The sequence below is a fragment of the Desulfomicrobium salsuginis genome (assembly GCF_054657795.1).
The window spans coordinates 1,275,524-1,331,550 of the sequence record NZ_BAAHYA010000001.1 but is presented as its reverse complement, the minus strand read 5'-3'; the positions used below and the strand labels follow the sequence as shown (position 1 = coordinate 1,331,550).

Annotated in this window: 52 protein-coding genes, 1 tRNA gene and 1 pseudogene (1 of these 54 cut by a window edge); 26 read left to right on the top strand and 28 right to left on the bottom strand. The window is 65.0% G+C overall.

Annotated features, from left to right (window positions below; genetic code table 11):
- The first annotated feature begins 18 nt into the window (after positions 1–18).
- The 5 genes and pseudogenes from ACYQ3G_RS06000 to ACYQ3G_RS05980 all read left to right on the top strand — a co-directional run.
- Entirely contained in the window at positions 19–1,002 is a 984-nt protein-coding gene (locus ACYQ3G_RS06000; protein WP_459823658.1) for a transposase, read from the top strand.
- Complete coding sequence (locus ACYQ3G_RS05995) at positions 999–1,274, top strand: helix-turn-helix domain-containing protein (protein WP_459823655.1); 276 nt, start codon at positions 999–1,001, stop codon at positions 1,272–1,274. The genes ACYQ3G_RS06000 and ACYQ3G_RS05995 overlap by 4 nt, the downstream gene beginning before the upstream one ends.
- Before the next feature lie 60 nt (positions 1,275–1,334).
- The gene (locus ACYQ3G_RS05990) at positions 1,335–1,523 is read left to right on the top strand and encodes a hypothetical protein (protein WP_459823652.1); all 189 of its coding nucleotides are present in this window, start codon (positions 1,335–1,337) and stop codon (positions 1,521–1,523) included.
- A 70-nt stretch (positions 1,524–1,593) separates the two neighbouring features.
- Positions 1,594–1,782, top strand: a complete 189-nt coding sequence (locus ACYQ3G_RS05985) for a hypothetical protein (protein WP_459823649.1) — start codon at positions 1,594–1,596, stop codon at positions 1,780–1,782.
- Positions 1,783–1,806: 24 nt separating this feature from the next.
- Positions 1,807–2,058: pseudogene (locus tag ACYQ3G_RS05980) on the top strand (helix-turn-helix domain-containing protein); the annotation flags it as partial.
- A 74-nt stretch (positions 2,059–2,132) separates the two neighbouring features.
- On the opposite strand, the gene ACYQ3G_RS05975 reads toward ACYQ3G_RS05980, so the two are convergent.
- The gene (locus ACYQ3G_RS05975; RefSeq protein ID WP_459823646.1) at positions 2,133–2,516 is read right to left on the bottom strand and encodes a prepilin-type N-terminal cleavage/methylation domain-containing protein; all 384 of its coding nucleotides are present in this window, start codon (positions 2,514–2,516) and stop codon (positions 2,133–2,135) included.
- Positions 2,517–2,878: 362 nt separating this feature from the next.
- On the opposite strand from ACYQ3G_RS05975, the gene ACYQ3G_RS05970 reads away from it, so the two are divergent.
- From ACYQ3G_RS05970 to ACYQ3G_RS05955, 4 genes are all read left to right on the top strand, one after another.
- Positions 2,879–3,583 (top strand): Bax inhibitor-1/YccA family protein, encoded by a 705-nt coding sequence (locus ACYQ3G_RS05970; RefSeq protein ID WP_459823643.1) that lies wholly within the window; start codon positions 2,879–2,881, stop codon positions 3,581–3,583.
- Positions 3,584–3,626: 43 nt separating this feature from the next.
- The gene (gene lpxK / locus ACYQ3G_RS05965) at positions 3,627–4,724 is read left to right on the top strand and encodes a tetraacyldisaccharide 4'-kinase (protein WP_459823640.1); all 1,098 of its coding nucleotides are present in this window, start codon (positions 3,627–3,629) and stop codon (positions 4,722–4,724) included.
- Complete coding sequence (gene rnr / locus ACYQ3G_RS05960) at positions 4,696–6,798, top strand: ribonuclease R (protein ID WP_459823637.1); 2,103 nt, start codon at positions 4,696–4,698, stop codon at positions 6,796–6,798. The genes lpxK and rnr overlap by 29 nt, the downstream gene beginning before the upstream one ends.
- A gap of 488 nt (positions 6,799–7,286) precedes the next feature.
- The gene (locus ACYQ3G_RS05955) at positions 7,287–7,589 is read left to right on the top strand and encodes a GIY-YIG nuclease family protein (protein WP_459823634.1); all 303 of its coding nucleotides are present in this window, start codon (positions 7,287–7,289) and stop codon (positions 7,587–7,589) included.
- 221 nt (positions 7,590–7,810) lie between these two features.
- On the opposite strand, the gene mnmE is transcribed toward ACYQ3G_RS05955, so the two are convergent.
- From mnmE to rpmH, 6 genes are all read right to left on the bottom strand, one after another.
- Positions 7,811–9,184: a tRNA uridine-5-carboxymethylaminomethyl(34) synthesis GTPase MnmE gene (mnmE, locus tag ACYQ3G_RS05950; RefSeq protein ID WP_459823631.1), complete on the bottom strand. Its 1,374-nt coding sequence runs from the start codon at positions 9,182–9,184 to the stop codon at positions 7,811–7,813.
- Positions 9,185–9,225: 41 nt separating this feature from the next.
- Complete coding sequence (locus ACYQ3G_RS05945) at positions 9,226–10,113, bottom strand: Jag family protein (protein ID WP_459823628.1); 888 nt, start codon at positions 10,111–10,113, stop codon at positions 9,226–9,228.
- An 82-nt stretch (positions 10,114–10,195) separates the two neighbouring features.
- Positions 10,196–11,809 (bottom strand): membrane protein insertase YidC, encoded by a 1,614-nt coding sequence (gene yidC / locus ACYQ3G_RS05940; protein WP_459823625.1) that lies wholly within the window; start codon positions 11,807–11,809, stop codon positions 10,196–10,198.
- Positions 11,810–11,814: 5 nt separating this feature from the next.
- Positions 11,815–12,048 (bottom strand): membrane protein insertion efficiency factor YidD, encoded by a 234-nt coding sequence (gene yidD, locus ACYQ3G_RS05935; RefSeq protein ID WP_084435233.1) that lies wholly within the window; start codon positions 12,046–12,048, stop codon positions 11,815–11,817.
- 16 nt (positions 12,049–12,064) lie between these two features.
- Positions 12,065–12,403 (bottom strand): ribonuclease P protein component, encoded by a 339-nt coding sequence (gene rnpA, locus ACYQ3G_RS05930; RefSeq protein ID WP_459824194.1) that lies wholly within the window; start codon positions 12,401–12,403, stop codon positions 12,065–12,067.
- A gap of 20 nt (positions 12,404–12,423) precedes the next feature.
- A complete protein-coding gene (rpmH, locus tag ACYQ3G_RS05925; protein WP_015775318.1) occupies positions 12,424–12,561 on the bottom strand; it encodes a 50S ribosomal protein L34 in 138 nt (45 codons plus the stop codon).
- Between the two features lie 131 nt (positions 12,562–12,692).
- Here rpmH and ACYQ3G_RS05920 point away from each other — a divergent pair, with 131 nt between their 5' ends.
- Positions 12,693–13,295: a phosphatase PAP2 family protein gene (locus ACYQ3G_RS05920; RefSeq protein WP_459823620.1), complete on the top strand. Its 603-nt coding sequence runs from the start codon at positions 12,693–12,695 to the stop codon at positions 13,293–13,295.
- Here the strand turns inward: ACYQ3G_RS05920 and ACYQ3G_RS05915 are convergent.
- Both ACYQ3G_RS05915 and ACYQ3G_RS05910 read right to left on the bottom strand, forming a co-directional pair.
- Positions 13,235–13,522 (bottom strand): lipid-A-disaccharide synthase N-terminal domain-containing protein, encoded by a 288-nt coding sequence (locus ACYQ3G_RS05915; protein WP_459823618.1) that lies wholly within the window; start codon positions 13,520–13,522, stop codon positions 13,235–13,237. The two genes, ACYQ3G_RS05920 and ACYQ3G_RS05915, sit on opposite strands and share 61 nt — an antisense overlap.
- A gap of 95 nt (positions 13,523–13,617) precedes the next feature.
- Positions 13,618–14,349 carry a glycosyltransferase family 2 protein gene (locus ACYQ3G_RS05910; RefSeq protein WP_459823615.1) on the bottom strand — a complete coding sequence of 244 codons (732 nt, stop codon included), beginning with the start codon at positions 14,347–14,349 and terminating at the stop codon, positions 13,618–13,620.
- A 66-nt stretch (positions 14,350–14,415) separates the two neighbouring features.
- Here ACYQ3G_RS05910 and ACYQ3G_RS05905 point away from each other — a divergent pair.
- The 3 genes from ACYQ3G_RS05905 to wrbA all read left to right on the top strand — a co-directional run bounded on the left by ACYQ3G_RS05905 (position 14,416) and on the right by wrbA (position 16,453).
- Positions 14,416–14,492, top strand: a tRNA-Met gene (locus tag ACYQ3G_RS05905).
- Between the two features lie 127 nt (positions 14,493–14,619).
- Positions 14,620–15,687 carry a tRNA(5-methylaminomethyl-2-thiouridylate) methyltransferase gene (locus ACYQ3G_RS05900; RefSeq protein ID WP_459823612.1) on the top strand — a complete coding sequence of 356 codons (1,068 nt, stop codon included), beginning with the start codon at positions 14,620–14,622 and terminating at the stop codon, positions 15,685–15,687.
- A gap of 154 nt (positions 15,688–15,841) precedes the next feature.
- Complete coding sequence (gene wrbA, locus ACYQ3G_RS05895) at positions 15,842–16,453, top strand: NAD(P)H:quinone oxidoreductase (protein WP_459823609.1); 612 nt, start codon at positions 15,842–15,844, stop codon at positions 16,451–16,453.
- A gap of 88 nt (positions 16,454–16,541) precedes the next feature.
- On the opposite strand, the gene ACYQ3G_RS05890 is transcribed toward wrbA, so the two are convergent.
- The 5 genes from ACYQ3G_RS05890 to ACYQ3G_RS05870 all read right to left on the bottom strand — a co-directional run bounded on the left by ACYQ3G_RS05890 (position 16,542) and on the right by ACYQ3G_RS05870 (position 23,670).
- The gene (locus ACYQ3G_RS05890) at positions 16,542–19,631 is read right to left on the bottom strand and encodes an efflux RND transporter permease subunit (protein WP_459823606.1); all 3,090 of its coding nucleotides are present in this window, start codon (positions 19,629–19,631) and stop codon (positions 16,542–16,544) included.
- Positions 19,628–20,770, bottom strand: coding sequence for an efflux RND transporter periplasmic adaptor subunit (locus ACYQ3G_RS05885; RefSeq protein WP_459823604.1), 1,143 nt, complete (start codon positions 20,768–20,770; stop codon positions 19,628–19,630). The genes ACYQ3G_RS05890 and ACYQ3G_RS05885 overlap by 4 nt, the downstream gene beginning before the upstream one ends.
- A gap of 123 nt (positions 20,771–20,893) precedes the next feature.
- Positions 20,894–21,430 carry a DUF3750 domain-containing protein gene (locus ACYQ3G_RS05880; protein WP_459823601.1) on the bottom strand — a complete coding sequence of 179 codons (537 nt, stop codon included), beginning with the start codon at positions 21,428–21,430 and terminating at the stop codon, positions 20,894–20,896.
- Entirely contained in the window at positions 21,427–22,200 is a 774-nt protein-coding gene (locus tag ACYQ3G_RS05875; RefSeq protein ID WP_459823599.1) for a tRNA threonylcarbamoyladenosine dehydratase, read from the bottom strand. Before ACYQ3G_RS05875 ends, ACYQ3G_RS05880 begins: the two co-directional genes overlap by 4 nt.
- Before the next feature lie 651 nt (positions 22,201–22,851).
- Positions 22,852–23,670 (bottom strand): TatD family hydrolase, encoded by an 819-nt coding sequence (locus ACYQ3G_RS05870; protein WP_459823596.1) that lies wholly within the window; start codon positions 23,668–23,670, stop codon positions 22,852–22,854.
- A gap of 81 nt (positions 23,671–23,751) precedes the next feature.
- Between ACYQ3G_RS05870 and ACYQ3G_RS05865 the strand changes: the two genes are divergently transcribed.
- A complete protein-coding gene (locus ACYQ3G_RS05865; RefSeq protein WP_459823594.1) occupies positions 23,752–24,447 on the top strand; it encodes an SIR2 family NAD-dependent protein deacylase in 696 nt (231 codons plus the stop codon).
- A gap of 165 nt (positions 24,448–24,612) precedes the next feature.
- Here ACYQ3G_RS05865 and ACYQ3G_RS05860 read toward each other — a convergent pair whose 3' ends face one another.
- Positions 24,613–24,942: a cereblon family protein gene (locus tag ACYQ3G_RS05860; protein ID WP_459823591.1), complete on the bottom strand. Its 330-nt coding sequence runs from the start codon at positions 24,940–24,942 to the stop codon at positions 24,613–24,615.
- 119 nt (positions 24,943–25,061) lie between these two features.
- On the opposite strand from ACYQ3G_RS05860, the gene ACYQ3G_RS05855 reads away from it, so the two are divergent.
- Positions 25,062–25,520, top strand: coding sequence for an L-2-amino-thiazoline-4-carboxylic acid hydrolase (locus ACYQ3G_RS05855; protein WP_459823589.1), 459 nt, complete (start codon positions 25,062–25,064; stop codon positions 25,518–25,520).
- 635 nt (positions 25,521–26,155) lie between these two features.
- Here the strand turns inward: ACYQ3G_RS05855 and ACYQ3G_RS05850 are convergent.
- A complete protein-coding gene (locus ACYQ3G_RS05850) occupies positions 26,156–28,495 on the bottom strand; it encodes a mechanosensitive ion channel domain-containing protein (RefSeq protein ID WP_459823586.1) in 2,340 nt (779 codons plus the stop codon).
- Between the two features lie 68 nt (positions 28,496–28,563).
- Positions 28,564–29,898, bottom strand: coding sequence for a M48 family metalloprotease (locus ACYQ3G_RS05845; RefSeq protein ID WP_459823583.1), 1,335 nt, complete (start codon positions 29,896–29,898; stop codon positions 28,564–28,566).
- Positions 29,899–30,071: 173 nt separating this feature from the next.
- On the opposite strand from ACYQ3G_RS05845, the gene ACYQ3G_RS05840 reads away from it, so the two are divergent.
- Genes ACYQ3G_RS05840 through ACYQ3G_RS05815 form a run of 6 tightly spaced genes read left to right on the top strand, consistent with a single transcriptional unit; the run spans position 30,072 to position 36,743 of the window.
- Positions 30,072–30,713, top strand: coding sequence for a CerR family C-terminal domain-containing protein (locus tag ACYQ3G_RS05840; RefSeq protein ID WP_459823581.1), 642 nt, complete (start codon positions 30,072–30,074; stop codon positions 30,711–30,713).
- 10 nt (positions 30,714–30,723) lie between these two features.
- Positions 30,724–32,151 (top strand): efflux transporter outer membrane subunit, encoded by a 1,428-nt coding sequence (locus tag ACYQ3G_RS05835; RefSeq protein ID WP_459823578.1) that lies wholly within the window; start codon positions 30,724–30,726, stop codon positions 32,149–32,151.
- A complete protein-coding gene (locus ACYQ3G_RS05830; RefSeq protein WP_459823575.1) occupies positions 32,148–33,443 on the top strand; it encodes an efflux RND transporter periplasmic adaptor subunit in 1,296 nt (431 codons plus the stop codon). Before ACYQ3G_RS05835 ends, ACYQ3G_RS05830 begins: the two co-directional genes overlap by 4 nt.
- A complete protein-coding gene (locus tag ACYQ3G_RS05825) occupies positions 33,440–34,144 on the top strand; it encodes an ABC transporter ATP-binding protein (RefSeq protein ID WP_459823573.1) in 705 nt (234 codons plus the stop codon). The genes ACYQ3G_RS05830 and ACYQ3G_RS05825 overlap by 4 nt, the downstream gene beginning before the upstream one ends.
- Positions 34,144–35,346: an ABC transporter permease gene (locus tag ACYQ3G_RS05820; protein WP_459823570.1), complete on the top strand. Its 1,203-nt coding sequence runs from the start codon at positions 34,144–34,146 to the stop codon at positions 35,344–35,346. Before ACYQ3G_RS05825 ends, ACYQ3G_RS05820 begins: the two co-directional genes overlap by 1 nt.
- A 56-nt stretch (positions 35,347–35,402) precedes the next feature.
- Complete coding sequence (locus ACYQ3G_RS05815) at positions 35,403–36,743, top strand: MATE family efflux transporter (protein WP_459823567.1); 1,341 nt, start codon at positions 35,403–35,405, stop codon at positions 36,741–36,743.
- A gap of 4 nt (positions 36,744–36,747) precedes the next feature.
- On the opposite strand, the gene ACYQ3G_RS05810 is transcribed toward ACYQ3G_RS05815, so the two are convergent.
- The 3 genes from ACYQ3G_RS05810 to lepA are packed head-to-tail and all read right to left on the bottom strand — an operon-like array spanning position 36,748 to position 40,741.
- A complete protein-coding gene (locus tag ACYQ3G_RS05810; protein WP_459823564.1) occupies positions 36,748–38,283 on the bottom strand; it encodes a YifB family Mg chelatase-like AAA ATPase in 1,536 nt (511 codons plus the stop codon).
- A gap of 4 nt (positions 38,284–38,287) precedes the next feature.
- A complete protein-coding gene (gene lepB / locus ACYQ3G_RS05805) occupies positions 38,288–38,890 on the bottom strand; it encodes a signal peptidase I (RefSeq protein WP_028576329.1) in 603 nt (200 codons plus the stop codon).
- Between the two features lie 48 nt (positions 38,891–38,938).
- Entirely contained in the window at positions 38,939–40,741 is a 1,803-nt protein-coding gene (gene lepA, locus ACYQ3G_RS05800; RefSeq protein ID WP_459823560.1) for a translation elongation factor 4, read from the bottom strand.
- 272 nt (positions 40,742–41,013) lie between these two features.
- Here lepA and ACYQ3G_RS05795 point away from each other — a divergent pair, with 272 nt between their 5' ends.
- From ACYQ3G_RS05795 to ACYQ3G_RS05780, 4 genes are all read left to right on the top strand, one after another.
- Positions 41,014–41,871: a LytR/AlgR family response regulator transcription factor gene (locus tag ACYQ3G_RS05795; RefSeq protein WP_459823557.1), complete on the top strand. Its 858-nt coding sequence runs from the start codon at positions 41,014–41,016 to the stop codon at positions 41,869–41,871.
- Positions 41,872–41,961: 90 nt separating this feature from the next.
- Positions 41,962–43,908, top strand: a complete 1,947-nt coding sequence (gene acs, locus ACYQ3G_RS05790) for an acetate--CoA ligase (protein WP_459824192.1) — start codon at positions 41,962–41,964, stop codon at positions 43,906–43,908.
- 14 nt (positions 43,909–43,922) lie between these two features.
- Complete coding sequence (locus ACYQ3G_RS05785) at positions 43,923–45,068, top strand: geranylgeranyl reductase family protein (RefSeq protein WP_459823555.1); 1,146 nt, start codon at positions 43,923–43,925, stop codon at positions 45,066–45,068.
- Between the two features lies 1 nt (position 45,069).
- On the top strand, positions 45,070–45,750 hold the full coding sequence (locus ACYQ3G_RS05780; protein ID WP_459823552.1) for a four helix bundle suffix domain-containing protein: 681 nt from the start codon (positions 45,070–45,072) through the stop codon (positions 45,748–45,750).
- A gap of 3 nt (positions 45,751–45,753) precedes the next feature.
- Here ACYQ3G_RS05780 and ACYQ3G_RS05775 read toward each other — a convergent pair whose 3' ends face one another.
- Both ACYQ3G_RS05775 and ACYQ3G_RS05770 read right to left on the bottom strand, forming a co-directional pair.
- Positions 45,754–48,156 (bottom strand): acetate--CoA ligase family protein, encoded by a 2,403-nt coding sequence (locus tag ACYQ3G_RS05775; protein ID WP_459823549.1) that lies wholly within the window; start codon positions 48,154–48,156, stop codon positions 45,754–45,756.
- Positions 48,157–48,330: 174 nt separating this feature from the next.
- Positions 48,331–50,832, bottom strand: coding sequence for a 2-oxoacid:acceptor oxidoreductase family protein (locus ACYQ3G_RS05770; RefSeq protein ID WP_459823546.1), 2,502 nt, complete (start codon positions 50,830–50,832; stop codon positions 48,331–48,333).
- Positions 50,833–51,111: 279 nt separating this feature from the next.
- Here ACYQ3G_RS05770 and ACYQ3G_RS05765 point away from each other — a divergent pair, with 279 nt between their 5' ends.
- Positions 51,112–51,702, top strand: a complete 591-nt coding sequence (locus ACYQ3G_RS05765) for a hypothetical protein (RefSeq protein WP_156902389.1) — start codon at positions 51,112–51,114, stop codon at positions 51,700–51,702.
- A 49-nt stretch (positions 51,703–51,751) separates the two neighbouring features.
- Here the strand turns inward: ACYQ3G_RS05765 and ACYQ3G_RS05760 are convergent, their stop codons facing one another.
- From ACYQ3G_RS05760 to ACYQ3G_RS05735, 6 genes are all read right to left on the bottom strand, one after another.
- Positions 51,752–52,321 carry a hypothetical protein gene (locus tag ACYQ3G_RS05760; RefSeq protein ID WP_459823542.1) on the bottom strand — a complete coding sequence of 190 codons (570 nt, stop codon included), beginning with the start codon at positions 52,319–52,321 and terminating at the stop codon, positions 51,752–51,754.
- Positions 52,278–53,045, bottom strand: a complete 768-nt coding sequence (locus ACYQ3G_RS05755) for a tetratricopeptide repeat protein (RefSeq protein WP_459823539.1) — start codon at positions 53,043–53,045, stop codon at positions 52,278–52,280. The genes ACYQ3G_RS05760 and ACYQ3G_RS05755 overlap by 44 nt, the downstream gene beginning before the upstream one ends.
- Positions 53,046–53,084: 39 nt before the next feature.
- Complete coding sequence (hisG, locus tag ACYQ3G_RS05750; protein ID WP_459823536.1) at positions 53,085–53,966, bottom strand: ATP phosphoribosyltransferase; 882 nt, start codon at positions 53,964–53,966, stop codon at positions 53,085–53,087.
- Positions 53,966–54,343: a phosphoribosyl-AMP cyclohydrolase gene (gene hisI, locus ACYQ3G_RS05745; protein ID WP_459823533.1), complete on the bottom strand. Its 378-nt coding sequence runs from the start codon at positions 54,341–54,343 to the stop codon at positions 53,966–53,968. Before hisI ends, hisG begins: the two co-directional genes overlap by 1 nt.
- Before the next feature lie 2 nt (positions 54,344–54,345).
- On the bottom strand, positions 54,346–55,410 hold the full coding sequence (gene rlmN / locus ACYQ3G_RS05740; protein ID WP_459823531.1) for a dual-specificity RNA methyltransferase RlmN: 1,065 nt from the start codon (positions 55,408–55,410) through the stop codon (positions 54,346–54,348).
- A 96-nt stretch (positions 55,411–55,506) separates the two neighbouring features.
- A protein-coding gene (locus ACYQ3G_RS05735) for a tRNA nucleotidyltransferase/poly(A) polymerase family protein (protein WP_459823528.1) crosses the window boundary here: on the bottom strand, positions 55,507–56,027 show its 3' portion. 802 nt of this gene lie beyond the right edge of the window; only the last 521 of its 1,323 coding nucleotides appear in the window; the start codon falls outside the window, past its right edge — the gene reads right to left on this strand; the stop codon is at positions 55,507–55,509.

Below are 56,027 nucleotides of genomic sequence, written 5' to 3'. Positions count from 1 at the left end.
CGACGCTACCAAACACCCATGGCACGACCACTCAGAATCGAATTCGAAGGCGCATGGCACCATGTCATGAACCGCGGCCGGCGGCGGGAAGTCATCTTTCGCGATGCGGAGGACTACAAGGCCTTCACCGGCCTGCTCAAAAGCACCTCGGAAATGTTTCGCCTGGGCGTCGCGGCCTATTGCCTGATGCCCAACCATTACCATCTGCTGCTCCAGACTCCGGAAGGCAACCTGGCCCGCGCCATGCGGCATCTCGGCGGGGTGTACACGCAGTGGTTCAACCGGCGGCACGGCCTGGACGGGCAGCTTTTCCGCGGAAGGTACAAGGCCATCCTGGTCGGGGAAGACGACTACCTGCAGGGTTTGGTCCGCTATATCCACCACAATCCGCTCAAGTCCGGGATGGTCAAAACGTTGGAAGAGTACCCCTGGAGCAGCCATCTCGGCTATCTGCATCGCGAAAACTCGTGGAAGTGGCTGCACACCGGGCCGCTTCTCGCGCAATTCTCCGACGACCCGGTCAAGGCACGCGCCGAATACCGCCGCTTCATGGCCAGGGATGACGACGAAAACATCGAAAGAGTCTTTTCGCTGAAGAAACTGCCCGCCATTCTCGGCAATTCGGAATTCGTGCAAACCATCAAGGACCGCTTCTTCGCCGCCAAACTCAACCCGGAGATCCCGCAGTCACGGCAGCTTGCGCCTGTTACGGCGGAAGATATCAGGGAAGCCGCCTGCAGCGTCTACGGCGTCGATGAGGAAACGATGAAGTCCTCCTCACGGGGCGTCACCAACGAACCCCGCGACGTGGCCATGCATCTGGCACGCACCATCAGAGGCGACAGCCTCAATCACATTGCCGCAGAATTCCAAATAGAAAAATACAGCACTGTCGCCAGCGCCATCTCGCGAATCAAGATGAGAATTGAAGCTGACAAAGGCCTGGCGGATAGGGTGGAGAAAATCAAAAGAAAGATCGAGAAGAGACAAAGGAAGATTTGACCCCTTTGCCTTCCTACGGCGTCGATGAGGAAACGATGAAGTCATCCTCACGGGGCGTCACCAACGAACCCCGCGACGTGGCCATGCATCTGGCACGCACCATCAGAGGCGACAGCCTCAATCACATTGCCGCAGAATTCCAAATAGAAAAATACAGCACTGTCGCCAGCGCCATCTCGCGAATCAAGATGAGAATTGAAGCTGACAAAGGCCTGGCGGATAGGGTGGAGAGGAGCAAAAGAGAGATTGAGAAGAGACAAAGGAAGACTTGACCCCTTTTCTTCATGAAGTCCTCCTCTCGGGGCGTCACCAACGAACCCCGCGACGTGGCGATGCACCTTGCCCGCACCCTCAGAGGCGACAGCCTCCAGCGCATTGCCGCAGGGTTCGAAATAGATAAGTACAGCACCGTTGCCAGCGCCATCTCACGGATCAAGATGAGAATTGAGGCTGACAAAGACCTGGCGGATAGGGTGGTGAATATCAAAAGAGAGATTGAGAAGAGACAAAGGAAGATTTGACCCCTTTGCCTTCCTGACCACGATGAAGTCCTCCTCACGAGGAGTCACCAACGAACCCCGCGACGTGGCCATGCATCTTGCCCGCACCCTCAGAGGGGACAGCCTCCAGCGCATTGCCGCAGGGTTCGAAATTGATAAGTACAGCACCGTTGCCAGCGCCATCTCACGGATCAAGATGAGAATTGAGGCTGACAAAGACCTGGCGGATAGGGTGGAGAGGAGCAAAAGAGAGATTGAGAAGAGACAAAGGAAGATTTGACCCCTTTGCCGTGACGTCTACGGCGTCGATGAGGAAACGATAAAGTCCTCCTCACGGGGCGTCACCAACGAACCTCGCGACGTGACCATGCATCTGGCCCGCACCCTCAGAGGCGACAGCCTCAATCGCATTGCCGCAAAATTCCAAATAGAAAAATACAGCACTGTCGCCAGCGCCATCTCACGGATCAAGTTGAGAATCGAGGCTGACAAAGACCTGGCGGAGAGGGTGGAGAGGAGCAAAAGAGAGATTGAGAAGAGACAAAGGAAGACTTGACCCCTTTGCCCTTGCAAAACAGAGAGCCCATGTCGCTATGAACAACAAGGGCTCTCTAATAATAAAAAAAAAGACTATTGATAACAATCAGCAACAGCACCCTCTGTCATATTTGCAGTAAAATCATAGCCGCTCACAGTCACTGTGCCATAAGTCAAAGTGTTATCGCTGAATTGCAGCGAACCGTTATCCAGCACTTGGAACTTTTTTGAAGTGCTCGTAAATTGAGTATTTGGAATTTGACAGGTATTATTGTTATCGCTCGAATTTGAAGCAAACCTCGCAGCCGCCTCATTCATACAGTTCCTCAAATCCGACTCACAGGCTGACTCGGCTGCATTCCTTTTATACTTGATAAACTGCGGAATCGCGATCGCCGCCAAAATGCCGATGATGGCCACGACGATCAGAAGTTCGACCAGGGTGAAACCTTTTTCATTCTTTCTGAACCGGTTCATACAATCCTCCACAAAATTGGGTTGAGGTATCCATGCTTGTGGTGGGCCTCTATCATGTTCCGTGCCAGGTTGTCATTCCCTTTTTTTTCCGTTGGTTAGTCAAGGGCGGCGATTTTTTGGGAAGATGTGCAGACAAAATTTGTCAGTTCGTGGCGAATTTGGGCCGAATCCTGCCGATCCTTGACTTGCGCCCAAGATGACCTAAACCAAAAGGGGCTGAAAACGTCGTGTCCGGCTCGCCGGGGGTGCATCGATGCACAGCGCATCAGGTGCCCGCAGCAAATGGGCCTGGGCCAAACTCGATACACTTTATTTCAGTCCGCGATTCAGCATAAAAGACACCGACCGCATAAGGAGGAGCAATGAATTTCCAGACCGTTTCCCGGACCCGAACCGATGTACAGGCCACCAACCTGTTCCTGCGCGGGGTCTACAACTGGATGAGCCTGGGGCTCGGGCTCACGGCCCTCGTGGCCTACGCCGTGGCCACCACGCCGGCATTGGCGCAGGCCATCTTCACGAACCCCATCCTGTTCTGGGGCCTGATCCTGGCCCAGTTCGGCATGGTCATGGGACTGTCCGGCGCCGTGCACCGCATGTCGGCCGGCATGGCCACGGGGCTCTTTCTGCTGTACAGCGCCCTGAACGGCGCGACCCTGTCCGTCATTCTGCTCGTGTACACGGCGGCCTCCATCTTCAAGGCTTTCATCGTCTGCACGGGCATGTTCGCGGCCATGAGCGTCTACGGCGCGACGACCAAGAAGGACCTGACCGGATGGGGCAGCTTCCTGTTCATGGGCCTCATCGGCATCGTCATCGCGTCCATCGTCAACATTTTCATGGCCAGTTCGGCCCTGGACTTCGTCATCAGCGGCATCGGCGTGCTGATCTTCACCGGCCTGACCGCCTACGACACCCAGAAGCTCAAGGTCATGGGCGAATCCGCGCCCATGGACGACGCCCTGGCCATCCGCCGCGGCACCATCCTCGGCGCCCTGACCCTGTACCTGGACTTCATCAACCTGTTCCTCTTCCTGCTCAGGTTCTTCGGATCCTCCCGAGATTGACAACCGGGCGGCGCAAGCCGCCCTTTTCCTTTGTGGCGCACCCATGACCCCTGACCGCATCCTCCGCCTGCAAGACAAATTCGCGCACATCCTGGGCCCACTCAGCAAGGCCTACGCCCGGCTCATGCGCCTGCGCGCCCAATTCTACCTGTCCGGCAAATGGGCTTCCTGGCGGCCGCCGGCGGCCTGCATCAGCGTCGGCAACATCTCCTGGGGAGGCACGGGCAAGACGCCCGTGGTCTCGTGGCTCCTGGACTGGGCCCGCGGCGAGGGCATCGACGCCACGGTCCTGACCCGCGGCTACGGCGGGCGCCCGCCGCACCTGCCCTACGAGGTCCAGCTCCTGAGCCCGCCCCGCGAGGCCGGGGACGAGCCCCTGCTCCTCAAGCGCACCCACCCCCAGGCCCGCATCCTGGTGGACCCCAAGCGCGTGCGGGCCGGCAAGACCGCAGGCCGGAACCGCACTGACCTCTTCATCCTCGACGACGGGTACCAGCACCTGCGCATCCAGCGCGACCTGAACCTCTGCCTGCTCTCGCCGCGCGACCTGGACGAGGAATGGAACCGCGTCATCCCGGCCGGCTCGTGGCGTGAGGACGTCTCGGCGCTGAAGCGGGCCGACGCCTTCCTGGTCAACACCATGTTCGACAGCGACGACGGCTGCATCGAAACCGTGGCCCGCATCAAGCTGACCCACCTGGGCAAGCCCATCTTTTTCTTCCGCGTCACGGCCCGTGGCGTGGCCAACGCCCTGACCGGCGAGGCCATGGACACCCTCGACGGCACGCGCTTCGTCCTGGTCACGGCCATCGCCAACCCGGACAAGGTCTGTCAGACCTGCAAGGGCGACCTGGGCGAAAAGCCAGTGCGCCATCTGGTCTACCCGGACCATCACCCTTTCAGCGTCTCGGACTGGCAGGCCATCGTCGCCTCGGCCGAGCGCAACGCCTGCACGCACATCGTCTGTACGCCCAAAGACGCGGTCAAGCTGGCCCCCTTCGCCGACGAGCGGCTGTGGACCCCGCAGCTGACCACGACCTTCTCGGCCGCCGGCTCGCAGTCCTTCCGCGCCTGGCTCGACGAGCGCGTCCACATTTTACCCCGGAAACCACATGCCCACGAAGAAACGAGCAACGAATAAATTTTCCCGCAAAGCCCTCCTGGACGCCCTGCGCCAGGCCGGTGCGCCCCTGCGCAGCAAGAACATCTACGGCCTCTTCGACGCCGACGCGTCCCTGAAGAAGGTCATCAAATCCACCCTGGCCCAGATGGTGGAAAGCGGCGAAATCGCCCAGATGGGCAAGAGCTACGGCCTGCTGGACAGCCTGCCGCGCATGACCGGCACCCTGGACGTGCGCCGCTCGGGCGTGGGCTACCTCGTCCCCGACGACCGCCGCCAGAAGGATCTCTTCATCCACCCCAGCAACTTCGGCGGGGCCTGGCCCGGCGACCGGGTCACGGCCGTGGTCGACACGGGCCGCAAGAAGGACTCCCCGGAAGGGCGCATCGTCGAAATTCTGGAGCGCGGCGTCGCTGAACTCATGGTCCGCGTCAGCCGGCGCATCTCGGACGGCTCGCACTTCTGTCACCCTACGGATGCTCGCATGCCCTTCTACGCCGTGGTCGACACGAGCGGCATTCCGACCCCCGAAAAGGGCGACATCCTGAGCGTTCGGCCGGAAGAGGAGCAGGAAAAGGGCCTGTGGCGCTGCACGGCCCTGCGTCGCCTGGGCGAGGAGCGCGACCTGGCCACGCAGGAGCTTCTGGTCAAGACCAGCTACTCCATCCCCGAGGAATTCCCGACGCCAGTCCTGCGCCAGGCCGAAGCCCTGCCGGGCGAACCGTCGCCCGCGGACTGGGCCGGCCGCACGGACCTGCGCGGGGTGGCCCTGGTGACCATCGACGGCGAGACCGCCAAGGACTTCGACGACGCGGTCTACGTGGAGCGCCAGGAGAACGGCTACCGCCTTGTCGTAGCCATCGCCGACGTGGCCCACTACGTGCCCGAGAACTCGGCCCTGGACGTGGAAGCCCGGGCCCGCGGCAACTCCTACTATTTCCCCCTGTCGGTGGAGCCCATGTTCCCCGAGGCCCTGTCCAACGGACTGTGCAGCCTGCGGCCCCACGTGCCGCGCCTGGCCATGGTCGTGGACACGCCCTACTCCCTGGACGGCGAGCCCGGAAAGCCCAGGCTCTACAACGCCGTCATCCAGAGCCAGGCCCGCCTGACCTACAACCAGGTGCAGGCCGCCCTGGACGGCTCGCCTGACAAGGACACCGAACCCCTCATGCCCATGCTGCGCGATGCCGAGGCCCTGGCGCAGCTTTTCCTGAAGCGCCGCACGGAGCGCGGCTGCCTGGACTTCGACATCCCCGAGGCCCAGGTGCGGCTGGTGGAGGACATCGTCAGCGTCCACGCCGGCACCCGCCTCTTCAGCCACCGTCTCATCGAGGAGTTCATGATCGCGGCCAACGAGCGCGTGGCCGAATATCTCGGCGCGCGGGAACGCGTCTTCCCCTACCGCATCCACCCGCAGCCCGACGAGCGCAAGCTTGAGACCCTGCGCAACCTGCTGGCCCACACCAGCCTGGTGGACCGCCTGCCCAAGGACCTGGACCAGAAGGGCCTGCAGAGCCTGACCCACGCCGCCGACGGCACGGACATGGAGTTCCTGGTCAACCGCCTGGTCCTGCGGACCATGATGCAGGCCCAGTACTCGCCGGACAACGGCGGGCACTACGGCTTGGCGTCCGAGGCCTACTGCCACTTCACCTCGCCCATCCGCCGCTACGCGGACCTGCTGGTGCACCGCAGCCTCAAGCGGCTGCTAGCCGGAGAGGCGGAAAGCATGGACATGGATGAGGTGCAGGGCATCTGCGAGGGCCTGAACGCCCTGGAGCGCAAGGCCATGGAAGCGGAAAGGGAGATCCAAAAACGCGCGTCCATCCTGGCCCTGGAGGACAGGGTTGGCGAGACCATGCGCGGCGTGATCTCTGGCGTGGCGGATTTCGGCTTCTGGGTGGAACTGCTGGACATGCCCGTGGACGGCCTCGTGCGACTGGCCACCCTGGACGACTACTACGTCTACGACCCCGAACGCCAGGACCTCCTGGGCCAGCGCACGGCCAAGACGTTCTCCATGGGCCAGACCCTGGACGTGGTGCTCGACGTCGTGAGCCTGGAGCGGGTGGAGATCAACTTCACGCTGGCGTGATCACAAGAAGAGGTGCGGTGATTGGAGAACGTCGTCTCCAGACTGATTTCTCCGTTCTACCAAGGAAGAACTGAGAACACCCGCACCTCCTCCAATGTCATTCCCGCGAAGGCGGGAATCCATGTCTTTACCCGCATTTTTGAAGATGGATTCCCGCCTTCGCGGGAATGACGCCGTGATTGAATGATAAAGTATCGTCTTGCAAAAAGAATCAAAGACACTGCATCGGATAACTCATAACTGCATCAATGTCAGCATATTACGGAAAATTTTGCGTTAACCAAAGAACATGGCGCATCTATGGCAAATGCAACTAAATCCCGCACCACAACCGCGTCATTCCCGCGAAGGCGGGAATCCATGCCTTTCCCTGCGTTTTGAAGATGGATTCCCGCCTTCGCGGGAATGACATGGTGACAGAGCGACTATTTGCCTCATTGCCGTCGAGATAGAACAACTAAAAAACATCTCCACCCACAAAAAGTGCTATGGTCGCCTCAAAATCATATTTTGTGTACATCCTCGCAAGCAAGCCAAGGGGAACATTGTATACTGGCGTGACATCGAATCTGACGACCCGGATTTGGCAGCATAAAAACAATGTTGTGGAAGGATTCACCCAGAAGTACCATGTGCACGAACTCGTCTATTTCGAGATGCACAGCTCTCCAAATGATGCAATTTTACGCGAGAAGCAGATCAAAAAATGGAACAGGGATTGGAAGATTCGATTGATCGAGGAAAACAATCCAACATGGAAGGATTTGTGGGAAGAAATTTCGTCTATGTAAAACTGGGTGAAAGGCATGGATTCCCGCCTTCGCGGGAATGACATGGTAGTGACGCCGAAGGATTGCGCAACGAATATCTGTTAAATTACAGCAAAGCCCATTTTCAAACAGCATAATGGACTTGCTTCTGCCTGCCGCTTCATTTGAACGTCATTCCCGCGAAGGCGGGAATCCATCCCATGCACTTCACACGAGAAGGGTGAACATTTCGCGCCTTCCCGTCACTTGCCGATGCAGAACCCGTCGAAAACGGCGTTCAGCACTTCCTGCGACGTGATCGCGCCCGTGATCTCGCCCAGGAGGGCGCAGGACGTGTCCAGGTGGACCGAGAGGATGTCGTAGGGCAGGCCTGCGGCCAGGTCGTGCCGGAGGCGGTCCAGTTCGCCCATGGCGGCGACCAGGGCCGTGTGCTGGCGCAGGTTGGGGACCAGGGCGCCCGGTTCCGGGGTGCCGGCGCCGGCGACCAGGCTGCGCACGGCGGCCAGCAGGTCGGGCAGGCCCTGGCCGAGTTTGGCCGAGAGGGGGCAGATCGTCCGTTCACGCCAGGGCTGTTCCGCGAACCATGCGGGGTCGCCGGACACGAGATCCATCTTGTTGGCCACGACCAGCAAGTTTTTCACCTCGCCTGCAAGGTCGAGATCTTCGGCGCCGGGGCCCAGGTCCGCGTCGATGACCAGCAGCACCAGATCGGCCCGGGACATGAGTTCCCGGCTGCGCTCGATGCCGAGCATCTCCACGCTGTCCAAGGAGGCGCGCAGGCCCGCCGTGTCCACCAGACGCACGGGCAGGCCGTCCAGCTGCACGGATTCCTCCAGATAATCGCGGGTCGTGCCCGGGATGTCTGTGACGATGGCGCGGCTCACGCCAAGGATGGCGTTCATGAGGCTCGACTTGCCCGCGTTGACCTGCCCGGCCAGGACCACCAGGGCGCCCTCGCGCCAGCAGCGGCCGCGGTCGTAATTGCCGGCCAGTTCGGCCATGGACGCTCGCGCCTCGGACACGCCGCGCTCCAGTTCCTCAGGGGCCAAGCATTCCACTTCGTCCTCGGGAAAATCAACCGCCACGCAAAGCTGCACGCGGAGCGTCTCAAGGCTCGCGCGGAGTTCGGCGATGCGACGCGCCAGGAGCCCTTCGAGCTTGGTCCCGGCCAGGCCCACGGCCACTCCCGTGGGCGCGCCCACCAGTTCCATGATGGCCTCGGCCTGGGTCAGGTCCATGCGGCCGTTCAGGAACGCGCGCTTGGAGAACTCCCCCGGTTCGGCCAGCCGCGCCCCGCGGGCCAGACAGGCCTCCACCACCAGACGCAGGACGGCCGCGCCGCCGTGGCACTGGAACTCGAGCACGTCCTCGCCGGTGAAGGAGCGCGGGCCCGGCATCCAGGCGGTCAGGACCTCGTCGATGAAGTTACCCGCCCCGTCACGCAACTGGCCGTGGTGCAGGCGGTACGCCCCGAAATCGGAAAAATCCGGACGCGAGGATTGAAAAAGCCCGAGTCCGATATCCCGCGCAGCGGGGCCGCTCAGGCGGACTATGCCGACGGCGCCCTGTCCGGGCGGGGTGGCGATGGCGACGATGGTATCGGTGTGTGTTGGCATGGCGTAAAAAAAGGGCGGACCGTGCAGGCCCGCCCTGGTTTTTAGGATTGACGCGCCTGCGGCGGCTCCTGCCGCCTGGGCGGCCGGCCCGCGTGCTTGCCGCGCTTGACCGGCAGGATGAGGACCCGCTTCATGTGCCCTTCCCCCTTGCTGCGCGTCTGCACGCCCCGGTCATCCTGCAGGGCCATGTGCACGACCCGGCGGTGGAAGGAACTGAGCGGTCTGGTGCTCTGCACCCGGCCGGACTTCTTGGCCTTTTCCGACAGGAATTGGGCGATGCTCAGGAGCTGCTCCTCCTGCTTCTGCCGGTAGTCACCGGCGTCGAGCTGGATGCGCGGGCTCTTGGGCCAGGTCTTGGAAACGATGCGGTTGGCCAGGTACTGCAGGGCGGTGATGGTCTGCCCGTCGCGGCCGATGATGAGCCCCGAGCTTTCCTCGCCTTCGATATGGACCGTGACAGGGCTCGACGCGACGTCGACGGTCAGGGTCACGTTCTCGGCGATGGGTTGCAGGAGGGTGGTCATGATGGCGCGGATGTCGGCCTCCAGCCGGGCCTTTTCCTCGTCGGAAAGCTGGACCGCCGGAGCCCCTTCGTCCTCGTCCTCAAACTCTTCGGCCAGGTCGGGGCCGGCTTCGACCTCAGTCTCGGCAGCTGCAATCGCCTCGTCAGGCCCTGCCGCGACTGGCGCCGCGGGCGGCGAAGCGACAGGTTCCTTCTTCTGCGGCACGACCGTTTCCTCCGGCACAGAGGAAAGACGCCGGCGGACGGCCCTGATGGCGGCCTTCTTGGCGCCCAGGCCGAAAATGCCCGAGGACCCGCCGCTGAGGATCTCGATCTCCAGGGCGTCCCGCCCAACGGCGAAGAAACGGCACGCGTCCTCGATGGCCAAGTCCACGGTCTTGGCCCGGAATTCCTTGTATGCGCTCATGCGATTCTCCTTCGCGTCCGGAAGTTCAACAACGCGCCCGTCGCAGGCGCGGCACCGTTTCCGGAACCGCGCCGCACGGGCCCTACTTCGACTTTCTGATCATCAGCCACTGCTGGCCGATGGAAAGCACGTTGTTGACCATCCAGTACACGACCAGGCCGGACGGGAAGTTCAGGAACAGGAAGGTGAAGATCACGGGCATGAACATCATGATCTTGGCCTGCATGGGGTCGCCCATGGGCGGGGACATGCGCTGCTGCAGGAACATGGTGGCGCCCATGATCAGCGGCGTGATGTAGTACGGGTCCTTGGCCGAGAGGTCGGCCAGCCAGACCATGTCCGTGAAGGGCAGGTGCGGGATGAAGGGCGCGTGCCGAAGCTCGATGGCGCCGAGCAGGGCCTGGTACAGGGCGAAGAACACGGGAATCTGCAGCAGCATCGGCAGGCAGCCGCCGGCCGGGTTGACCTTGTAGGTCTTGTAGAGCTGCATGATCTCGGCGTTCATCTTTTCGCGGTCGTCGGCGTACTTCTCGCGGATCTTGGCCATCATGGGCTGCAGCTTCTTCATCTGCTCCATGGACTTGTAGCTCTTGTGCGAGAGGGGCCAGAACAGGGCCTTGATCATCACGGTCAGAATGATGATGGCCACGCCGTAGTTGCCCACGTACCCATGGAGGAAATGCAGGAACTGATTCAGGGGCTTGGCGATGATGTCGAAGAAACCGTAGTTGATGCTGGCCTTCAGGTTCTTGGGCAGCCCGGCCAGACCCTTGTTGGTCTTGGGGCCGAAATAGTAGGAGGCCGTGCGCAACTGGGTGGTGCCCGGGTCCAGAAGCATCTGGTCGGCCACGGTCAGGCGGAAGACGTCATCCTCAAGCTTGGCGCGCACGGTCATATCGGCCGACGTCGGCACCAGGGCCAGCAGGAAGTAGTTGCTCTCGATGCCGCCCCACTGGGCCGGGGCCGAGGATTCGACGCCCAGATGCAGGTCCTTCTGGCTGTCCTCCTGCTTGAGGGAGCCGGCGGCCATGTAGGCGATCTTGGTGTGGTTATACTTGTCGCTCTCGGCCGTGAGCCGGCCGCTCGAAACGGAAAAGGCGAGATTGCCCTGGATCTGGGCCGGGGAGGTGTTGGTGATCTTGACCTCTTCCTTGATCTCATAGGTGCCGCCGGTAAAGATCAGGCTGCGCTCGACCTGCACGCCGCCGAGGGTGCCCACCAGCTGAATGGCGCCCGTCTGGCCGTCGGCCAGGTCCATGTCGCCGCCCTGCACCGTCCATTCACCCTGGGCCCAGGTGGGCTGGGAGTTCCAGATCAGCCCCATGGGGGCCTTGGTGACGGACTGGGCGGAAACCAGGTCGATATTCTTGGAGCCCGCTGCGATGGTTTCCTTGTAGTTCTTGAGCACGAAGCTCTCGAGCACGCCGCCGGAGGTGTTGATCACGGCGTGGTACAGGGGAGTGTCCACGTTCAGCTTCTGGCCGCTGACCGGCGAAAACTGCACCTTCGGGGCGGACGATGCCGCAGGCGCGGCCTGGGAGCCGGCTTCGGGAGCCTGGGCCGTGGTCTGGCCGGGGGCAGTCACGTTCTGGGTGTCCGTCTCCTGGGGGGTGACGGGCGGGAAGAAGTAATTCCAGCCCAAAAGCACCATCAGGGACAGGGAAACGGCAAGGATGACGCGCTTGTTGCTATCCATCGATTTCAATCTCTCTTTGAGAAGTTAGGGGAGGGAACCGGGTCGTAGCCGCCGGCGCACAGGGGATGACAACGCATGATCCGCATGAAGGCAAGGCCCATCCCCCGGAAAATGCCATGAGTCATGACGGCCTGCCGGGCGTATTCGGAACACGAAGGAGTGAAGCGGCAACACGGGGAATACAGCGGGGATATCAGATACTGATACAGCGAAAGGAAAGATACGAATACTCGTCTCATGCAATCTCCGGTCAGCCTACCCGGCGGTGGCGCGCGACACGATCTTCGCCATCAGGGGGCCGAGCTCCGAGGATACCTGCGCAAGGCTCAGACTGTCCGCGGAGATGCCCCGCTTGGGCACGACGACAATGTCCGCGCGCAGGGAAAAGTCGTGCTGATGGAGCCGGAAGAACTCCCGGACCAGACGTTTGATCCGGTTGCGACGCACGGACTTGCCGACTTTTCTGCTCACCGTCAGTCCAAGACGCCAGGTCCCCCCGGCGTCTTCCCGCTCGAGAACAAAGAGGCTGAAGCTCTTTGAGAAAAAACGACGGCCCCGATCATAACAGTTCGTGAACTGGGGCCGTCTCTTCAGGCGGTACGAGGAAGGGGAGGTTAGACGGCTAATCTTTTTCTTCCCTTGGCTCTTCTGCGGCGCAGGACTGCCTGGCCGTTCTTGGTCCGGGAGCGCACCAGGAACCCGTGGCTTCTTTTGCGCTTGGTGGTGCTGGGCTGATATGTTCTCTTGCTCATTTCTGTTCTCCTTCGAAAAAAGTAAACTGGGAAAATAGCCGCAAGAAAGCGGCTCGTCAAGCACTCTCATGCATGTGCACTCTGGACAATTTCCCCCGCTTCACCCAAACTGGGCGGAACAAGGAGGAACCATGTTTTTTCACACCCCGGACTGGGAACTGGCGCTCTTCGCCTGGATCAACCAGGACATCCAGAACGGCCTGCTCGATGTGCTCATGCCGCTTCTGTCCAGCTCGACATTCCTGTGGGCCGCAAGCATCGCCCTGATGGCCGCGGGCATGAAGTTCCGGCGCGTCACCGCGACCATGATCGTGGGTGTAGCCCTGTGCGTCGGCATTTCGGACCAGGTGTGCTACCACATCAAGGAAAGCGTCGGCCGGGTGCGCCCCTACCAGAGCCTGCCGGGCACGCGCTATCAGGACTCGGGCGTCTGGAAGACGCTCCCTGCGGACTTCTCGCAGCAAAAGCGCACGGGCTCGTCATTCCCGTCCTCCCACGCCTCCAACGCGGCGGCCGCCGCAACATTCCTCTATGCCGCGCTGCGCAGGAAATCCCTGTGGGCCATCCCCGTGGCCATCGGCTTTTCGCGCATCTACGTAGGCAAGCACTTCCCTACGGACGTCCTGGCCGCGTGGGCCGTGGGCCTGGCCGTGGGCGGCGTGTTTGTCACCCTCTATCCGGCGCTGTGCAGCCGCCTCCGCTCCCGATGGATGAGGAACAAGTTGCGGACGTAGATGATGGAGCCCGTGGACTGCCCGACGATGAAAACGATGTCGCGGCGCAGGACGGCATAGATCAGCAGAAAAAAGCTGCCCAGCAGGCTGAAATACCAGAAGCTGACAGGGATGACGCTGCGCTTCTCCTTTTCGGAGACCACCCACTGCCAGAAAAACCGCAAAAAGAAAAAAACCTGGCCCAGAAAGCCGATGGCCAGGAGCCACCACTCGGTCGAAAATTCCATGTTCCGCCCAAGGCGCGAGTGCGCCGCATTCCCGTCCGGGGCGTCGTCATGCGCCGCCGCATCATGACGCCCCGAAATCCGGGATGTTTCGAGGATTATTCGAGATTCGTATCGGAAACAACGTAGCCGATGTGCCGCTTTTGCATCCAGCGCACCGCCAGGAGATCATAGGCCGATGCCCAGGCGCGGTCCCAGATCCCGTACTTCGAGATGCCCCTGCTTCGCGGACGGTGGTTGACGGGCACCTCCGCCACCGTCGCGCCCTCCAGCTTCATGAGCGTCGGCAGGAAGCGGTGCATGCCGGTGAACATGGGAATGGCCCGCACCATCTCCGTGCGCATGACCTTCAGGGAACACCCCGTGTCGCGCACGGTTTCGCGGCTGACCCTGTTGCGCACCCAGTTGGCGAAGCGGGAGGCGTAGCGCTTGACCAGGGTGTCCTGACGCCTGGCCCGCCAGCCGATGACCATGTCCACACCCTGTTCGTAGACCTCGAGCATGGCCGGGATGTCGGCCGGGTCGTTCTGCAGGTCCGCGTCGAGGGTCACGACCACGTCGCCGCCGGCGAAGCGGAAACCCGCGGCAAAGGCCGCGGACTGCCCGCAGTTCCTGGCGAACGCGATGTACCGCACACGGGGGTCGGCGCCGGCCAGATCGCGGATGATGGACAGGCTCGCGTCGGAACTGCCGTCGTCGACCAGAACCATTTCCCACGCGCAGGCCAGCCCCGAAAGGCTCCGAGACACCTCCCGGTACAGGTCACGAAGGTTTTCTTCTTCGTTATATACCGGAATTATCAGTGAAATTTTATTAATTTTGTTTTTCATACAAAAAAAGTGACTATAGCATTTGACAAGCATTGTAAACCTGCCTAGAAGGTTCTTCTCACATGACGCGGGGTGGAGCAGCATGGTAGCTCGTCGGGCTCATAACCCGAAGGCCGTAGGTTCAAATCCTGCCCCCGCTACCAAAAAGATCAAGGGCTTGGATGGAAACATTCAAGCCCTTTTCGTTTTCCCCAGCCCGACATATCCGCCGAAATCCGGTCCAACGAGGGCGGCGCTTCCTTGCCCGGCCTGCCCGCAACGATTATTTCCATGAACATGACCAAAGAATCATTCGACGCACTGTCCCTCTTTTCCGGAGGCCTGGACAGCATCCTGGCCACCATGCTCCTGCAGCGCCACGGGCACAGGGTCCTGGGCCTGCACTTCGTCAGCCCCTTTTTCGGCAAGCCCGAGAAAAAGGACTTCTGGGAGAGCGAATACGGCATCACGGCCGAGATCATCGACGTCGGCCAGGAGTTCGTCGACCTCATGGCCGCCTTCCCGCCCCACGGCTTCGGCAAGGTTTTGAACCCCTGCGTGGACTGCAAGATCCTCATGCTGCGCAGGGCCAAGGCACTCCTGCCGGCATACGGCGCGAAGTTCATCATCTCCGGCGAGGTCCTCGGGCAGCGCCCCATGTCCCAGCGCGCCGACACCCTGAACATCATCCGCAACGACGCCGACGTGCGCGACGTGCTGCTGCGCCCCTTGAGCGCGGGCGTTCTCCAGCCCACGCCCATGGAGGAGTCGGGCCTGGTCGACCGTTCGAAACTCCCGTCCCTGGTCGGACGGGGACGGAAAGGGCAGTACGACCTGGCCAGAATTCTGGGCGTGACGACCATCCCCACCCAGGCCGGCGGCTGCCGCCTGGGCGAGCGGGAATCGGCCCGCCGCTACTGGCCCATCATGCGCGCCTTTCCCCGGCCCCTGGCCCATTATTTCGACCTGGCCAACGTCGGCCGCCAGCTCTGGCGCGACGGCGGCCATTGGCTGGCCATGGGCCGGGAGCACAAGGACAACGAGAAGCTCCTGAAGCTGGTGCGGCCCGAGCATTACGTCTTCGTGCTCAAAAATTTCCCCGGCCCCCACGCCGTGGGATGCCCCGTCCCTGGCCGGGACTGGCCCGAGGACATTCTGGCCGAGGCCTGCGCCTGCCTGGCCTCCTTCTCGCCCAAGGCCCGCAGGGGCGGAGGCGAGGTGGAGGTGTCCGTCACCCGGTTCGGGCAGGAGCGGGTCATCGCCATCCGCCCGGACGCCCCGCACGGGTTCTCGGAAAACGCCACCTGGCCCGAGACCAGGGCGCAGCAGAAGGAATGGGAAAAAAGCCTGGGGCGATGAACGCCGCGGCAACCATCCCGGCTAACCCTCCTGTCCGGCGGCAGGCACGGCTTTTTTACGGGGGATCCTTGACGGAAAGCCGATAGGCCCCTAATGATAAAAGTTGCCAAAAACGACCACCACCGGCCGGACAGGGCCGGACAAGGAGACCGCCATGAAGATGCTCATCGTCTACCATTCCACATATGGACACATCAGGACCATGGCCAAGGCCGCGGCCGAAGCGGCTTCCGCAATCCCCGGCGTGGAGGTGGCCCTGCGCCGCGTCCCCGAAACCCTGAGCGACGAAGTGCTGACCAAGATGGGCGCCCTGGACGCGGCCAAGGCCCAGGCCGACGTACCCGTGGCCACGGTGGAGGAACTGGGCCAGGCCGACGCCGTGCTGTTCGGCACGCCCACCCGCTTCGGCAACATGACCGGCCAGATGCGCCAGTTCCTGGACGCCACGGGCGGCCTGTGGGCGAATGGAACCATGGTTGGGAAACCGGGCGGCGTATTCACTTCCAGCGCCACCCAGCACGGCGGGCAGGAGTCGACCATCCTGTCCTTCCATACCTATCTCCTGCACCAGGGCATGGTCGTGGTCGGGTTGCCCTACGCCTTCCAGGGCCAGATGCGCCTGGACGAGATCACCGGCGGCTCCCCATACGGGGCCAGCACCATCGCCGGCGGCGACGGCTCGCGCCAGCCCTCGGAAAACGAACTGGACGGAGTGCGCTACCAGGCCGCCCACCTGGCAAAAATCGGACTCAAGCTCACAGCCTGACGGTCTGCGCCACGAGATGAACGAAGCCCCGCGATCGACAGACCGCGGGGCTTTTCATTTCGGTCCCGGTGCTCGAAAGACCCTTCCCCTAACCCTCGGCTTTCTTCCCGAAGACCCGCCGCACCACGCGGCCGGCCTTGTCCAGGTACATGTAATAGACAGGCGTGATGTACAGGGTCAGAAGCTGCGACGTGACCAGGCCGCCGACCACGCACAGACCCAGGGGCTGGCGCGCGTCGCCGCCTGCGCCGTATCCGACGGCAATGGGCATGGTGCCCATGATGGCGGCCATGGTCGTCATCATGATGGGTCGAAAACGCACCAGGCAGCCTTCGAAGATGGCCTCGGCCGGGGTCTTGTTCCCGGCCCGCTGAGCCTCCAGGGCGAAGTCGATCATCATGATGGCGTTCTTCTTGACGATGCCGATGAGCATGATGATGCCCACGAACCCGTACAGATTGAGATCCATCCCAAAGAGCTTGAGCGTCAGGAGCGCCCCGAAGCCGGCCGAGGGCAGGCCTGACAGGATGGTCAGGGGGTGGATGAAGGACTCGTACAGGATGCCCAGCACGATGTAGATGACCATCACGGCCAGGATGAGCAGCAGCCGCATGTTCTTGAGGGAACTCTGGAAGGCCTGGGCCGTGCCCTGGAAACTCGCGCTGAAGGTGTCGGGCAGCGTGTTCGCCGCCAGCTCCTCCACGGCGGCGGTGGCCTCGCTCAGGGACACGCCGGGGCGCAGGTTGAAGGACAGGGTCACGGACGGCAGCTGCCCGGAATGGTTGACGGACAGCGGCCCCACCCCGGTGGTGGTGTCCACCAGCGTGTCGAGGGGCGCGAGCCTGCCGTCCCCGGTACGGACGTACAGGAGCGACAGGGCAGAAGGGTCGCGCCGGTATTCGGGCAACAGCTCCATGATGACGGAGTAGCTGTCCGTGGGCGCGTAGATGGTCGAGACCTCGCGTGAGCCGAAGGCCGACTGCAGGGCCAGTTCAACCTCGCGGGGCGTCACGCCCAGGCTCGCGGCCTTGTCGCGGTTGATGAGGAGACGCACCTCGGGGTTCTTGAGCTGCAGGTCGCTCGTCACGTCCTGCAGCTGGGGCAGCCCCTTGAGGGCTCCTTCCATGATCACGGCGTAGCGGTAGAGCTCGTCGGTATCCGGACTCTGCAAGGTGTACTGGTAGAGGCTCTTGGTGCTGCGGCCGCCGATGTTGATGGCCGGCGGGTTGACCAGGAAGGCCTGGATGCCCGGCTGGGTGTTCAGTTTGGGGCGCAGCTTGGCGATGAGTTCGTCGGCGGTCTCGTTGCGCTCGGCGTGGTTTTTGAGGCGGATCATGAAACGGCCGGAATTGCCCGCGGCGTTGGGGCCGCCGCCGCCGACCACGGACATGAACGTCTCCACCGCCGGCTCGGCCAGCAGCACGTCATGCAAGGCCAGCTGGTTGCGGACCATGTTCTCGTAACTGATGCCCTGCACGGCCTCGGTCACGGCGTTGATCTGGCCCGTGTCCTGACTGGGCAGGAAGCCCTTGGGCATGTCGCGGAACAAAACGACGCTCCCGGCCAGGACCGCCAGGGACACGAGGAAGGTCAGCACGTGATGCCGCAGGCAGGCCGCCAGGCTCCAGCGGTACAGGGCCAGCAGGCCGTCGAAGACCTTCTCCGAGGCCCTGAAGACCGCCCCATGCCGGACCTCGTGCGTCCTCTTCAGGAAAAGGGAGCACAGCATGGGCGTCAGGCTCAGGGACACGAAGCCGGAGATGAGGATGGCCACGGAGATGACCACCGCGAACTCGCGGAAAAGCCGTCCCACGATCCCGCCCATGAACAGGACCGGGATGAACACGGCGGCCAGGGAGATGGTCATGGACAGGATGGTGAAGGATATCTCCTTGGACCCGTCGAAGGCAGCCTGGAGCACGGGCTTGCCCATCTCAAGATGGCGCACGATGTTTTCGAGCATGACGATGGCGTCGTCGACCACGAAGCCAACGGCCAGGATGAGCGCCATGAGCGACAGGTTGTCCAGGGAGTAGCCGCAGAGGTACATGACGGCGAAGGTGCCGACCACGGACATGGGCAGGGCCATGCTCGGGATGAGCGTGGCCCGCACGTTGCGCAGAAAGATGAAGATGACGCCGACCACCAGGCCCATGGTCAGCAGCAGGGTGAACTTCACGTCCTCCACCGACTCCCGGATGGACTCGGAGCGGTCGTAGAGGATCTTGAGTTCGATGGAATCAGGCACCTGCTCCGAAAAAGCCGGCAGCAGCTTGCGGATGTTGTCCACGACTTCGACGGTGTTGGTCCCCGGCTGGCGCTGCACGGCCAGGACGATGGCCCGCGTGTCCCCGCGCCAGCTGGCGATCTTGTCGTTCTCCACGCTGTCGATGACCGTGCCCAGGTCATGCAGACGGATGGGGGCGCCGTTGCGCCAGGCCACGACCAGGGGCCGGAAGGCGGCCGCGTCCATGAGCTTGCCGCTGGCCTGCACGTTCATGGCCGTGAACTCGCCGTACAGGGTGCCCGTGGGCAGGCTGACGTTGGAGCGGTCGATGGCGTTTGCCACCTCTTCGAGGCCCACATCGCGGCCGGCCAGGGCCTTGGGGTCCAGCTGCACGCGCACTGCGTACTTCTTGGCGCCGTAGACCGAGACCTGGGCCACGCCGCCGATCATGGAGATGCGCGGGGCGATGACGGTGTCGGCGTACTCGTTGACCACGGACATGGGCTGCGTGGCCGAGGACATGGTCAGATAGAAGATGGGCGAGTCGGCCGGGTTGACCTTCTGGTAGGACGGCGGGCTGGCCATGTCCGGCGGCAGCTGGCGCTGGACCTTGGCGATGGCCGACTGCACGTCCTGGGCCGCGGCGTCGATGGAGCGGTCCAGGGCGAACTGCAGGGTCACGCGCGTGGTGCCCAGGGTGTTGGTGGAGCTGATGGAATCGATGCCCGAGATGGTCGCGAACTGGCGCTCCAGGGGGGTGGCCACGGTGGAGGCCATGGTCTCGGCGCTGGCGCCGGGCAGGTTGGCCGAAACCGAAATGGTCGGGAAGTCCACGTTGGGCAGGTCGCTGACCGGCAGGATGCGGTAGCTCATGACCCCGAAGACCAGGATGGCCAGCATGACCAGGGTCGTGGTCACGGGCCGACGGATGAAGAGGTCGGCGATGTTCATTCCCCGGCTCCCTGCTTGCCCCCGGCCGGAGCCGCCGCCTCGCCCTGGCCGCGGACGGTCACGGCCGCGCCGGGCGTGAGGCGCAGGTGGCCGTCGAGGACGATCCGCTCCCCGCCGCTCAGTCCCGACTCGACGACAACGTTGTCGCCGTGGCGCAGCCCGGTCCTGACGGTGCGATACTCGACGGTGTTGTCGGGCAGGATGACGAAGACGTACTCTCCGTCGGCGCCCTGGGCCACGGCGCGCTCGGGCGCGAGGACGGCGTCCTGCATGGTCCCGACCTCCAGGGACACGTCGGCGAACTGGCCGGGCCAGAGCTGCCGCCCCGCATTGGCGAAGCGGGCCTTCAGGGTGATGGTGCCGGTCCTGGAGTCCACGGCGCTGTCGATGAAGGACAGGCTGCCGGAAACGGCCTCGCTCACGCCGGCCGGCCTGGCCGTGACCTTGAGGGGGGCCTTGGCCTGGGCGGCCATGATGGCCGGCAGATGGGCCTCGGGTACGGAAAAACGCACGTTGACCGGTTCGATGCGGGAGATGACGACCATGGGCGTATCGGCGTTGGCCTTGACCATGTTGCCGGCGTGGAGCTGCAGAACGCCTGTCCGGCCGGTGATGGGCGAACGGATTTCGGCGTAGGACAGGGCCACTCCGGCCGCCTCCACGGCGGCCTCGGCCTCCCGTTGCTCGGCCTGAAGCTCGGCCAGGGCCGTATCCGTGGTTTCCTGCTGATCGCGGCTGATGAGCCCCTGCCGCAACAGATCGTCGTTGCGGCGCTTGTCTTCGCCGGCCTTCTTCAGCTGGGCCTTGATCCGGTCGAGGCCGGCCCGGGCCGAGCGCAGCTGCGCTTCGAGATCGCGGGAGTCGAGGGAGAAGAGCGGGTCCCCCTCGCGCACGTCGCTGCCTTCCTCGAAATGCACCGTGCGCAGCAGGCCGTTGATGCGCGCCTTGATCTCCACCATCTCGCTGGCCTCGACGGTGCCCACGGCGGTCAGGATGACGGGGATGGAGCCGCGCACCGCTTCGCCGGCCAGGACAGGAGCGGCCTTAGCCTTGGGCTTTTCCTGCGCAAAAGCCTGGCTATGGGCCGAAAACAGACAAATCAGGGCAAGCAGGCATATGGGCACGAGTCTCTTCGTCATGGGCGTCTCGGATGTTGCGGGCGGACGGAATTGTCCGGGATATTTTGGAGACGCAATACGAACGAAGCCCCGAGAGCGTCAACGGAAAGGCCAGTGCACCGCCCAAAAAAGTTGCGCCGGCCCTCACTTCGAGGAGGCGTACCCGCTGCCGATGGCGGAAAAGGGGAGATCGAGCCCGAGCTCCGGAACCTGCCGCCCGATCCAGGCGATGAAGGTGTTGCTGTTCGGACCGGGAAACACCGTGTATTCCTGCGGCCAGGGATAGGCTTTCGCGGCCCGGTCCACGGCCTCGATCAACGCCTCGGCCTCCTTCCCCCTGTGCTCCTTGAGCAGGCGCGGGGTGGCCCCGTACCAACGGCGGTCCGGATAGTCCTGTTCGATGCGCACCACCGGCAGCCCCCGCGAGGCGCGCCAGCCGATCACCTCGTAGACCGTGTAGGCGGATTGCCCGGCCCCCTTGGCCGCGATCCAGGTATGAATCGCGAACCAGCCGCGCCAGCCCCAGGCGTCCGCGCCGTAGACCTGCAAAACCGCCTCCCTGGTCGCGGCCGGATCAGGGGCGATGCCGGCCGGTTCGCGGCTGGCGGTGCGCCAATCCTGATTCGGGGAACAGCTGGCCAGCAGCGCCGCGACAAGCATCAACACAACATGACGCATCATAGGTCCCTCGTGATTGTTTCCCCGGCCTGCGTGGCAATCGGCCCACCGAGCAGAATGCCCACCACCTCGCTGGCCACGTACAGGCCGAACATACCCGTGAGGTACGAAATGGAGCCGATGGGCGCCCGCGGACGGCCGCTGACACCCTGCTCCGGCGCCTCCTCGATGACGGGCTCGTTCTTGTTCTGCGCCGCCTCGGTCGAAAAGACGCAGCGCACACCGGCCGTCACGCCCCTGCGCCGCAGCCGCTTGCGGATGATCTGGGCCAGGGGGCACATGAAGGACTTGGAAATATCCGCGGCCCTGATCTTCGACGGGTCGAGCTTGGCCGCCGCGCCCATGCTGGCCACCACTTCCAGCCCTTTTTCACGGGCCGCGACGATGAGGTTGACCTTGGAGTTGACCCCGTCGATGGCGTCCACGACCACGTCGAAACGCCCCTCCATCAGTCCGGCGACATTGTCCCCGTCCACGAACTGAATCCGCGCCTCCACGGCGCAGTCCGGGTTGATGTCGAGCACCCGCTCCCGCGCCACCTCGGCCTTGGGCCGGCCAATGGTCGAATGCAGGGCGAAAAGCTGGCGGTTGATGTTGGACGCGCTCACGACATCATGATCGAAGAGCACCAGGCTCCCCACCCCGGCCCGCGCCAGGGCCTCCACCACATAGGACCCCACGGCCCCCAAACCGAACACGGCCACGGTAGCCCCCTGCAGACGGGCCAACCCGTCCTCCCCGATGAGCTGCATGGTCCGGGCGAATCGCATCATCACACTATCCTCTTTTCATCTTGACGTAACACCGTGCCCAGCCCCGAGGCCAGCCGGTCCGCTTCGGTCGGGTCGGATCGACTGTCTGACTGAGCCTGGCATCGTTTGACGGATCGTCGCCGACCGCCCGAAGCGCAGGAACGTGCCCAAGGGGCGACGATCCGTCTCTACGAGGCCGGCGAAGGAGTTTCGATCCGACCCGACCGAAGCGGACCGGCTGGCCGCCGCACCACAACAAAGGGCGGGCCATGCGCCCCCCGTGGCCATTCTGTTTACACGGTCCGGTTTTGGGCAGACGCGCAGGCCAGGACAGGCACGCAGGCCTGCCCCTACGGGTCATCCGGTGATGCGGCACCATGGAGCCATTCTTCAAAAATCGACCCGGTCAAAGGCCTGTGGGTCCGTTTCGCCCGCGACGGATCGACTGTCTGACTGAGCCTGGCATCGTTGGGGCAATCGTCGCGGGCCGCCCGAAAAACAAGCTGTCGGTCATGGGGCGACGATTGGCCCTTACGAGGCCGGCGAAGGAGTTTCGATACGGCGCGGGCGAAACGGACCCACAGGCCGCCGCGCTGCCACAAAAAAGCGTACCCTGCGCCCGCCGTGGCCGTTCTGAAGGCAAGGGCAGGCACGCAGGCCTGCCCCTACGGATCATTCCGTTGCCGTACCCACGCCCGCGCAACACCGGAAAAACGCCCTCGCGTTGGCCGCAGTTCGCGCAGCCACCACATCCGGCTCCTCGCCCCGCAACTCCGCCAACACGTCCACCACCATGGGCAGATAGGCCGGCTCGTTGCGCTCGAAATCCACACCCACGGGCGCGATGGCCGGGCTGTCGGACTCCACCAGCAGCCTGTCGGGCGAAACCCGTACGCAGGCAGTGCGCGCCTTGCGATTGGCCGTGCGGGTGATGGAGGCGCAGATGGAGATGTGAAAGCCCAGCTTTTCGAACACGGGCACCATCTCGTGGGACCCGGCATAGGCGTGGAGCATCATGAACGGGGGCCTCTGGTCCATGGGCGCGACCAGGTCAGCCAGCCGCCCGAAGGCCTTGCGGCAGTGGATGGTCACGGGTCGGCCATACTTGGCGGCCAGTTCCATCTGGGCCAGGAAGACCTCCTCCTGCTCGCCGTCGTTGCGCTCGGGCAGGGCGTTGTCCAGCCCGATCTCGCCCACGCCCACGGGATTGGCGGCCACCAGCGCCTCCAGCCGTTCGAGCCATCCCGGCCCCCGCTCGCCCACGAACCAGGGGTGCAGGCCCAGGGACACGCAGATGTCGGGGTGGCTGCGCCCCAGGCCCAGGACATAGGCCCAGTCGCCCTCGTGGGTGCCGTTGCAGCACATCATGCGCACCCCGGCGGCCCGGGCCCGGATCAGGGCCGGTTCCAGGGCGTGGCGCAGGAACCCGTCCTGCAGATGGCAGTGGGAGTCCACGAGATCAACGTTGCCGGACGCGTTCCAGTCGGTCACTGAAAAACCCCTGTTTTGCCTTTGCGTACCGCCTGTGCTAGCCATTTCCCATCGGGCTCTTCGGCACCGACAGGAGCGGACATGCACAGGCGGCACATCGTGGTTCTGACCGGCGCGGGCATCAGCGCCGAGAGCGGCATCCCCACCTTCCGGGGTTCGGGGGGCCTGTGGTTCAAATACCGCATCGAGGACGTGGCCACGCCCGAGGCCTTCGCCCGCGACCCCGCAATGGTGCTGGACTTCTACAACCAACGCAGGGCCCAGCTCGAAAGCGTGCAGCCCAATCAGGCACATAAGGCCCTTGCCCGCCTGGAGCAAGGGCACAAAGTCAGCGTCGTGACCCAGAACGTGGACGACCTGCACGAACGGGCCGGCTCCACGAGCGTGCTGCACCTGCACGGACAGCTCCGGCGCGCACGCAGCACCGTGGACCCGTACTGGACCATGGACATCGCCTACGGCCCCATCCGCATGGGCGACACCTGCCCCCTGGGCGGCCAATTGCGGCCCGACGTGGTCTGGTTCGGCGAGCCCGTGCCGGCCATGGACGAGGCCCGCGACGTGGTCGCCTCGGCCGACGTGCTGCTCATCGTCGGCACGTCCCTGGGCGTGTACCCGGCCGCGTACCTGGCCCACGACGCCCCGGCCCGGGCCGAGATCATCGTCGTGGACCCCGAGGCCCGGGAGGAAAGAGTTCCGGGGGCCAGAATCTTCCGGGAAAAAGCCGCCGGGCGCGTACCGCTCCTGGTGGAAGAATTGCTTGAAAACCCCGCCTGACCACGGCGGAAGGAGAACCATATGCAGGAACTGCTCTACCTGCTCCTCATCTTCGGCGTCTGGCTCGTGCTGGTCAGATTCGTCTTTCCGAAGATAGGCATCCACGGCTGAGGCTCCATGCCCAGCGGCTGCAGTTGGCAGCCCAAGGACAAGGATAAGGACAAGTCATGATTCGCGCAGCTCGGTCAGAATGAGCCCCACGAAGCCGCTGGCCGAGCCGCGATATTCCCAGCCAAGGTGCGTCCCGCAGCCGCGGCACATGGCGTAGCGCCATGCGTAGCCCGGAAACCAGCTGAATTCCGGGGTGAACTCCCCCTCGAAGCGGCATCCTGGCGCCGCAGCGAAGCACCCGACCTCGAACAGGATGCCCGACGGATTGAACAGGGCGTGGCCGTGCTTGCCGTTGACTTCGACGCGGTCGCGCACGCGGGCTACGGTCTGGCCGCAGACCCGGCACATGAGGACTCTTTCCCCGGGCTCCTCGGGGAATTCCAAGTCCTGGTCAGCCAGGACCGGACTGTGACCTGGACTGCCGGCGCTTCGAAAACAAAGGGGCTGAGGCGCGAACATGCCGGGTACGTACCCCAGACACCCCCGAAAGCAAAGAGGACCGCATGAACATGCTCGCCGCGCGCACGGCCCAGGCCAGCCTGGCCGCGCGCATCTTCGAATCCCTCGTCACCGCGGTCGGCCCGGACCGGGCCAGCGCCCTGCTGGCCGAGGCCATTGAAAACGACGCCCGCTGCGCAGGCGCGGCCTTCGCGCGTCTCGCTGCGCAGGGTGCGAGCCTCACGCACTTCGCCACGGTCCTGGAACGCTGGCGCGAGGGCGGGGCACTGACCATCGAAGACGTGGCCCTGTCCGCGAACACCCTGTCCTTCGCCGTGACGGACTGCGCCTACGCCAGGGCCTACGCGGACATGGGCCTCGATCCCGGACTCGGCTTCATCCTGTCCTGCCGCCGGGACGAACCCTTTGCCCTCGGCTACAGCCCGCGACTGTCCATGGAGCGCTCACGGACCATCATGCAGGGATCGCCCGCCTGCCTCTTCACCTTCACCTGGGCCGGATGACCTCACCTCCCGGCCGACCGCTTACTCCACCCAAAGTCTCCACGACCTCCTCTTTCGTCCGGACTCGGACCACAGGCCGGCGCGACGGCTGCTCCATGGCTGCGAACATCGTCATGTCCGCAAAAAATTCCATAAAAACAGCATAATATTATTATTTTGAACAATTCGCACACGCTCGATCACCATGCTTCGATCGATCACCACGACCTTGGACGCCGCGCAGATCGAATGTGCGGAACCTGATGCCGAAACATGTTCGCAAAATGTTCTTTACCCGAATGTGACAAAGCACGCTGATCCCGCCCCCTGAAAGTGCGCCCGATCCCTCTTGCGAGCGCAGCCTTGAAACAGGAAACAGCACAACGCACAAAAAATATCTTTTGATTATAGCATATTGACTTGTTTACGCACAAAATACACACCCGCCCACCTCTCCTACAGCGCTGTTCACAACAGTGTTTGCCGAATGTTCGTAACGTGTTCGAAAACAGCAAGAGCGTGTTCCGAAAACACCTCTCCGAGCCCTTTCCGTTTCCGCACACGATCCGCACAACTCCGGTTGCCGCGCACGACGAAAAAGGCCGCCCCCCGGACAGGAGGCGGCCTGCTGGACCACGCTGATAAGAAAGAGAGGGTCAGTCCCCGCTCTTGACCCGCAGCACCCCGTCGCCGGGGCGCATGTGCACGTCCATCTGCGGGAAGGGAATTTCCACGCCGTGCTCGCGGAACTTGGCGTCGATGGCCTCCCGGATTTCGGAACAGGTCGACAGCCCCAGGTCCACGTGCCGCACCCAGAAGCGCAGGATGAAATCGAGCGAGCTGGCGCCGAAATCATTGAAGATGACCCACGGCTCGGGTTTCGGCATGACGGCGGGATGCTCCAGGGCGACGTCCAGCATGATCTTTTTGACCAGCTGCACGTCGGAACCGTAGGCCACGCCGACCATCACGTCGCGGCGGATGCGCACGTCGTTGCGGTGGGTCCAGTTGGTGACCTGGTTGGCGATGAGGGTCGAATTGGGCAGAAATATCTTGGCGTTCTCGAAGGTCTGGACCTCGGTGTTGCGGATGTTCACGCTCATGACCTTGGCCCACACGCCGTTCACTTCGATGATGTCGCCGGGCTGAATGGCGCGGTCGAAGAGGAGGATGAGGCCGCTGATGAAATTGCTGATGATGGTCTGCATGCCGAAGCCGATGCCCACGGACAGGCCGCCGGCGATGACCGCGAAGTTGTTCAGGCTGATGCCAAGCAGGTTCAAACTGACCAGGCCGTAGAGCATCCACAGGCAGTAGATGCCGATGCGCTGCAGGGAGGCGGCCGCGCCGTGGTCGATGTTCTTGCCGCGCAGGTTCTCGCTGTCGAGGATCGTCTTCCAGGCCATGGCCAGGGAGCGGACCACCTGGAAGAGCAGCAGGACCACGCCCAGCCGCATGAAGTTGAAGGAGAAGTCCCCCCAGTTGAGCTCCAGGGAGGACAGCTTCTCCACGAGGGCGTTGGTGCCCAGGTTGACGTTGACCCAGGCCATGATGCCGATGATCACGGCCAGCCAGACCAGAAGCGTCAGGAAGGTCATGGCCAGGTCCGCGACCAGGGCGCGCCACCCGCGCTTGTCGAGCTTCTCGACCACGACCCGCACCACGCTCGTGGCGCCGATGGCCAGCTGCACCGCCAGGGCCAGCACGCCCCACATGGTGCTGGCCAGCACGGCCAGATTGCCCCAGCCGAGCACGGCCACGGCCACGAGGACGGCCAGTACGTACGGGTGCACACGTCTGACGAAACGCTCATATTTGAGCTCAGGCCGGATCATGCCGAAGAAGAGACTGCTGAGCACAAGCAGGCCGACCCAGGCCAGATGTTCCAGCCATAGCGGCAGCCGCAGCAGATCCAAGATCGCCACGCTCAGGGACAGGAAGACCAGGGGCAGCAGGGGCTGGATGGTGTCCTTCTGCAGGATGCCCCGCACGTTGCGGAAGACCCAGGCCAGGGCCTGCACGCCCAGAAGCATGAGCACATGGGTGAAGGCCAGGAGCAGGGACGTCTGCTTGACCTTGCCGGAGAAAAAGGCGGCCAGCAGGGAAAGGGCCAGGGAAAGGCAGAGAATGGCCACGGCCGAGGTCAGGCGGCCGCCGGCGTGGGCGTTCTCGAACACGCCCGACAGGAAACGGTACGAGATGAAGCCGATGAAGACGAAAGGCAGCCAGAAAAGAACGAAGGTCCCGGCCCAATCGCCGGCATCGCCGGCCAGGGAGTACTGGCTGAAGAAGAAGGACTTCAGGTTCGCGAACCAGTCGGCCAACTCCTTGCCGACATCGGCTCCGGACTGCGGGAGCATGCGGAACTCCGCACCGTCCAGGAATTCCGCCCGCCAGATGAGCGGCAGCTGGGTCTCGAAGGTGGTGATCCACTCCACCGTGGCGCTGAGAATTTCACTCGTCTGCGCGTTGATCTTGTCCACCTGGCCCTGGACTCCCTTGAGCTTCTGACCGACGGAGGCCACGCTTTTGCGGATGGTCTGCACATCCTGGCGCACACCCTTGTCCATGCCGTTCGACCACTTGCGCTCCAGGTCCTCCTCCAGGGACTGGATGGTGACGGCCTTGGCCGCGAGTTCCTTGGACAGGGCCTCCAGAGGCTGCATGTCCTTGGTCAGGGTCAGCTGCAGGTACTTGGCCTCGGCCAGGGCCACGCGCATGTCGTAGGGGTTGGTCTTGACCATGCGGGCCATGATCTCGAGCATCTTCAGCCTGCCGCGCGCGGTGTCCAGGGCGGCCGAAAAGGCCGCCTCCCGGCCGGCCAACTGCTCCTGCAGGCCTTCGACGTCCTGCTGCAAGACCTCAACATCCTTGGCTTTGGACTGGAAAAAGGAGGACAGAACCGCGCTCTCGGAGGCTGGCTGGGATTCCGCCGCCACGCCCGGCCCGGGAAGACAGAGAAGCAGCAAAACGGACAGGATGACGATCTTCTTCATATGCGCCTTTCCGGAAACAAAAAGGCCACCCGTCCCCGGATGGCCTGTCCGGATGTTCGTTTTCGTGATTACAGGTATCCCCAGGTCTTGAGCCTGGAGTAGGCGTGCTGGGCCATCTCGCCCTGGCGCACGACCTTCAGGTAGCGTTGGTATTCCTGAGCCGCGTTCTGCTTGTCCTTCATGCCTTCGTAGGAAAACCCCTTGAAAAAGACCGTGGTCGGGTTGCCGGGAAGCATGCGTTCATAGGCCGCGAAGTCGGCCAGGGCCGCGGAGTAGTTCTTGGCCATGATGGAGGCCACGCCGTGCACGTGCTGGGCCTGGGCCTCGGTCGGGTAGACCCGACGCGCCTTGTCGGCGTAGTCCGCGGCCTTGGCGGCATTCTTGAGGGCGACCTGGCACTTGGCCATCATGACGAGCCCCGCGTAGTCGTTGGGGGAAAGCCTGAGCCCTTCGGCATACCGGCCCTCGGCCGCGTCGTAGGAATTGGCGGCCATGGCCTTGTCGCCTTCCTGGAAAAGCTTGAACATGGGCGCGAGCTTGCGCAGCCCGGCCGTGGAGGCCATGTAGCGTTCCTTGTTGAGCGGCAGGCTCAGCCGGTCCCCGAAGCTGGTCCGGGCGCGGTTCACGGCCGTCTGATAGCGCTCCTCGCTCATGGGGTGGGAGGAGAACATGGCCTCGATGGCGCTCGGCTGGCGCTTGCCCATGGAGCGCAGGACGTCCATGAGGCCGACCATGCCTTGGGGGGAGTACCCGGCGCCGACCATGTACCCCATGCCCAGCTCGTCGGCCTGGCGTTCGTCCTCGCGGCTGTACTTGGCCAACAGCAGGTTCGCGCCGAGCCCGCCCACGCTTCCGGTCAGGTTGCCCAGGGTCTGGCTGGCGGCCCCGGCGATGAGGGAGGCCCCGCCCACCAGGGCGCCCAGAATCTTGCTCGTGGACATGCGCGCCGCCGTGTGGCGGGCGTTGACGTGGCCGAGTTCGTGGCCGATGAGCCCGGCCAGTTCGGCCTCGTTGTCCAGTTCGGCCAGGATGCCGCGCGTGATGGCGATGCTTCCGCCGGGAAAGGCGTAGGCGTTGGCGTAGGTCGCGTTGACCACGCTGAACCTGTAGGGCATCTGCGGCCGGTGCGTGACCCGGGCCAGGGAGGCGCCGACGCCGGCCACGTAGGCGTTCAGCCCCGCGTCCTGGGACACGCCGTAATCGGACGAGAACTGGTGGGGAGAGTTGACCTTGTCGACCTGGATCTCCTCGCCCTCGCCCACGAGCATGAGCTGGCTCTGCCCGGTCACGGGGTTGGCCGCGCAGCCCGCGGCCGTGGATACGGCGGCCAGGGCGGCGAGCTTCATGAAGTCGCGGCGGGTCAGGGTGCCCCGGTAGGCACGGTCGTCAAAAATCGAGGTCATTGTCGCCTCCTGCGCAAACTGTTGAACCCGCCTTCTACACCACCCCACCGCAGGCTGACAACCCGCCCCGCCCTCCCCTGGGACGCGGAGCGCCTTCTGCATTTCGCCCTTGACGCGGCCGCGCGGAAGTTTCAAACAAGCGATTGAAACAAGTATTTGATTCCGGAGAACCGATGTCCAGCAAGAAATCCGCACGAACCAGGGACAAGCTGCTTACGGCCGCCGGCGACGTGTTCGTGGAAAAAGGGTTCCGCGACGCCACCGTGGCGGAGATCTGCGCCCGCGCCGGCGCCAACATCGCCGCGGTGAACTACTACTTCGGCGGCAAGGAGGCCCTGTACCAGGAGGCCTGGCGGCACTGCCTGGCCGAGTCCCTCCGCGCCCACCCGCCCGACGGCCATGCGCGTCCGGACGCCCCGCCCGAGGAACGGCTGCGGGAACGCCTGCTGGCCCTCATGCGGCGCATCGCAGACCCGAAAACCAAAGACTTCTTCATCTCCCAGATGGAAATCGCCAACCCCACGGGCCTGCTTGAGGAGGTCATGCTGCGGGAACTCATCCCCATGCGCGAGAAAACACTGGCCATGGTCCGCGAACTGCTCGGGCCGGACGCCGACGAGCGGCAGGTCGTCTTCTGCGAGGCGTGCATCGTCAGCATGTGCGTCCACCCCCTGGTCATGCGCCGCCTCGGACAGAAAACATCGAACGCGCGGATGCCCGTGATCGCGGACGACCTCGACGCCTTCGCCGACCACGTGGTGCGCTTCGCCCTGGCCGGCATCCACGCCAGCCGCACGCCCGCTCGGGCATCGTGAGGACCCGGCCATGAACGTGCGCATAGTCCTTCCCCTGATCCTGCTTGCCCTCACGGGCTGCGTCTCCGTAGGCCCGGACTACATTCCCCCGGCCCTGCAGACGCCGGCCGCGTGGAGCGGGCTGGACGGCCCGGCCAGCAACGCCACGGCCCCCGACCTCGGCAGCTGGTGGGACAATCTGGACGACCAGCTGCTGTCGGAAATCGTGCGCGAAGCCCTGGACGCCAACCTCGATCTGCGCAGCGCCCAGGCCCGGCTCAAGGAAGCCCGCGCCCGCCGGGCCGTCGCCCTGGCGGGATTCTTTCCGGCCGTGAGCGCCTCGGGCAGCGGCAGCCGCAGCCAGTCGAGCCGCGAGACCGGCAGCGGGATGACCCGCGAACTCTACAGCGGGAGCCTGGACGCCAACTGGGAACTGGACGTGTTCGGCGGCACCCGGCGGGGCTACGAGGCGGCCGAGGCGGATTTCGAATCGTCTGAGGCCGGGTTGCGCGCCACCCAGGTCTCCATCGCGGCCGAAGCCGCCCTGGGCTACGTGGAGATGCGGACCCTGCAGGAGCGCCTGCGCATCGCCCGCGACAATCTCGCCAGCCAGACCGAAACCCTGCAGCTGACGCAGTGGCGCGCCCAGGCCGGGCTGGTCGACAGCCAGGACGTGGCGCAGGCGCGCAGCAACCTGGAGCAGACGCGCTCGCAAATCCCGGCCCTCGAAACCAGCCTGGCCGAAACGCGGCACAGCCTGGAAATTCTCCTGGGCAAAACGCCGGGCGCCATGCGGGACCGCCTGGACGTCGAGGGCGGGTTGCCGGCCGTGCCCGAACGCATCGCCGTCGGCATCCCGGCCGACACCTTGCGCCAGCGCCCGGACATCCGCGCGGCCGAGCGCACCCTGGCGGCGGAGACGGCCCGCGTGGGCGTGGCAGAGGCAGCGCGATACCCGTCGTTCACCATCTCGGGCTCCCTCGGCCTGGAGGCCCTGACCTTCAAGGCCCTCGGTGGAGGCGACGCCGGCACGTCGTCGCTTCTGGCCGGCATCACGGTGCCCATCTTCGAAGCCGGCCGGCTGAAGAGCCAGGTCGAAATCCAGGACGCGGTCCGTGAACAGGCCCTGATCTCCTACGAAAAGGCGGTGCTTACGGCCCTGCAGGAGGTCGAGAACGCCCTGGTCTCCCTGGCACGGTCCCGGGAACGCGCCCAGGCCCTGGGAGAGGCGGCCGATGCGGCGCGCAGCGCGGCGGACATGGCCCGGCTGCGCTACGGCTCCGGGCTCATCGATTTCCAGTCGGTGCTCGACACCGAGCGCAGCGTGCGCACCATCGAGGACAGCCTGGCCAGCGCCCGCGCCGACGGTGTGTTGGCCCTCATCCGATTGTACAAGGCCATGGGCGGTGGCTGGTCTGCGCAGGCCAAACCCGCTCCGGCCGTCAAGGACACGCCATGAACGCATCCACTCCGCAGCATGAGACCGGCGAGGCATCCCTGAAGCGCCTCATCGAAACCCGCTCCCCCGCCCGCAGAGGGCGACGCTGGTTCTGGCTCCTCGCCGTCCTGGCCGCTCTGACGGCAGGGGGGCTCCTTTTCCTGCGCAACGGCAAGGAAGCGGCGGGACCGGGCTACAAGACCGAGGCCGCCGTCGTCGAGACGCTCGTGGTCAAAGTCTCGGCCACGGGCAACCTGCAGCCTACAAACCAGGTGGACGTGGGCAGCGAACTTTCGGGCATCATCGACCAGGTGCTGGTGGACGTGAACGACCGGGTCGAAAAGGGGCAGGTCCTGGCCCGGCTGGACCTCTCCAAGCTGGAGGACGCCGTGGCCAAGTCGCGGGCCAATCTGGCCTCGGCCCAGGCCCAGGTGCTGCAGGCCGGGGCCACCGTGGCCCAGTCGCGGGCCGAACTGGGCCGGATGCGCAAGGTGTCCGCCCTTTCCGGCGGCAAGGTGCCGTCGGCCAGCGAGATGGACACCGCCGAGGCCGACCTCAAGCGCGCCGAGGCCGACGAGGCCAAGACCAAGGCCGTTGTCCTGCAGACCAGGGCGGACCTGCAGACGGACGAGACCAACCTGCGCAAGGCCAGCATCCGCTCGCCCATCGACGGGGTGGTCCTGGCCCGCGAGGTGGATCCGGGGCAGACCGTGGCCGCGTCCTTCCAGGCGCCGGTGCTCTTTACCCTGGCCGAAGACCTGGCGAAGATGGAGCTGCAGGTCGATGTGGACGAAGCCGATGTCGGACAGGTGCGGGAAGGGCAGAACGCCACCTTCACCGTGGACGCCTGGCCGGGCCGCAGATTCGACGCCGTCATCACCAAGGTCAGCTACGGGTCCCAGGAAAAGGACGGCGTGATCTCCTACCTGACGGAACTGCAGGTGGACAATGGCGACCTTTCCCTGCGGCCCGGCATGACGGGTACGGCCGAAATCACGACTCTGGTCAGGGAGAACGCCCTGTTGGTGCCCAACGCGGCCCTGCGCTTCACACCGCCGGAAACCGGCGTGGAGCGGCAAAAATCGGGCGGCAGCCTGGTGGGCGCCCTCATGCCCCGCCCGCCGCGACAGGCCGCTCCGCAGGCCAAGGCCGCAAATGGCACGGCCCCTAAGGTCTGGCTCCTGCAGGACGGACGGCCCGTGCCCGTCGAGGTCCAAACCGGAGCCACCAACGGACGCATGACGGAAATTCTGGGTGGCGCCCTGGCGGCTGGCGCGGAAGTCGTGACCGAGACGGTGGAGAACGCCAGATGACCGATCCCGCCCTGATCCGCCTCTCGGCCGTGACCAAGACCTATGGTCAGGGGCCGTCGGCCTTCCAGGCCCTCAAGGGCATTGACCTGGCCATCGGACAGGGGGAGTTCGTGGCCATCATGGGCCCCAGCGGCTCAGGTAAATCCACGGCCATGAACATCCTGGGCTGCCTCGACGTGCCCACGAACGGGAGCTACGAATTCCAGGGCGTGCATGTGGAGCGCCTGCAGCGCGACGAACGGGCGCTGCTGCGCCGCCATTTCCTCGGCTTCGTCTTCCAGGGCTTCAACCTGCTGGCACGGACCACGGCCCTGGAGAACGTCGAGCTGCCCCTCATCTACCGCGGACACGACGCCGGGGCGCGCCACACCGCGGCCCGCGAGGCCCTGCGGCAGGTCGGCCTCGACGGCTGGGAGCACCATACCCCGGCCGAACTGTCGGGCGGACAGCAGCAGCGCGTGGCCATCGCTCGGGCCATCGTCACCGCCCCCCTGGTGCTCCTGGCCGACGAGCCCACGGGCAACCTCGACACGAAGACCAGCCGGGAGATCATGGACCTGATCACGAGCTTCAACCGCGACCGCGGCATCACGGTGCTCATGGTCACCCACGAGCCCGACATCGCGGCCTTTGCCGGGCGCGTGGTGCGCTTCGTGGACGGCCGGGTGGACAGCGACCGCCCGGGCGGGGAGGACGCCTGATGCTCTGGAACACCCTGCTGCTGGCCCTGCGCGCCATCCGGCGCAACCTGATGCGCTCGTTTCTGACCATTCTGGGCATCGTCATCGGCGTGGCCGCGGTCATCACCATGGTCACCCTTGGCAACGGGGCCACGAAGTCCGTGTCCGATCAGATCGCGAGCATGGGCAGCAACCTGGTCATGGTCGTGCCCGGCCAGCGCTTCGGCCCGGGTTCGGGCGGCGCGCCCAATTTCAAGGGCGCCGACGTGGAGGCCATCCGCAGCCAGATCTCCGGGGCCGAAAGCGTGGCGCCCGTGGTCAACAAGTCCGTGACCGCCGTGTACCAGGCCAACAACTGGGCCACCGTGGTCTCGGGCAGCAACAACGATTATTTCCGGGCCGGCAACTGGGAACTGGAACAAGGCCGCACATTCAGCGAGACCGAGGAACGGGCGGGCAAGGCGGTCTGCGTCATCGGGGCGTCGGTGCGCGAAAAGCTCTTCGGCGGCCAGAACCCCGTGGGCAGCGAAATCCGCATCAAGCAGTTCTCGTGCGAGGTCATCGGGCTCCTCAAGTCCAAGGGGCAGTCGGCCATGGGGTCCGACCAGGACGACATCGTGGTCATGCCCCTGAGAACCGTGCAGCGGCGGCTCACCGGCAGCCAGGACATCAACCGGCTGAGCGTGTCCGTGCGCGACGGGGCGTCCATCGACGCCGTCAAGAAGCAGCTCGGACTGCTGCTGCGGGAACGCCGCAACATCGGCGAGAACGAGGACGACGACTTCCGGGTCATGGACACCCGCCAGATCGCCGAAACCCTGACCGGGACGACGAAGATCCTGACCATGCTCCTGGGCGCGGTGGCCGCCGTGAGCCTGCTGGTGGGCGGCATCGGCATCATGAACATCATGCTCGTCTCGGTCACGGAACGGACCCGGGAGATCGGCATCCGCCTGGCCATCGGCGCCCTGGAGCGCGAGGTGCTCCTGCAGTTCCTCATCGAGGCCGTGGCCCTGTCGAGCCTGGGCGGCCTCGTCGGCATCGCCCTGGCCCCGGGCGCGTCCATGGGCCTTGCCCGCGTCATGGGCGTGCCCTATATCTTCGACCCGGCCATCAACATCGCCTCGTTCCTGTTCTCCGCGGCCATCGGCGTCATCTTCGGCTACTTCCCGGCCCGCCGGGCGGCCGGACTCAACCCCATCGACGCCCTGCGCCACGAGTGACGCCGCCCGGGGAACCGGCGGCAAGCCCGTCCAGACCAACCAAACGGAGCCCATTCGTGTTCAGCCACGTCCCGAGCCTGCTGCGGCTCGCCCTGCCCCTCATCCTGTCCTCCTCGACGATTACCATGATGCAGATCGTCGACGCCTACGTCCTGTCGCTGCATTCCAGCGCGGCCGTGGCGGCCATGGGGCCGGCCAGCCTGGCCGTGGTCCTGTTCCAGGGCTTCCTGTTCGGCACGGCCGGCTACGCCGGAACCTTCGTGGCCCACAGCCACGGCCGCGGCGACGAGGGGGGTATCCGCCAGGCGGCCTGGCTCGGCGTGCACGCGTCCCTGGTTTCGGGCCTGGCTGCCCTGGCCCTGGCCTGGCCCCTGGGGAGCCTTTTCCTCTTTGCCGGTCACGAGCCGCAGGTCGCCCGGGACGAGCAGGCCTATTTCGCCATCTGCATGGCCGGCTCCCTCTTCCCGGTCCTGGGCGGAGCGCTGGGCGGGTGGCTGGCGGGCATCGGCCGGGCCGTGACCGTGACCTGGGTGACGCTCGTGTCCTTCGCGGTCAACGCCGTCCTCGACTGGGGGCTGGTGCTGGGGGAATGGGGGATGCCGCGCATGGGCATCGCGGGCGCGGCGCTGGGAACCGTGGCGGCGCAGGCAGTGGCGGCTGCGCTGTACATGGCCCTCTTCGCCATGTCGGGCGGGCTCGCCGACCGTCTGGCCCGCAGATTCCGGTGGGCCGAGTTCCGCAGGTTCCTGTCCCTGGCCACGCCGATGGGATTTCGGATCAGCGCTGAACTCGTGGCCTGGACCTTCTTCCTGCTGATCCTGGGACGGCTCGGCACCGTCGAACTGGCCGCATCGAGCATCGCCTTCCGCATCAACGGCACGGCCTTCTTCCCGGCCCTGGGCCTGGCCCAGGCCGCGGGCATCCTGGTCGGCCGGGCCCGAGGCGCGGGCCGGGACGAGGACGTCCTGCCCATCGCCTGGCAGTCCCTGATCGTGTGCGAGCTGTGGCTGGCGGTCATGGCCATCCTCTTCGCCACGGCCTCGGAGCCGCTGGTGGCCATTTTCGCCGGGGACGGCCCCGAAAGCGGGGCCATCGTCGCCGCCGGGTCCGTGATCATGAAATTCGTGGCCGCCTACTGCCTCATCGACGCGGCCAACATCGTCTTCGGCGGCGTGCTGTCCGCGGCGGGCGACACCCGCTGGATCGCCCGCGCCTTCCTCGCCGCCACCTGCCTCTTCCTGGCGGCCCTGTGGATGATCGACCTCTTCATGCCGAGCCTGGTGGCCGAATGGACCGCGGCCACGATCTTCGTCGCCGGCACGGCCGTGGCATGGACGCACCGGGTCCAGGCCGGAGCCTGGAGAAAGGCCCGGGTGCTCCATGACGGGGAGGCGTAAGGGATTACTCCCGGCCTTGCCTGTCCAGTCCGCGGTAGTTGATGGCTTCGGCCAGATGCACGACGGTCAGCGTCTCGTCCCCGGCCAGGTCGGCGATGGTACGGGAGATGCGCAGCACGCGGGTGAAGGCCCGGGCCGACATGCCCAGACGCTGCACCGCGCCTTCCAGAAAGTCGTGCTCGCGCGCGGTCAGGGGGCAGAAGCGCTCCAGCCACCTGCCCGAGAGCTCGGAATTGGATGAGAAGTGCAGGCCGTCGTAGCGCCTGCGCTGGACCTCGCGGGCCGCGTCGATGCGCCCCCGCATGACGGCCGAACTGATGCTTCCCTGCTCCTGTTTCAAATCCCGATACGGTACGGCCGGCACCTCGACGTGCAGGTCGATGCGGTCCAGCAACGGGCCCGAAAGGCGCGAGCGATACCGCTGAACCTGCAGCGGCGTGCACGAGCAGTGGTGCTTCTCGTCGCCCAGATACCCGCAAGGGCAGGGGTTCATGGCCGCCACCAGCATTACGTCGCCGGGGTATTCCAGGGACACGGCGGCCCGCGAGATGGTCACGCGGCCCTCTTCAAGGGGCTGGCGCAGCACTTCCAGCACGTGCTTCTTGAACTCCGGCAGCTCGTCCAGGAACAGGACTCCCCGGTGGGCCAGGGACAATTCGCCCGGCCGCGGGTACTGGCCGCCGCCGATGAGTCCGGCGTCGGAGATGGTGTGGTGCGGCGAGCGGAAAGGGCGGGTCACGACCAGGGGCTGCTCTGCGGGCAGCTTGCCCGCCACGGAATAGATCTTGGTCACCTCCAGGGCCTCGTCGAAGGTCAGGGAGGGCAGGACCGTCGGGATGCGGCTTGAGAGCATGGTCTTGCCGCTGCCGGGAGGGCCGATGAACAGGAGGTTGTGGTTGCCGGCGCAGGCGATCTCGATGGCCCGCTTGGCCCGCTCCTGGCCCTTCACTTCGGCGAAGTCCAGGTGATGCCGCTCCCGCTGCTCCCACAGGCTCTGCACGTCGCAGGCCAGCGGCTCGACCTCCTCCTCGCCGAGAACGAAGCGCACGACCTGGGACAGGGTGCGGCAGGCGAACACGGGCAGGCCTTGGACCACGGCCGCCTCGGGACCGTTGGCCTCGGGCACGACCATGCCCCTCGCCCCGGCCTCGCGGGCGCGCAGGGCCAGAGGCAGGGCGCCGGACACGGGCTTCAGTTCCCCGGAAAGAGAAAGCTCCCCGGCCAGATACAGACCGGAGAGCTTTTCCTGCGGGATGACCTCGGCCCCGGCCAGAAGGCCCAGGGCCAGGGGGAGGTCATAGGCCGAACCCTCCTTGCGGATGTCGGCCGGCGCGATGTTCACGGTGATGCGGCTCGGGGGCAGCTTGAAGCCGGTGTTCTTGAGGGCCGAGAAGACCCGCTCCTTGGCTTCGCGCACCGCCCCCTCGGCCAGGCCGACCATGATGAAGGCCGGCATGCCCGAGCGCGCCAGGTCCACCTCCAGTTCCATGGTGAATCCGTCGATTCCCAGGAGCGCGGCGGTGGAGACCTTGGCGATCATGCCCTTACTCCACCATCTGCCCGATGCGGTCCCAGCGGATGTCCGTCAGGCTCGCCCATGACCAGTAGAGGATGAGGGCCTTGCCAGCGATGGTGTTGCGCTCGACGAACCCCCAGAAACGCGAGTCGTAGGACTCGTCGCGGTTGTCCCCCATGACGAAGTACTTGTGCTCGGGCACCATGACGGGCCCGAAGTTGTCGCGCCTGGGCACGGAACTGGCGGAGTCGACATGCTGCACGTACGGCTCGACCAGCTGCACGCCGTTGCGGAAGACCTGCTTGTCGCGGATCTCGATGACGTCGCCGGGCAGGCCGATGACGCGCTTGATGAAGTCCTTGGAAGGGTCCTCGGGGAATTCGAAGACGATGACGTCCCCGTGCTTGGGCCCTTCACGCTCCATGAGCATGATGTTCGTGAAGGGGAGCTTCACGCCGTAGGCGAACTTGGTGACCAGCAGATGATCGCCGATCTGCAGGGTCTGCAGCATGGAGCCCGACGGGATCTTGAATGCCTGGACCACGAAGGACCGGATGAAAAACGCCAGGATGAGCGCCACGATGAGCGCTTCCGCATATTCCTTGAGCATTGTCTGCCAACGAGGGTTCATATCTGCCTGCCTGATGCCTGATCCGCGCGGGGCGGAGAGTTGTCTGGACTATTCGTCCGGTTGGAGGGCGGCCAGGAACGCTTCCTGGGGAATTTCCACGCTGCCCATGCGCTTCATGCGCTTCTTGCCTTCCTTCTGTTTTTCCAAAAGCTTGCGCTTGCGGGTGATGTCGCCGCCGTAGCACTTGGCGGTGACATTCTTGCGCAGGGGGGAGACCCGCTCGCGCGCGATGATCTTGCTGCCGATGGCCGCCTGGATGACGATCTCGAAGAGCTGCCGATGGATGACGCGCTTGAGCTTCAGGGCCAGGGCCCGGCCCCTGTAGGCCGCGTTGGAGCGATGCACGATGACGGCCATGGCGTCAACGGGCTCGGAGTTGATCAGCACGTCGAGCTTGACCAGGTCGGCCTCGCGATAGTCGATGACCTCGTAGTCCAGGGAAGCGAAGCCCTTGGTCACGGACTTGAGGCGGTCGAAGAAGTCGTAGACGATCTCGGCGAAGGGCAGCTCGTAGCTGATGACCACGCGGGTCGAGGTCAGGTAGCGCATGTCCTTCTGGATGCCGCGCTTCTCCTCGCACAGCCCCAGCACGTTGCCCACATAGTCGTTGGGGACGTGGATCTCCATGCGCACGAACGGTTCGGCGATGGACGCGATCTTCTCCTGCGGGGGAAGGTTGCTCGGGTTGTCGATGTCGAAGGTCGCCCCGTCGGTGCGGGTCACGCGGTAGATGACCGAGGGCGCCGTGGCGATGAGCTTGGCCTGGAACTCGCGCTCCAGACGCTCCTGGATGACCTCCATGTGCAAGAGGCCCAGGAAGCCGCAGCGGAAGCCGAAGCCCAGGGCCTGGGACGTCTCGGGCTCGTAGTAGAGGGCGGCGTCGTTCAGCTGCAGCTTTTCCAGGGACGACTTCAGGGTGTCGTACTCGGCCGGCTCCACGGGGTAGAGGCCGCAGAAGACCATGGGCTTGACGGCCTTGAAGCCGGGGAAGGGCGAATCCGTGGGCCGGTCCGGGTCCGTGACGGTGTCGCCGACCTGGGCGTCCTTGAGTTCCTTGATGGCCGCGCAGAGAAAGCCCACCTCGCCGGGTCCCAGTTCCTTGATGTCCATGGCCTCGGGCGAGAAGACGCCGAGCCTGGTCACTTCGAATTTCTTGCCCGTGGCGCACATCTGCACGCGCTGGCCGTTTCTGATCGTACCGTCGATGACGCGGAAGAGCACGACCACGCCCTGGTAGGAATCGTACCAGGAGTCGAAGATCAGGGCCTTGAGCGGCGCGTCGGTGTCGCCCTTGGGCGCGGGGACGCGCTCCACCAGGCGCTCCAGCAGGTCCTCGACGCCCAGGCCCGTCTTGGCCGAGACCTTGGCGATGTCGGTGCAGTCGAGGCCGATGACCTCCTCGATCTCCTCGGCCACGCGGTCGGGCTCGGCGCTGGGCAGGTCGATCTTGTTCAGGACCGGCAGGACCTCGAGGTCGTTGTCCAGGGCCATGTACACGTTGGCCAGGGTCTGGGCCTCCACGCCCTGGGTGGCGTCGACCACCAGCAGCGCGCCGTCGCAGGCGGCCAGGCTGCGGGACACCTCGTAGGAGAAGTCCACGTGGCCGGGCGTGTCGATGAGGTTCAGGATGTACTCGCGCCCGCTTCTGGACTTGAAGGGGATGCGCACGCTCTGGGCCTTGATGGTGATGCCGCGCTCCTGCTCCAGTTCCATGCGGTCCAGGTACTGGTCCTTCTTCTGGCGATCGGAGATGAGGCCGGTCTTCTCCATGATCCTGTCGGCCAGGGTGGACTTGCCGTGGTCGATGTGAGCGATGATGCTGAAATTTCTGATGTGTTCTTGCTTGGCCATATGTCCTTGCGGGGAGGTCGAAGCTCCCGTTCATTACGGATATAAACGTTTTCCAATATGTGATTTCGCGAGCGTTGTCCAACGGCGTCGCAGCAGGGGAAATTCCGGAACGGCTCCGGAAAAGCCGAGTAAATCCAGGTCGTTGCTGGAAATTCCGCCGAAATTGAGGGAAGGGGGGAGAGACCGGGGCGCCTCGCAAGCGGGAACTTGAGCTCGTTGGAAATCAAGGATATATGATCGGTTGCCCCATTACCCGCGACCAGGCTGGCATCATGCCCAAACTCAAAGCTCTGCTGCTGCACCCGGACCCGCAGGTCCGGTCCCAATTGCGGGACATGCTCGCGCCTGTCAAGGAGATCACCGTGCTCGGGGAAGCGGTGACCTCCTTCGAGGCCCTGGAGATGCTGTCCTTCATCCCCTACGACGTCTTCTTCATGGGTACGGAGCTGCCCCACGGCGTCAGCGGCATGGAGCTGGCCGCGCACCTGGCCCAGGGCGACGACCCGCCTGCCCTCATCTTCCTGGCCACGGAAGAGGACCACGCCTTCACCGCCTTCGAGCTCGGCGCGGCCGACTACATGCTCTGGCCCGTGAACGCCAACCGCTTCGCCCGGGCCATCGAGCGCCTGCGGCCCCTGCTGCCGCGCAAGAAGGCCGCCCCGCCGACCCAGCCCCTGCGTTCGCGCGAACAGATCCCCGAAGAGACCCTGCAGCTGTCCATGGGCGAGGACGAGGAAGAGGTCTTCGTCAACGCCCTGCGCCAGGCCTGGGACATGAGCCGCGAACGGCCGCCCGAAATCGAGAAGCTGCCCGTCAACCAGGAGGGCCGCCACATCCTCGTCCCCTACACGCAGATCGTCTACGTGGAGGCCTACGAGGACTACAGTTTCGTGCACACGGCCCAGGACCGCTTCCTGACCTCCTACCGCCTGAAGAACCTGGAGGCGCGGCTTCGGCCCCACCGTTTCTGCCGAGTGCACCGCAAGTACCTGGTAAACCTGGACATGGTCACGGAGATTGCGTCCATGCCAGGCGGCAATTTCATGCTGCGCACGGCCGGCCGCAAAAAGATCGAGCTGCCCGTCAGCCGCCGCCGCATCGGCGAACTGAAAAAAATATTGCAACTCTAGGGCGCTCACCTGCCCCACACGGCCGCTAGCCGAGAACAGGCTTGGCCCGAAACGCAAATCGAGTAGAGCATTATGGAACGACGCACCGGCATGAATCGCGGCCTGCCGCGCAAGGAGAAGGCCATGAAAGAATCCGACATGGCATACAGCGAGGAACTCGTCTTCCGCCCCCTGCCCCAACTGGTCATCGAGGCCAACGTCAACCCGCAGGAGTTCGCCACGGCCCAGGCCTCGGCCCGCGCCGACCACCTCGGCTACTGGGAGGACGCGGCCCAGGAGCTGGACTGGTTCCGCAAGTGGGACAAGGTCCTCGACGACTCCGACGCCCCTCGCTACCGCTGGTTCAAGGGCGCCCAGTGCAACATCGTCTACAACGCCCTGGACCGCCACATCGAGACGGCCAACAAGAACAAACTCGCCCTGATCTGGGAAGGCGAGGCCGGCGACACGAAGAAATACACCTACTACGAACTGTACCGCGAGGTGAACAAGCTGGCCAACGCCATGCGCTCCCTGGGCGTGGCCAAGGGCGACCGCGTGGTCCTGTACATGCCGCTCATCCCCCAGACCATGATGGCCATGCTGGCCTGCGCCAAGATCGGGGCCGTGCACTGCGCGGTCTTCGCCGGCTTCTCGGCCAAGGCCCTGCGCCAGCGCGTCACCGAGGTCGAGGCCAAGCTGGTGGTCACGGCCGACGGCTTCTACCGCAACGGCCGCATCATCAACCTGAAGGCCACGGTGGACGAGGCCCTGGTCGGCGGCTGCGACTGCGTGGAGACCGTGGTCGTGGTCAACCGGGCCAAGCTCGACGTCGAGATGAGCGAGGCCCGCGACATCTGGTACGACGCCCTGGTCCGCCAGGAGCGCTCCGACGCGGCCACGGAGATCATGGACGCGTCCGACCCGCTCTTCATCCTGCACACCTCGGGCACCACGGGCGAACCCAAGGGCATCGTCCACGGCCACGGCGGCTACATGGTCGGCCTGCACCGGTCCCTGGACTGGGTCTTCGACATCAAGCCCACGGACATCTTCTGGTGCACGGGCGACATGGGCTGGATCACGGGGCACAGCTACGTGGTCTACGGCCCTCTCATCGCCGGCACGACCACGGTCATGTACGAAGGCCACCCCCTCTACCCCCAGGCCGACCGCATGTGGGACATTGTGGCCCGCTACGGCGTGACCATCCTCTACACCGCGCCCACGGTCATCCGCATGCTCATGCGCTACGGGCACCAGTACCCGCGCATGCACGACCTCTCGACCCTGCGCCTCTTGGGCAGCGTCGGCGAGCCCATCGCCCCGGACACGTGGCTGTGGTTCTACAAGCACATCGGCCACTCCCAGTGCCCCATCCTGGACACCTGGTGGCAGACCGAGACAGGCGGGTGCATGATCACGCCCTTTCCGGTCTCGGTTCTGAAACCCGGTTCCGTGCACCGGCCCATGCCCGGCGTGGAGGTGGACATTGTCGACGACGACGGCCAGCCCGTGGAGAACGGCATGGCCGGCAACCTCGTGGTGATCAAACCCTGGCCGGCCATGCTGCTCGACGTGTACCGCAAGCCCGAGCTCTTCGAGACCGCCTACTGGCCCCTGGGCCCTGGCAAATACTGGGCCGGCGACATCGCCACCCGCGACGAGGACGGGCTCGTCTGGATCCACGGCCGTTCCGACGACATCATGAACATCGCCGGCCACCGCATCGGCAACGTCGAGGTGGAGAACGCCTTCCTGTCCCACAAGGCCGTGGCCGACGCGGCCGTCATCGGCATCCCGGACAAGATCAAGGGCGAGGTGGCCAAGGCCTTCGTGGTCCTGCAGCCCGAGTTCGCGGCCCTGGACGACCGCAACGAGATCATCCGCATGCTCAAGACCCACCTGCGCAAGGAGGTGGGCCCCGTGGCCGTGGTCCGTTCCGTGGAATTCGTGGACGCCCTGCCCCGGACCCGCAGCGGCAAGATCGCGCGACGCGTCCTCAAGGCCCGCGAGGCCGGCGTCAACATCGACATGACGGCCATCGCCGAGGACTGAGCCGGGCCAGGAACGTGCACCATGCCGATGTGATCATCGCCGGGGCCGGGCCCGCGGGCAGCACCGCGGCCCTCGTCCTGGCCCGGCGGGGTTTCGACGCCCTGCTCCTGGACAAGGCCTCGTTCCCGCGCCCCAAGCTCTGCGGCGGCCTGCTGACCTGGAAAAGCATGCGCCTGCTGGAGCGGCTGCACGGCTGTACCGCCGATGGCCTGATCCGCGAAGGCATCGTGGACACCGTGGCCGGCGGCTTCGCCCTCCATCTCGGCGGGCATCCGCTGATCCGGGACCGACTGGCCTACCCCTTCCACCTCGTCCGCCGCGCCCGCTTCGACGCGTTCCTGCTGGACCAGGCCCTGACGGCCGGTGCGCGAATCCTCCACCATCACGAAATCGTCGGCTGTTCCCCCCAAGGGAACGTACGCACGCAACAGGACGAGTTCCGCGGCCGCTTCGTGCTCGGCGCCGACGGGGTCAATTCCGTGGTCCGCAGGTGCTTCGGCCTGTGCCGGGAGCGCTGGCAGAGAAATCTCGCCGCGGCCATCGAGATCACCGTGCCGCGTGAAGCCGCGCCGAGAATCACCGACGTCCCGGAACTGCACGCGGGTTTTCTGCCCACCGGGTACGGCTGGGTCTTCCCGAACAGCGCCGGCATGGTCATGGGCGTCTGCGGCCTGCGCCGGAACGGCGAAAATTTCCGCAACACTTTCAAAGCGTTCCTGCGCTACCTCCATGTCGATGACCCCGACGCATTCCTGCGGCAACACGCCCTCGAAGGCCACCCCATCCCCTACGGCAACGCTCTCCCCGACCCGGTCCGCGGCAACGTCCTGCTGGCTGGCGACGCCGGGGGCTACGCCGACCCCCTGCTGGCCGAGGGCATCTTCTACGCCCTGCTGACAGGCTGGTACGCCGGCGAGGCCCTGGCGGACGCCCTGGAAAAGGGCCTCCACCCAGGCCCAGCCTACCGCGAGCGCATCAGGCGTCACGTCATGCCCGAAATGCGCGGGGCCAACCGCCTGCGCTGGCTCCTCTACGGCCTGAACAAGATCGACGCGCGGAACCTGGGACGGTATTTCCGGCTACGCGGGGGAGCGCTGGCCGAGATGGTGCACGGCATGCGGTCCTATGATTGGGGCAGGAAAAAACGGTGGGACTTCTGAGATGCAGGAGGCGCTCATCCCGAAGCACGGCGGCTACCGGGGCCTGAAGAGTTTTCGGGTGGCGCAGTTGGCTTACGACGTGACGGTGCTGTTCTGCGATCGCTTCGTGAACAGGCGCAGCCGCACCCACGACCAGATGGTCCAGGCCGCGCGCTCGGGCGTGCAGAACATCGCCGAGGGCAGCCAGGCGTCAGGCACGTCGAGGAAGATGGAACTCAAGCTGACCAACGTGGGCCGCGCCAGCCTGGAAGAGCTGCGCCTGGATTATGAGGATTTTCTGCGGCAACGGGGCCTGCCGCTACTGGAGCCGAGCCACCCGGCGCTGGTGCGGTTCAGGGAGCGGCGCTGTGCTAGGCTTGATGAGGTGCGGCAGTGGGTCAGGGAAGAAATGGACAGGCAAAAGGCAATGGACAAACACGGACTTTCACGGACCGGCACGGACAAAGCACAAGAGGCGCTTTCCGGTCCGGGGTCCGTGCCCGTCCGAGTTCGTCCGTGTCAGTCCATCAAGTCCATTCCCCCTCTCTCCCCCGAAACCCTGGCCGCCAACGCCGCCCTGTCCCTCCTCAATCTGGCCTGCCACCTCCTGGACCGCCAGCTGTCCGCCCAGGCCGACACCTTCCTTCAAGAGGGCGGCTTCACCGAGCGGCTGTACCGCCTCCGCTCGAAGCGCCGCCCGTAAACCTCAGCCCAGCCCGCCTCGCAGCAGGTCGGCGTAGAGCCTGGCCTGGATGTACTGGGCCAGGGCGGCCACGGCCCGGTCGCAGACTGGGAAGACCGGCACGCCGCCGGCCATGAGCGCGTCGCGCAGGGGGTCGTAGAGGCGGCCGCCGTCGATGACGCCGATGACCGGCTTGTCGCTCAGCCTGGCCACCGCCGGCAGAAGCTGCGCGATGCCCCCTTCGGCCCCCAGATCGAAGGCCGGCACGCCCGTGTCCGCCAGGGTGTGCATGGCTGGCGAGAGGGGGTCCAGGCCCAGGATGACCGCGTCCACGCCCGGGTCTTCGGCCAGGATGGCGGCCACTCGGGCATGGGCCTCGTCGTCGGCCGAGGGGTTGATGTCCAGAGGGTTGGCCACGCTGACCAGCTTGTCCAGCCGCTTCTCCCGCAGCAGTTCCCCGATCCTCTCGACCGTGTCCGCCGCAAAGGGCGCCAGTTGCATGGCGTAGTCGTCGCTCTGGATGGAGTCGGCCATGCCCACGGCCTCGAAGCCCGCACCGCTGACGGCGGCCAGGCGGTTGCCGCGGATCTTCTTGCCGTGCAGGGTCTCGGCCAGCAGGAAGAGGTCCTGGAACTGGTTGAAGTTCTGGGCCACGATGGCCCCGGCCTGGCGCACGCAGCTCTCGCAGACCATGTAGTCCCCGGCCAGGGAGGCCGTGTGGCCGCTGGTGGCGGACTTGCCCTCGGGAGTGCGGCCGGCCTTGTAGAAGACCACCTCCTTGCCCGTAAGCACGGCCTCGCGCACGGCCCGGCAGAAGGCCAGGCCGTCGAGGTCGTTGAAGCCCTCGGCGTAGACCGCGATGACATCCACCTCGTCCGAGTCCTTGAAATAGCTGACCATGTCGCCCAGGGTCAGGTCCGTCTGGTTGCCCATGGAGATCATGTAGGCCGGCGCCAGTTCCGGGCACTGGCTGCTGCGGTGCAGCATGAAGGCCCCGCTCTGGCTGACCAGGGCCGCATGGCGGTAGGGCTTGCCGCGCTCCCGCGGCAGCTTCTCCTCGGGGATGAACCACGTGTCGTAGCGGCCGGGCCGCGAAACAACTCCCATGCAGTTGGCGCCAAGAAACACGGGCCCGCCGTCGCCCTGGCCGTGGGCCGCGTCGATGCGGGCCATGACCTGCGCCGCCCTCTCCCGGCTGTCCTCGGTCTCGCCCATGCCGCCGGGGATGAGCATGACCGCCCGGGCCGCGTCCCGCGCGATGACATCCTCGACCAGATCCGGCACCTGGGCCGCGTTCACGGCCACGACGAGCAGGTCGAGCTTGTGGGGCAGACCCGCCAGGCCGGGCACGCAGGCCACGCCGCTTTCGTCGGGGCCGCCCTCGCGCAGGATGGTCACGTTTTCGGGCGCGAAACCCTGGGCCAGGATGTTGTCGAGGATGATGCGCCCGAAATTGCGGCGCGTGGCCGAGACGCCGACGATGCCGATGCGCTCCGGGTGCAGGAGATGGCCAATCTTGCCCACGGGCCGCGCCACGGGCCGGCTGCCGGGCACGGAGAAGCGGCACATGCCGTCCAGGGGCACCATGAGGTAGTCCGTGAAGGCGAAGGGGTTGATTTCGAGCTCTTCGATGACGAAGGGCGCGTCGGGGTTTTCCGGGGAGTAGAAGTTGGCCATGGCGATGAAGCTCTCGAAGCACTCGATGAGCTGGTCGTCGCCGACGATGCGGCGCTGGCCGCGGGTCAGGCCGGCCAGCTTCTTGTAGGAGATGGTCTGGCGGAAGAGTTCGAAGAAGGCCTCGCCGTCGGTCAGGGCCGTGGACGCGGCCACGATGGCCTGGCCCTTGCGGAAGCGCTGGGCGTAGAGTTCCGTGTCCGTGCCGCCGAGTCCCGCCGAGAGCACCATGCCGAACTCGCGCGTGCGGCGCAGGCCGACGATGAGCTCGTTGCCGAAGGCGTCGGAGTCGGGCGGCATGAACTGGACCTGCAGCACGCCCTTCAGGTCCCGGCTGATGGCAGCCACCAGTCCCTGCCCCGTGAGCCCGCGATAGGAGAGCGGCGCCGCGTCGGGGTGGCGTTCGATCCAGGCGGCGTAGTTCTCGGGCACCTCGTAGAGCATGCGCCGCAGGGCCGAGCGCACGCCGTCGGGCGTCTTGGGCACGATGCGCACGCCGCCGACCTCGGTCTTGTGCACGATGGTCGGCGAGACGATCTTGAGCACCGTCCTGTCGCCGGGCATGGCGGCCAGTTCCTCGTCCGACGGCCGCGCGCCGCGCACCAGCAGGTTGGCCCTGGGCGGGGTCTCGGCCCCTGACCTGGCAAGCAGAGTGTAGACCTCGTATTCGTACAGAAAGTCCCGCCCTTCCAGCTGCGCTTCGCGGAACAGGGCGGTGATGGCTTCGAAATCGATATAGTCGGGGGTATGCATGGCGTATCCCTACGGCGGCAAGATGTTCAGAACGACGGCCCGTTATGCCCCGAGCGAACCACGGGATCAAGGCCGGCGGAGAAGCCCGACCACGAAAAAAGCGGGCCGAAGCCCGCTTGCACGATACGATAAAAGGGTGCAGGGACCGCGTCCCTGCCCGCCGGAGGCATTCCCCTACTTCCCCCCCAGCTCCCGCCCGGCCAGGAAGGCCGCGTAGTTGGCCTGCCAGACGGCCGGCTTGGGGCTGACGTTCTTCAAGGCCTGCAGCCAGTACTCCGTGGGGAAGGAGTCGAAGGGCGGCAGGGTGCTCAAAACGCCGATCATGACCACGTTGGCGCAGCGGCCCGTGGGGTCGCCCAGGCCCAGGGCGGTGCTCAGGACGTCGACGTCGATGACCTTGTACCCATCCAGGGCCTGGCGCACGGCTTCGACCGAGGGGTAGTTCTCGGCCTTGAAGAGCGGGGGCATGATGGCCGTGTCGGCCAGGATGACCGTGCCGCCGGGCCGGAGCATGTCCAGGAAGCCGGGGCGGAAGACTTCGCTGCGTTCCATGCTGACCAGGCATTGGGTGGTGCCGGGCATGAGCACGGGCGAGTGGACGCTGCCGCAGGCGAAGGTGCTGATGACGGGGCCGCCCATCTGGGCCATGCCGTGGGTTTCGCCCTTGACGATGTTCTGCTTGTCGTAGCCCAGGAGGTAGGCCAGCTGGGTCATGACGCGGCCGAAGAAGAGGTTGCCCTGGCCGCCGACGCCGCGGATGGCCACGGACAGGAAGGGCGGCAGGCCGCCGGTCACGGGCGGCAGGTCGATGGATGCGGGCGGCGCGGGCAGCTCCGGGCAGGTCGTCAGGCCGCAGGCGCTCTGGTCGCGGGCCGGGGCGATGGCCCCCTTGGGACACATCTGGGCGCAGGCCGGATTCTGGCTGACGCAGCCCGTGCAGATGTTGTTGAAGAAAGGCAGGCCTTCGGCGTCGGCCTCGATGCCGGAGCAGATCTGGCACATGCCGCAGCGGATGCACAGTTCGGGGTCCACGGCCATTTTCACGCCGTAGGACTCCTTGGGCATCTTGCGGATGCAGGTGCCGGTGACCACGAGGGTGGTGAAGGTGCCGGCCTCGGCGTCGGCCAGGGCCTTTTTCAGGGCCTGTTCGAGATCCTTCCTTTCGTAGCCGCTGACCTCGACGACATTGGCGCCGTGGGCCTTGAGGCTGCCGTTCAGGTCGAAGACGTTGGGGTCGCCGGCCAGGTTGGCCGGGGAGGTCGGAGAGGGCTGGCCGCCGGTCATGGCCGTCCAGTTGTTGTTGAGGATGACCTTCACGCCCGGGATGTTGCGGAAGATGGTGTTGCGCGTGGCGTCCATGCCGCTGTGGCACTCGGTGCCGTCGCCCAGGACGGCCAGGCACTTGCTCGCCGCCTCGGGCCGGGACAGGACGTAGCCCAGGCGCTTGGCTTCGCTGGCGCCCATGGCCAGGGCCGTGTCCATGGCGTTCAGGAAGTGCAGGAGAGTGTTGCAGCCGATGTCGCCGAAGACTGCTTCGAGCTTGCCCTTCTTGCGCATCTTGCCGACGATCTGGCCGAACAGGCGGTACGGGCAGCCCGCGCAGATCATGGGCGGACGCGGCAGGCTGGCCACCTTGGACGCGCCGGCGGAAGAAGCCAGGCCCAGGCGGGCGGCGATGAGGGCCGGGGACCATTCGGTGACGGTCTCGTCCTGGCCCTTGCCTTGAACGGCGATGCCTTCGGCCAGGATGCCCTCCTGGATGAAACGGTAGCCGTCCTCGATGACGAAGACGGGGCCCGAGACGCTCTCGCAAAAGCGGCGGATGAGATCCATGGGCAGGGGGTAGGTGAAGCCCAGGGACAGGACGTCGATGTTCTTGCCCGTGGCGGCCTTTACCTCCTCGACGAAGAGGCCGTTCACGCCATGGGTGATGATGCCGACGCTGCCGTCGCCCTTGGTCCAGGTGTTCAGCGGGCTGTCCTCGACCATCTGGCGCAGGGCCGGGATGCGCGTGGTGCGGACCTGGTCGTGGAACATGCGCGCCCGGTTGGGCAGGGTGATGAAATCGCTCATCTTCTCGGGCAGGGGGGCTTTTTCACGCACGGCCGTGTCCATGAGCCGCACCAGCCCTTCACTGTGGCAGAGCACGCCCGAGGCGATGACGGCCACAGGGGTACTGAACTGCCGTCCGAGGTCTGCAGCGATGCGGGCGGCCTCGTGCATTTCCTGGTGGTTGCGCGGCTCGAAGACCGGCACGCAGCAGCTCTTGAGCACGTAGCGCGGGTCGACCAGATGCTGGGTGGAGCTGGGCGTGTAGTCGCTGGCGATGTAGTAGACGAGGCTGCCGCGCTGCCCGGTGTAGAAGGCGGCGCTGGTGATGACGTCGGCGGCCTGGAAGAGGCCGGGGATCTTCATGGTCACGACGCAGTCGCTGCCGGCCAGGGTGTGGCCGAAGCCCACGCCCGCGGCCACGGCCTCGTTCACGGACCAGCCCACGGTGATCATGTCCTGGACCTGGGACAGCCCCTTGTCGATGACCTCGGTGCTGGGCGTTCCCGGATAGCCGTCCGCGGCATGAATTCCCGCACGCACGCACCCCACGGCGAAGGCCATGTTGCCCTGGATGACCACACCCTTGCCCGCCTTGTCCGTACACATCGCCTTCACTGCACTCATGAATCCTCCAAAGTATAAAAAGACATCTAATAGCCGTACCGGTATGTAGAGACCACTCCGGTCCGCGGCTTGAGCCGGGACCGCCGGCCGTGTCACACGGCCCCCGTCGTCTGCCGGTACGCGAAGCTTCGGCCTTTCTCAAGCCCCGAAGCCCACGACAGCACTCTGGCCACAACGTTAAAAACTGTGCAAATTCGCTTAAAAAACAGGTGGATAAACTATATTATCGATTTTCCGTGATACCGTATCCACAGGCTTGCATCTTCACCGAGAATCTGCTTGAAGAAACCTCATATGGGAACCACCTACGCAAACATCACGCTCAAGGGACCGCAGGCGCAGGATATTCTGCAGGAACTCGGCAACCAGGGGAAGTCGGCCTTCGTCTCGCCGACCGAGGATGGGCTGACCACGGTCTACGAGATGGACAGCGACGAAGGTGACCCCTCCATCCTGACCGATCTGGCCGAAGACCTGTCGGGCTACTTCGGGTGTCCGGCCCTCGCCGTAAAAACCGAAGATGAAGAGCGGTTCTGCTACTGGCTCTACTCAGACGGAGAACTTGTGGATACCTATAAATCCGCAGCACCGTCCCTGGACCACGACGGCAAGGGCAAAAGCCTGGGCGGCAAGCCCGAGTTTCTGTCGCAGCTCTTCAATACCGATGTCACGAGCGAGGAAATCAGCGAAATCCTGCATTGCCCCGATCTGGATTGCGGCTTCTCTCTGGCCGTGGACCGGCATCTGAGCTTGGTGGAACTCCTCGGGCTGCCCATGTGCTCCGTGGGCTTCGGCTTTTGCGACCTGGATTCCGGGGAATACCCCGAAGACCTGGAAGACGAGGATCTGCTGCGCATCGACGTGGATTGAACCGTCCCACACCCGCGGCCAAACCCCGCCTCGCCGGGGCCAGGCCCAGTCATCCTTTCAGCAGACCGCGCCAGTGGCGCGCCCACTCCGGCGTATATCCCCCCTCCACACACGGCCCCATATGGATTGTTCTGGCACAGCCGCCCAGGGCCACGGGGGCGCGCGGCCATATTTCACGGACCATGCGTATGGCCTCGGCCGCGCCGGGGCACCAATACGTCATGACCGTGGTCACGAGGACAAGATCGGGGGCAGGGGAGAGGCGTTGCAGGGCGTGACGCACCGTGTCGGGGTGATGCCCGTAACGGCTGTACCGCCGCGGAACGCCCTGCAATGCTGCGGGCTTGGGCAGCGGAGTCTTGGGGAAGGGGCCCTTGCCCGTGGGGTGGGCCTTGGGCCAAGGCACTGCGGACCATGCGCGGTCCAGGCAGTCCATGAGCGCGACGCGGGCGCCTGCGGCCCGCATCATGTGCAGGCCCGCCAGCAGTCCGGCGGGGCGGGACCAGAGCCCGTAGGCCGCGAAATCGTGGATCCAGGGGTTCAGGCCGAGGACGCGCGGGCCGTCCTCGGGGCCGTCATTGCAGAAGGTCCAGGTAATCCCGGGCCGCTTTGGCTTCACCGGACTTGGGATACTTGGTGGCGATGCGCTCAAAGAGTTCCTTGGCTTCCATCGTCTTGCCGATGCGAACCTGGTGCTCGGCCAGGGCCAACATGGTCGACGTGCTGTTCATGTCGGCCTCCAGACCGCTCTTGAGCACCGATTCGGCATCGTCCATACGGTTCTGGGCGATGAAAGCGTCGGAGAGCAACTTGTAGGCAGGGATGAATCGCCAGTTCCGGGCCAGGGCCTTGCGGCCGAAATCCTCGGCCTCCTTGGCCCGCCCCTTACGCAGCAGGAGGCTGCCGAGGTTGTAGGCCGCGAACTCCGGGGTGACATAGGTCAAAATGCCGAAGGCCTTGCGATAGGCGGCCTCGGCCTCGGCATCCTTGCCCTGGGCTTCCAGCACCTTGCCCAGGTTGTTCCAGGCCTCGGCGAAGTCTTCGTCGATCTCCGCCGCCTTGGCGAACCCTTCCTGGGACTTCTCCAGTTCGTCCAGGCCCAGGTAGATGAGGCCCGCGTCGAAATGGTACCGCGAGAGGTGGTCGGCCGCACTCTCGACCTTGATGAGCTCCTGCAGGGCGATCTGGTACTGACGGCCGCTGATGTGGGACTCGACGAGGTTGAGCCGCAGGTCCACTTCCTTGTCGGTCATGCTGCCTGAGGACATCCCCCTGGAGCCGGCCTTGGCCCCGCACCCGGCAAGGGCCAGACAGAGAAGGCAGAGCAGCGCGAACTTCTTCATGGGCGTCTCCTGGGCGGCCCCCGGATCGGGGGCCCCGGATTAGATGACCTTGTTCAGGGAGTACTCGATGATGGCCTGGGCCCCGACGGACTGCAGCCTCGGGATCAGGTCGCGAACCTGGCAGGTCTCGACCACGGTCTCGATGGACAGCCAATCGGAATTGTGCAGGTGCGCCACAGTCGGGGAGTTCATGCTCGGCAGCAGCGCCATGACCTTGTCCACGGCCTCGGACGGGGCGTTCATCTTCAGGGCCACGAGCTTGTCGGCCCTGAGCGCCCCCTGCAGCAGGGTGTTCATGTTCTCGATCTTGGCCCGCTTCCACGGGTCGCTCCAGGCGTCCTTGTTGGCGATGAGCTGGGTGTTGGTCTGCAACAGCTCGGCGATGATGCGCAGGCCGTGGGCCTTGATGGTCGTGCCCGTCTCGGTGATCTCGACGATGGCGTCGACCAGCCCCTCGACCACCTTGGCCTCGGTGGCGCCCCAGGAGTACTCGACCTCCACGGGGATGCCGGCGTCCTGGAAATAGCGGCGGGTGAAGCCCACGAACTCCGTGGCGATCTTCTTGCCGGCCAGGTCTTCGGGACGGCGATAGGGCGCGTCGCCGGCCACGGCCAGAACCCACTTGGCCGGACGGTTGCTGGCCTTGGAGTAGATCAGGTCGTCGACGACGACCACGTCGGACTGGTTTTCCAGGATCCAGTCCTTGCCGGTCAGGCCGGCGTCCAGCAGGCCGCTTTCCACGTAGCGGGCCATCTCCTGGGCGCGGCACAGGGAGCAGGTCAGTTCCGGGTCGTTTATTTCAGGGAAGTAGTTCCGGTGGTGGGAGGTCACTTTCCAGCCCGCCTTGGCGAAAAGCTTGACAGTGGCCTCTTCCAGGGAACCCTTGGGAATCCCGATACGCATCTGTTTTCCATCAGCCATTATTTGTAAACCTCCTTGGGGTCGAAAACCATGGGGGAGCAGTCGGTCCACTGCCCCTTATCATCCCGTTCACGATAAAAACAGCTTCTGCGGCCCGTATGGCAGGCCGCGCCGCCGATCTGCTCCACCTTCACCAGCACCGTGTCCCGGTCGCAGTCCATGCGGATGGTCCGCACCTTCTGCACATGGCCCGAAGTGCCGCCCTTGTGCCACAGGCACTTGCGGCTGCGGCTGTAGTAATGGACCTCGCCGGTGCGCAAGGTCTCGTTCCAGGCGTCCTCGTTCATGTAGGCGAGCATGAGCACCTCGCCGCTGGCCGCGTCCTGGGCGATGACCGGGACGAGGCCACCGCACTTCTCGAAATCAGGCTGTTCCATTCCTAGTGTCCTTGTTCGTGCGTCGTATTCATGCGGCGTTCGGCCTCGGTCTTGAGCTGGCCGCAGGCCGCCGCGATATCCTGCCCCTTGCTCTTGCGCAAGGTCACGGTGAAGCCCTTCTTGCGCAGAAGCTCCTCGAAGGCCAGCACATCCTCGGTCGCGGGCGCGGCGTACCCGATGCCCGGGCCGGGGTTGTAGGCGATGAGGTTGATCTTGCACTTGAGATGCGACAGCAGGCGCACCAGCTGCCGGGCATGCTGCAGGCTGTCGTTCACGCCCTTGATGAGGATGTACTCGATGGTCACCCTCTCCCTGGGCTTGAGCTCCAGCTCCTGCAGGGTCTTGATCAGATCGTCGATGTGCCAGCGCGCTGCCCCGGGCATGAGCTGCTCGCGGATCTCCTGGGTCGGGGCGTGCAGGGAGATGGCCGGCAGGGCCAGGCCTTCCGTGTCGAAGACGCCGAGCTTCCCCTTGATGGCGCAGGTCGAGAGGGTGATGCGCCGCCGCGAGAACTCGAGCCCCTCGGGGTGGGACAGGATCTGCAGGCTGCGCCGGACCTCCTCCCAGTTGGTCAGGGGTTCGCCCATGCCCATGTACACGAGGTTCTTGACCTCCGCGGCCAGGCCGTGGGCGCGCAGATGCTCCCTCGCCACCAGCACCTGGGACGCGATCTCCCCGCCGGTCATGTTCCGCACGAAGCCCATGAGTCCCGTGCTGCAGAAGGTGCAGCCCATGGGGCAGCCGATCTGGCAGGACAGGCACTGGGTGTAGCGGTCCTTGTCCGGGATGAGCACGGTCTCGACCAGGGCCCCGTCGGTCAGGCGCAGCAGGAGCTTGACCGTGCCGTCGGTACTTTGCTGGGTTTCGACCGTTTCGGGCCAGCCGAGGGACCACTCGCGCGCGAGCTGATCCCGGAAATCCCTGGCGATGTTGGTCATGTCCGAAAAATCGCGCACGCCCTTGCGCCACAGCCACTGCCACAGCTGCCGGGCGCGGAAGGCCTGGTGGCCCATGGCGCGGACGGCCTCTTCAAGTTCAGGGTACGTCAGTTCAAGAATGTTGCGCATGCTGCCGCGTTGTCCGGAATCGCAAAGGCACAAGGAACGCGTCCCGCGCGCCCCTCGTGCCTTCGACAACCGAAAAGATTGTTACAAAACAGAGGATTAGAGCTGCTCTTTTTCTCTGTACGCCAGAACGAAACGTTCGGCCTCCTCGATGGTGTTCACGTCGCCCGCGATCTGGGCCTGGAGCAGGTTGTCGCGGATGAGGCCCACGGCCGGACCGGGCTTGATGCCGGCCAGATCCATGATCTGCTTGCCGTTCAGGAGCGGTTCGAGGAGTTCCTCGCGGATATCGGCACGCTCCAGCATCTTCATGTTGTGATTGAATTCCGTGTAGTTGGCATTCCTGGCCTTGATGTCGGCCCGGGCCATCTCGATGAGGCGCGGGTAGTCGTCCACGGCCTTGAAACGACGGATGCCCTTGTCCGTAAGCATGAAGTGGAAGCGCATGTGGTTGCGCACCAGGTTGACGATCATGTCCACTTCCTCGGTGTTCAGGCGCAGGCGCTTCAGGATCTTGCGCGCGACCTTGGCCCCGATGCGGTGGTGCTGGTAGAACGTGGTCCGCCCGTCGTAGACCTCCCCGGCGTAGAGCTTGCCGCAGTTCAGGAACAGGCAGCCCA

Coding starts and splice junctions, on each gene's coding strand:
- ACYQ3G_RS06000 (WP_459823658.1), top strand. CDS start 19: ATGGCACGACCACTCAGAATCGAATTCGAAGGCGCATGGCACCATGTC.
- ACYQ3G_RS05990 (WP_459823652.1), top strand. CDS start 1,335: ATGCACCTTGCCCGCACCCTCAGAGGCGACAGCCTCCAGCGCATTGCC.
- ACYQ3G_RS05985 (WP_459823649.1), top strand. CDS start 1,594: ATGCATCTTGCCCGCACCCTCAGAGGGGACAGCCTCCAGCGCATTGCC.
- ACYQ3G_RS05975 (WP_459823646.1), bottom strand. CDS start 2,516: ATGAACCGGTTCAGAAAGAATGAAAAAGGTTTCACCCTGGTCGAACTT.
- ACYQ3G_RS05970 (WP_459823643.1), top strand. CDS start 2,879: ATGAATTTCCAGACCGTTTCCCGGACCCGAACCGATGTACAGGCCACC.
- lpxK (WP_459823640.1), top strand. CDS start 3,627: ATGACCCCTGACCGCATCCTCCGCCTGCAAGACAAATTCGCGCACATC.
- rnr (WP_459823637.1), top strand. CDS start 4,696: ATGCCCACGAAGAAACGAGCAACGAATAAATTTTCCCGCAAAGCCCTC.
- ACYQ3G_RS05955 (WP_459823634.1), top strand. CDS start 7,287: ATGGTCGCCTCAAAATCATATTTTGTGTACATCCTCGCAAGCAAGCCA.
- mnmE (WP_459823631.1), bottom strand. CDS start 9,184: ATGCCAACACACACCGATACCATCGTCGCCATCGCCACCCCGCCCGGA.
- ACYQ3G_RS05945 (WP_459823628.1), bottom strand. CDS start 10,113: ATGAGCGCATACAAGGAATTCCGGGCCAAGACCGTGGACTTGGCCATC.
- yidC (WP_459823625.1), bottom strand. CDS start 11,809: ATGGATAGCAACAAGCGCGTCATCCTTGCCGTTTCCCTGTCCCTGATG.
- yidD (WP_084435233.1), bottom strand. CDS start 12,048: ATGAGACGAGTATTCGTATCTTTCCTTTCGCTGTATCAGTATCTGATA.
- rpmH (WP_015775318.1), bottom strand. CDS start 12,561: ATGAGCAAGAGAACATATCAGCCCAGCACCACCAAGCGCAAAAGAAGC.
- ACYQ3G_RS05920 (WP_459823620.1), top strand. CDS start 12,693: ATGTTTTTTCACACCCCGGACTGGGAACTGGCGCTCTTCGCCTGGATC.
- ACYQ3G_RS05915 (WP_459823618.1), bottom strand. CDS start 13,522: ATGGAATTTTCGACCGAGTGGTGGCTCCTGGCCATCGGCTTTCTGGGC.
- ACYQ3G_RS05910 (WP_459823615.1), bottom strand. CDS start 14,349: ATGAAAAACAAAATTAATAAAATTTCACTGATAATTCCGGTATATAAC.
- ACYQ3G_RS05900 (WP_459823612.1), top strand. CDS start 14,620: ATGAACATGACCAAAGAATCATTCGACGCACTGTCCCTCTTTTCCGGA.
- wrbA (WP_459823609.1), top strand. CDS start 15,842: ATGAAGATGCTCATCGTCTACCATTCCACATATGGACACATCAGGACC.
- ACYQ3G_RS05890 (WP_459823606.1), bottom strand. CDS start 19,631: ATGAACATCGCCGACCTCTTCATCCGTCGGCCCGTGACCACGACCCTG.
- ACYQ3G_RS05885 (WP_459823604.1), bottom strand. CDS start 20,770: ATGACGAAGAGACTCGTGCCCATATGCCTGCTTGCCCTGATTTGTCTG.
- ACYQ3G_RS05880 (WP_459823601.1), bottom strand. CDS start 21,430: ATGATGCGTCATGTTGTGTTGATGCTTGTCGCGGCGCTGCTGGCCAGC.
- ACYQ3G_RS05875 (WP_459823599.1), bottom strand. CDS start 22,200: ATGATGCGATTCGCCCGGACCATGCAGCTCATCGGGGAGGACGGGTTG.
- ACYQ3G_RS05865 (WP_459823594.1), top strand. CDS start 23,752: ATGCACAGGCGGCACATCGTGGTTCTGACCGGCGCGGGCATCAGCGCC.
- ACYQ3G_RS05855 (WP_459823589.1), top strand. CDS start 25,062: ATGAACATGCTCGCCGCGCGCACGGCCCAGGCCAGCCTGGCCGCGCGC.
- ACYQ3G_RS05850 (WP_459823586.1), bottom strand. CDS start 28,495: ATGAAGAAGATCGTCATCCTGTCCGTTTTGCTGCTTCTCTGTCTTCCC.
- ACYQ3G_RS05845 (WP_459823583.1), bottom strand. CDS start 29,898: ATGACCTCGATTTTTGACGACCGTGCCTACCGGGGCACCCTGACCCGC.
- ACYQ3G_RS05840 (WP_459823581.1), top strand. CDS start 30,072: ATGTCCAGCAAGAAATCCGCACGAACCAGGGACAAGCTGCTTACGGCC.
- ACYQ3G_RS05835 (WP_459823578.1), top strand. CDS start 30,724: ATGAACGTGCGCATAGTCCTTCCCCTGATCCTGCTTGCCCTCACGGGC.
- ACYQ3G_RS05830 (WP_459823575.1), top strand. CDS start 32,148: ATGAACGCATCCACTCCGCAGCATGAGACCGGCGAGGCATCCCTGAAG.
- ACYQ3G_RS05825 (WP_459823573.1), top strand. CDS start 33,440: ATGACCGATCCCGCCCTGATCCGCCTCTCGGCCGTGACCAAGACCTAT.
- ACYQ3G_RS05820 (WP_459823570.1), top strand. CDS start 34,144: ATGCTCTGGAACACCCTGCTGCTGGCCCTGCGCGCCATCCGGCGCAAC.
- ACYQ3G_RS05810 (WP_459823564.1), bottom strand. CDS start 38,283: ATGATCGCCAAGGTCTCCACCGCCGCGCTCCTGGGAATCGACGGATTC.
- lepB (WP_028576329.1), bottom strand. CDS start 38,890: ATGAACCCTCGTTGGCAGACAATGCTCAAGGAATATGCGGAAGCGCTC.
- lepA (WP_459823560.1), bottom strand. CDS start 40,741: ATGGCCAAGCAAGAACACATCAGAAATTTCAGCATCATCGCTCACATC.
- ACYQ3G_RS05795 (WP_459823557.1), top strand. CDS start 41,014: ATGCCCAAACTCAAAGCTCTGCTGCTGCACCCGGACCCGCAGGTCCGG.
- acs (WP_459824192.1), top strand. CDS start 41,962: ATGAATCGCGGCCTGCCGCGCAAGGAGAAGGCCATGAAAGAATCCGAC.
- ACYQ3G_RS05780 (WP_459823552.1), top strand. CDS start 45,070: ATGCAGGAGGCGCTCATCCCGAAGCACGGCGGCTACCGGGGCCTGAAG.
- ACYQ3G_RS05775 (WP_459823549.1), bottom strand. CDS start 48,156: ATGCATACCCCCGACTATATCGATTTCGAAGCCATCACCGCCCTGTTC.
- ACYQ3G_RS05770 (WP_459823546.1), bottom strand. CDS start 50,832: ATGAGTGCAGTGAAGGCGATGTGTACGGACAAGGCGGGCAAGGGTGTG.
- ACYQ3G_RS05755 (WP_459823539.1), bottom strand. CDS start 53,045: ATGAAGAAGTTCGCGCTGCTCTGCCTTCTCTGTCTGGCCCTTGCCGGG.
- hisG (WP_459823536.1), bottom strand. CDS start 53,966: ATGGCTGATGGAAAACAGATGCGTATCGGGATTCCCAAGGGTTCCCTG.
- hisI (WP_459823533.1), bottom strand. CDS start 54,343: ATGGAACAGCCTGATTTCGAGAAGTGCGGTGGCCTCGTCCCGGTCATC.
- rlmN (WP_459823531.1), bottom strand. CDS start 55,410: ATGCGCAACATTCTTGAACTGACGTACCCTGAACTTGAAGAGGCCGTC.